General features: G+C 71.9%; 55 protein-coding genes, 6 tRNA genes and 1 pseudogene (2 of these 62 only partly in view). 43 read left to right on the forward strand and 19 right to left on the reverse strand.

Going from position 1 to position 55,307, the window contains the following annotated elements; all coding sequences use genetic code 11:
- From IH50_RS0126790 to IH50_RS0126800, 3 genes are all read left to right on the forward strand, one after another.
- On the forward strand, positions 1-330 hold the final stretch of the coding sequence (locus IH50_RS0126790; RefSeq protein ID WP_030867501.1) for a PLP-dependent aminotransferase family protein. 1,107 nt of this gene lie to the left of the window's left edge; only the last 330 of its 1,437 coding nucleotides appear in the window; the start codon falls outside the window, past its left edge; its stop codon occupies positions 328-330.
- A 40-nt stretch (positions 331-370) separates the two neighbouring features.
- Complete coding sequence (locus IH50_RS0126795; protein ID WP_030867503.1) at positions 371-808, forward strand: GNAT family N-acetyltransferase; 438 nt, start codon at positions 371-373, stop codon at positions 806-808.
- 120 nt (positions 809-928) lie between these two features.
- Complete coding sequence (locus IH50_RS0126800) at positions 929-1,522, forward strand: histidine phosphatase family protein (RefSeq protein WP_030867505.1); 594 nt, start codon at positions 929-931, stop codon at positions 1,520-1,522.
- Here IH50_RS0126800 and IH50_RS0126805 read toward each other — a convergent pair.
- Entirely contained in the window at positions 1,504-1,944 is a 441-nt protein-coding gene (locus IH50_RS0126805) for a DUF6314 family protein (RefSeq protein ID WP_030867507.1), read from the reverse strand. The genes IH50_RS0126800 and IH50_RS0126805 overlap by 19 nt on opposite strands.
- Positions 1,945-2,096: 152 nt before the next feature.
- On the opposite strand from IH50_RS0126805, the gene IH50_RS0126810 reads away from it, so the two are divergent.
- The 7 genes from IH50_RS0126810 to IH50_RS0126840 all read left to right on the forward strand — a co-directional run bounded on the left by IH50_RS0126810 (position 2,097) and on the right by IH50_RS0126840 (position 9,892).
- Positions 2,097-4,586, forward strand: a complete 2,490-nt coding sequence (locus IH50_RS0126810; protein WP_030867509.1) for an alpha-L-arabinofuranosidase C-terminal domain-containing protein — start codon at positions 2,097-2,099, stop codon at positions 4,584-4,586.
- Positions 4,587-4,630: 44 nt separating this feature from the next.
- Complete coding sequence (locus IH50_RS0126815) at positions 4,631-4,939, forward strand: hypothetical protein (protein WP_030867511.1); 309 nt, start codon at positions 4,631-4,633, stop codon at positions 4,937-4,939.
- Positions 4,940-5,037: 98 nt separating this feature from the next.
- The gene (argC, locus tag IH50_RS0126820; RefSeq protein ID WP_030867513.1) at positions 5,038-6,066 is read left to right on the forward strand and encodes an N-acetyl-gamma-glutamyl-phosphate reductase; all 1,029 of its coding nucleotides are present in this window, start codon (positions 5,038-5,040) and stop codon (positions 6,064-6,066) included.
- Positions 6,063-7,238: a bifunctional glutamate N-acetyltransferase/amino-acid acetyltransferase ArgJ gene (argJ, locus tag IH50_RS0126825; RefSeq protein WP_030867515.1), complete on the forward strand. Its 1,176-nt coding sequence runs from the start codon at positions 6,063-6,065 to the stop codon at positions 7,236-7,238. The genes argC and argJ overlap by 4 nt, the downstream gene beginning before the upstream one ends.
- Positions 7,235-8,143 (forward strand): acetylglutamate kinase, encoded by a 909-nt coding sequence (gene argB / locus IH50_RS0126830; protein ID WP_030867517.1) that lies wholly within the window; start codon positions 7,235-7,237, stop codon positions 8,141-8,143. The genes argJ and argB overlap by 4 nt, the downstream gene beginning before the upstream one ends.
- A complete protein-coding gene (locus tag IH50_RS0126835; RefSeq protein ID WP_030867519.1) occupies positions 8,140-9,345 on the forward strand; it encodes an acetylornithine transaminase in 1,206 nt (401 codons plus the stop codon). Before argB ends, IH50_RS0126835 begins: the two co-directional genes overlap by 4 nt.
- Before the next feature lie 7 nt (positions 9,346-9,352).
- Entirely contained in the window at positions 9,353-9,892 is a 540-nt protein-coding gene (locus tag IH50_RS0126840; protein WP_030867522.1) for an arginine repressor, read from the forward strand.
- Positions 9,893-10,285: 393 nt separating this feature from the next.
- On the opposite strand, the gene IH50_RS0126845 is transcribed toward IH50_RS0126840, so the two are convergent.
- The 5 genes and pseudogenes from IH50_RS0126845 to IH50_RS40110 all read right to left on the reverse strand — a co-directional run bounded on the left by IH50_RS0126845 (position 10,286) and on the right by IH50_RS40110 (position 14,831).
- Positions 10,286-11,023 (reverse strand): FAD:protein FMN transferase, encoded by a 738-nt coding sequence (locus tag IH50_RS0126845; protein WP_051767466.1) that lies wholly within the window; start codon positions 11,021-11,023, stop codon positions 10,286-10,288.
- Between the two features lie 55 nt (positions 11,024-11,078).
- The gene (locus tag IH50_RS0126850) at positions 11,079-11,849 is read right to left on the reverse strand and encodes an FMN-binding protein (RefSeq protein WP_030867530.1); all 771 of its coding nucleotides are present in this window, start codon (positions 11,847-11,849) and stop codon (positions 11,079-11,081) included.
- 286 nt (positions 11,850-12,135) lie between these two features.
- Entirely contained in the window at positions 12,136-13,518 is a 1,383-nt protein-coding gene (locus IH50_RS0126855) for a ferric reductase-like transmembrane domain-containing protein (protein WP_030867533.1), read from the reverse strand.
- A 127-nt stretch (positions 13,519-13,645) separates the two neighbouring features.
- Positions 13,646-14,233, reverse strand: a complete 588-nt coding sequence (locus IH50_RS0126860; protein ID WP_030867536.1) for a pyridoxamine 5'-phosphate oxidase family protein — start codon at positions 14,231-14,233, stop codon at positions 13,646-13,648.
- Positions 14,234-14,349: 116 nt separating this feature from the next.
- A pseudogene (locus IH50_RS40110) lies at positions 14,350-14,831 on the reverse strand (hypothetical protein).
- Positions 14,832-15,034: 203 nt separating this feature from the next.
- Here IH50_RS40110 and IH50_RS0126870 point away from each other — a divergent pair.
- The 5 genes from IH50_RS0126870 (at position 15,035) to IH50_RS0126890 (ending at position 21,084) form a co-directional block, all read left to right on the forward strand.
- Positions 15,035-16,228: an argininosuccinate synthase gene (locus IH50_RS0126870; protein WP_199822137.1), complete on the forward strand. Its 1,194-nt coding sequence runs from the start codon at positions 15,035-15,037 to the stop codon at positions 16,226-16,228.
- A gap of 113 nt (positions 16,229-16,341) precedes the next feature.
- Positions 16,342-17,772, forward strand: a complete 1,431-nt coding sequence (gene argH, locus IH50_RS0126875; RefSeq protein ID WP_030867543.1) for an argininosuccinate lyase — start codon at positions 16,342-16,344, stop codon at positions 17,770-17,772.
- Positions 17,773-17,948: 176 nt separating this feature from the next.
- Positions 17,949-18,920, forward strand: a complete 972-nt coding sequence (locus IH50_RS0126880) for an aldo/keto reductase (protein ID WP_030867545.1) — start codon at positions 17,949-17,951, stop codon at positions 18,918-18,920.
- 86 nt (positions 18,921-19,006) lie between these two features.
- Positions 19,007-19,576 (forward strand): TetR/AcrR family transcriptional regulator, encoded by a 570-nt coding sequence (locus IH50_RS0126885; RefSeq protein ID WP_030867548.1) that lies wholly within the window; start codon positions 19,007-19,009, stop codon positions 19,574-19,576.
- Positions 19,573-21,084: an MFS transporter gene (locus tag IH50_RS0126890; RefSeq protein ID WP_030867549.1), complete on the forward strand. Its 1,512-nt coding sequence runs from the start codon at positions 19,573-19,575 to the stop codon at positions 21,082-21,084. The genes IH50_RS0126885 and IH50_RS0126890 overlap by 4 nt, the downstream gene beginning before the upstream one ends.
- Positions 21,085-21,201: 117 nt before the next feature.
- Here IH50_RS0126890 and IH50_RS0126895 read toward each other — a convergent pair whose 3' ends face one another.
- Positions 21,202-21,873 carry a lysophospholipid acyltransferase family protein gene (locus tag IH50_RS0126895; RefSeq protein WP_030867552.1) on the reverse strand — a complete coding sequence of 224 codons (672 nt, stop codon included), beginning with the start codon at positions 21,871-21,873 and terminating at the stop codon, positions 21,202-21,204.
- Between the two features lie 414 nt (positions 21,874-22,287).
- On the opposite strand from IH50_RS0126895, the gene IH50_RS0126900 reads away from it, so the two are divergent.
- From IH50_RS0126900 to IH50_RS0126910, 3 genes are all read left to right on the forward strand, one after another.
- Complete coding sequence (locus IH50_RS0126900; protein WP_030867554.1) at positions 22,288-23,457, forward strand: glycerophosphodiester phosphodiesterase; 1,170 nt, start codon at positions 22,288-22,290, stop codon at positions 23,455-23,457.
- Between the two features lie 74 nt (positions 23,458-23,531).
- On the forward strand, positions 23,532-24,044 hold the full coding sequence (locus IH50_RS0126905) for a sigma-70 family RNA polymerase sigma factor (protein WP_030867556.1): 513 nt from the start codon (positions 23,532-23,534) through the stop codon (positions 24,042-24,044).
- A gap of 57 nt (positions 24,045-24,101) precedes the next feature.
- Complete coding sequence (locus IH50_RS0126910) at positions 24,102-24,599, forward strand: GNAT family N-acetyltransferase (RefSeq protein ID WP_030867559.1); 498 nt, start codon at positions 24,102-24,104, stop codon at positions 24,597-24,599.
- Here IH50_RS0126910 and IH50_RS0126915 read toward each other — a convergent pair whose 3' ends face one another.
- The 3 genes from IH50_RS0126915 to IH50_RS0126925 are packed head-to-tail and all read right to left on the reverse strand — an operon-like array spanning position 24,600 to position 25,762.
- Complete coding sequence (locus IH50_RS0126915) at positions 24,600-25,031, reverse strand: hypothetical protein (RefSeq protein WP_030867562.1); 432 nt, start codon at positions 25,029-25,031, stop codon at positions 24,600-24,602.
- 1 nt (position 25,032) lies between these two features.
- Entirely contained in the window at positions 25,033-25,392 is a 360-nt protein-coding gene (locus IH50_RS0126920) for a hypothetical protein (protein WP_030867564.1), read from the reverse strand.
- A gap of 13 nt (positions 25,393-25,405) precedes the next feature.
- Positions 25,406-25,762, reverse strand: a complete 357-nt coding sequence (locus IH50_RS0126925) for a hypothetical protein (RefSeq protein WP_234328243.1) — start codon at positions 25,760-25,762, stop codon at positions 25,406-25,408.
- A gap of 63 nt (positions 25,763-25,825) precedes the next feature.
- Here IH50_RS0126925 and IH50_RS0126930 point away from each other — a divergent pair, with 63 nt between their 5' ends.
- From IH50_RS0126930 to IH50_RS0126970, 9 genes are all read left to right on the forward strand, one after another.
- Positions 25,826-26,476, forward strand: a complete 651-nt coding sequence (locus IH50_RS0126930) for an HAD family hydrolase (protein ID WP_030867570.1) — start codon at positions 25,826-25,828, stop codon at positions 26,474-26,476.
- A 397-nt stretch (positions 26,477-26,873) separates the two neighbouring features.
- Complete coding sequence (locus IH50_RS0126935; protein ID WP_030867573.1) at positions 26,874-27,911, forward strand: methionine ABC transporter ATP-binding protein; 1,038 nt, start codon at positions 26,874-26,876, stop codon at positions 27,909-27,911.
- Positions 27,908-28,645, forward strand: a complete 738-nt coding sequence (locus IH50_RS0126940) for a methionine ABC transporter permease (protein WP_030867575.1) — start codon at positions 27,908-27,910, stop codon at positions 28,643-28,645. Before IH50_RS0126935 ends, IH50_RS0126940 begins: the two co-directional genes overlap by 4 nt.
- A gap of 180 nt (positions 28,646-28,825) precedes the next feature.
- On the forward strand, positions 28,826-29,653 hold the full coding sequence (locus tag IH50_RS0126945) for a MetQ/NlpA family ABC transporter substrate-binding protein (RefSeq protein WP_030867578.1): 828 nt from the start codon (positions 28,826-28,828) through the stop codon (positions 29,651-29,653).
- Positions 29,654-29,789: 136 nt separating this feature from the next.
- Positions 29,790-30,428, forward strand: coding sequence for a GNAT family N-acetyltransferase (locus IH50_RS0126950; RefSeq protein ID WP_030867581.1), 639 nt, complete (start codon positions 29,790-29,792; stop codon positions 30,426-30,428).
- Between the two features lie 116 nt (positions 30,429-30,544).
- On the forward strand, positions 30,545-31,756 hold the full coding sequence (cbiE, locus tag IH50_RS0126955; RefSeq protein WP_030867584.1) for a precorrin-6y C5,15-methyltransferase (decarboxylating) subunit CbiE: 1,212 nt from the start codon (positions 30,545-30,547) through the stop codon (positions 31,754-31,756).
- A gap of 369 nt (positions 31,757-32,125) precedes the next feature.
- Positions 32,126-35,908 carry a nicotinate-nucleotide--dimethylbenzimidazole phosphoribosyltransferase gene (cobT, locus tag IH50_RS0126960; RefSeq protein ID WP_030867586.1) on the forward strand — a complete coding sequence of 1,261 codons (3,783 nt, stop codon included), beginning with the start codon at positions 32,126-32,128 and terminating at the stop codon, positions 35,906-35,908.
- Positions 35,909-36,176: 268 nt separating this feature from the next.
- Entirely contained in the window at positions 36,177-37,409 is a 1,233-nt protein-coding gene (gene cobA, locus IH50_RS0126965; protein WP_030867587.1) for a uroporphyrinogen-III C-methyltransferase, read from the forward strand.
- A 1-nt stretch (position 37,410) separates the two neighbouring features.
- Positions 37,411-38,229 (forward strand): TrmH family RNA methyltransferase, encoded by an 819-nt coding sequence (locus IH50_RS0126970; protein ID WP_030867588.1) that lies wholly within the window; start codon positions 37,411-37,413, stop codon positions 38,227-38,229.
- Between the two features lie 30 nt (positions 38,230-38,259).
- On the opposite strand, the gene IH50_RS0126975 is transcribed toward IH50_RS0126970, so the two are convergent.
- Positions 38,260-39,546: a protein kinase domain-containing protein gene (locus IH50_RS0126975; RefSeq protein WP_030867590.1), complete on the reverse strand. Its 1,287-nt coding sequence runs from the start codon at positions 39,544-39,546 to the stop codon at positions 38,260-38,262.
- A 195-nt stretch (positions 39,547-39,741) separates the two neighbouring features.
- On the opposite strand from IH50_RS0126975, the gene IH50_RS0126980 reads away from it, so the two are divergent.
- The 4 genes from IH50_RS0126980 (at position 39,742) to IH50_RS0126995 (ending at position 42,049) form a co-directional block, all read left to right on the forward strand.
- Entirely contained in the window at positions 39,742-40,017 is a 276-nt protein-coding gene (locus IH50_RS0126980) for a hypothetical protein (RefSeq protein ID WP_030867592.1), read from the forward strand.
- A 197-nt stretch (positions 40,018-40,214) separates the two neighbouring features.
- On the forward strand, positions 40,215-40,394 hold the full coding sequence (locus tag IH50_RS0126985) for a hypothetical protein (RefSeq protein ID WP_030867596.1): 180 nt from the start codon (positions 40,215-40,217) through the stop codon (positions 40,392-40,394).
- A gap of 348 nt (positions 40,395-40,742) precedes the next feature.
- On the forward strand, positions 40,743-41,669 hold the full coding sequence (locus IH50_RS0126990; RefSeq protein WP_030867599.1) for an aminoglycoside phosphotransferase family protein: 927 nt from the start codon (positions 40,743-40,745) through the stop codon (positions 41,667-41,669).
- A 101-nt stretch (positions 41,670-41,770) separates the two neighbouring features.
- Complete coding sequence (locus tag IH50_RS0126995) at positions 41,771-42,049, forward strand: zf-TFIIB domain-containing protein (protein ID WP_078914109.1); 279 nt, start codon at positions 41,771-41,773, stop codon at positions 42,047-42,049.
- Between the two features lie 60 nt (positions 42,050-42,109).
- Here IH50_RS0126995 and IH50_RS0127000 read toward each other — a convergent pair.
- The 5 genes from IH50_RS0127000 to IH50_RS0127020 form a co-directional block, all read right to left on the reverse strand.
- A tRNA-Val gene (locus IH50_RS0127000) sits at positions 42,110-42,181 on the reverse strand.
- 43 nt (positions 42,182-42,224) lie between these two features.
- Positions 42,225-42,296: transfer RNA gene (locus IH50_RS0127005), tRNA-Val, on the reverse strand.
- A gap of 35 nt (positions 42,297-42,331) precedes the next feature.
- Positions 42,332-42,403, reverse strand: a tRNA-Val gene (locus tag IH50_RS0127010).
- 1 nt (position 42,404) lies between these two features.
- A tRNA-Cys gene (locus IH50_RS0127015) sits at positions 42,405-42,478 on the reverse strand.
- Between the two features lie 37 nt (positions 42,479-42,515).
- Positions 42,516-42,588, reverse strand: a tRNA-Gly gene (locus IH50_RS0127020).
- Between the two features lie 154 nt (positions 42,589-42,742).
- On the opposite strand from IH50_RS0127020, the gene IH50_RS0127025 reads away from it, so the two are divergent.
- From IH50_RS0127025 to IH50_RS0127035, 3 genes are read left to right on the forward strand one after another with little or no spacing between them, the layout of a single operon-like run.
- Positions 42,743-43,795, forward strand: a complete 1,053-nt coding sequence (locus tag IH50_RS0127025; protein WP_030867606.1) for a chorismate-binding protein — start codon at positions 42,743-42,745, stop codon at positions 43,793-43,795.
- The gene (locus tag IH50_RS0127030) at positions 43,792-44,613 is read left to right on the forward strand and encodes an aminotransferase class IV (protein ID WP_030867609.1); all 822 of its coding nucleotides are present in this window, start codon (positions 43,792-43,794) and stop codon (positions 44,611-44,613) included. Before IH50_RS0127025 ends, IH50_RS0127030 begins: the two co-directional genes overlap by 4 nt.
- A 52-nt stretch (positions 44,614-44,665) precedes the next feature.
- Positions 44,666-45,490 (forward strand): GNAT family N-acetyltransferase, encoded by an 825-nt coding sequence (locus tag IH50_RS0127035; protein ID WP_030867610.1) that lies wholly within the window; start codon positions 44,666-44,668, stop codon positions 45,488-45,490.
- Between the two features lie 28 nt (positions 45,491-45,518).
- Here IH50_RS0127035 and IH50_RS0127040 read toward each other — a convergent pair whose 3' ends face one another.
- Positions 45,519-46,043, reverse strand: coding sequence for a DsbA family protein (locus IH50_RS0127040; RefSeq protein WP_030867613.1), 525 nt, complete (start codon positions 46,041-46,043; stop codon positions 45,519-45,521).
- Positions 46,044-46,580: 537 nt separating this feature from the next.
- Here IH50_RS0127040 and IH50_RS0127045 point away from each other — a divergent pair.
- The gene (locus IH50_RS0127045; RefSeq protein ID WP_030867616.1) at positions 46,581-47,018 is read left to right on the forward strand and encodes a hypothetical protein; all 438 of its coding nucleotides are present in this window, start codon (positions 46,581-46,583) and stop codon (positions 47,016-47,018) included.
- A 171-nt stretch (positions 47,019-47,189) separates the two neighbouring features.
- Positions 47,190-47,342, forward strand: a complete 153-nt coding sequence (locus tag IH50_RS42125; protein WP_179167381.1) for a hypothetical protein — start codon at positions 47,190-47,192, stop codon at positions 47,340-47,342.
- A 76-nt stretch (positions 47,343-47,418) separates the two neighbouring features.
- On the opposite strand, the gene IH50_RS0127055 is transcribed toward IH50_RS42125, so the two are convergent.
- Both IH50_RS0127055 and IH50_RS0127060 read right to left on the reverse strand, forming a co-directional pair.
- Positions 47,419-47,979 (reverse strand): CGNR zinc finger domain-containing protein, encoded by a 561-nt coding sequence (locus IH50_RS0127055; RefSeq protein WP_030867618.1) that lies wholly within the window; start codon positions 47,977-47,979, stop codon positions 47,419-47,421.
- A 296-nt stretch (positions 47,980-48,275) separates the two neighbouring features.
- Positions 48,276-48,689 carry an SsgA family sporulation/cell division regulator gene (locus tag IH50_RS0127060; RefSeq protein ID WP_004002642.1) on the reverse strand — a complete coding sequence of 138 codons (414 nt, stop codon included), beginning with the start codon at positions 48,687-48,689 and terminating at the stop codon, positions 48,276-48,278.
- Between the two features lie 191 nt (positions 48,690-48,880).
- Here IH50_RS0127060 and IH50_RS0127065 point away from each other — a divergent pair, with 191 nt between their 5' ends.
- From IH50_RS0127065 to IH50_RS0127100, 7 genes are all read left to right on the forward strand, one after another.
- The gene (locus IH50_RS0127065; protein ID WP_030867621.1) at positions 48,881-49,339 is read left to right on the forward strand and encodes a TIGR02611 family protein; all 459 of its coding nucleotides are present in this window, start codon (positions 48,881-48,883) and stop codon (positions 49,337-49,339) included.
- 79 nt (positions 49,340-49,418) lie between these two features.
- Positions 49,419-49,490: transfer RNA gene (locus IH50_RS0127070), tRNA-Val, on the forward strand.
- A 399-nt stretch (positions 49,491-49,889) separates the two neighbouring features.
- On the forward strand, positions 49,890-51,179 hold the full coding sequence (locus tag IH50_RS0127080) for an extracellular solute-binding protein (protein ID WP_030867624.1): 1,290 nt from the start codon (positions 49,890-49,892) through the stop codon (positions 51,177-51,179).
- A 14-nt stretch (positions 51,180-51,193) separates the two neighbouring features.
- The gene (locus tag IH50_RS0127085; protein ID WP_030867627.1) at positions 51,194-52,150 is read left to right on the forward strand and encodes a carbohydrate ABC transporter permease; all 957 of its coding nucleotides are present in this window, start codon (positions 51,194-51,196) and stop codon (positions 52,148-52,150) included.
- Positions 52,147-53,022, forward strand: coding sequence for a carbohydrate ABC transporter permease (locus IH50_RS0127090; protein WP_030867629.1), 876 nt, complete (start codon positions 52,147-52,149; stop codon positions 53,020-53,022). Before IH50_RS0127085 ends, IH50_RS0127090 begins: the two co-directional genes overlap by 4 nt.
- Before the next feature lie 10 nt (positions 53,023-53,032).
- Positions 53,033-53,632: a hypothetical protein gene (locus IH50_RS0127095; RefSeq protein WP_030867632.1), complete on the forward strand. Its 600-nt coding sequence runs from the start codon at positions 53,033-53,035 to the stop codon at positions 53,630-53,632.
- 99 nt (positions 53,633-53,731) lie between these two features.
- Positions 53,732-55,307 carry the 5' portion of a hypothetical protein gene (locus tag IH50_RS0127100; protein WP_030867633.1) on the forward strand. Its footprint extends 1,160 nt past the window's final position, so 1,576 of the gene's 2,736 nt are visible here — the first part of the coding sequence; its start codon is at positions 53,732-53,734; the stop codon falls past the right edge of the window.

Raw genomic sequence — 55,307 nt, forward strand, 5'->3', positions numbered from 1 at the left:
CGCCATCTGCGCGCGATCTCGGTGGCGTTGCGCGCCCGCCGGGACGCGATGACCGCCGCGCTCCGCCTCCACCTGCCCGGACTCGCCCTGCCGCACATCCCCTCCGGCGGCTACCACCTGTGGCCCCGGCTGCCCGACGGCACGTCCGAGTCCGCCCTGACCGCCGCCGCCCTGCGCGCGGGCGTCGCCGTCACCCCCGGCCGCCCCTACTTCAGCGCCGAACCCCCGGCCGGCCACCTCCGCCTGAGCTTCGCGGCGGTGGCCGGCACCGGGGAGATCACCGAGGGCGTACGGCGGCTGCGCGCCGCCTGGGACGAGGTGCTGGGATAAGGGGTCGACGCCGCCCCGCCCGGCCTGCGAGCATCCGGTCATGACCGACTCCCCGCGCCTGCCCGAGGGCTACCAGATCTCCACCGACCCCGCCCGCATCGACGCCGCACGCGTGCACCGGTGGCTGTCCACCGACGCCTACTGGGCGCTGGGCCGCTCCCGTGAGAAGCAGGACCGGGCGATCGAGGGCTCGCTCAACTTCGGCGTGTACGACACCCTCTCGGGGGAGCAGGTGGCGTACGCCCGGGTCGTCACCGACCGGGCGACCTTCGCCTGGCTGTGCGACGTGTACGTGGACCCGTCGGTGCGCGGCAAGGGCATCGGTACGGCCCTGGTGGCGGCCGTGCGGGAGGAGCTGCGGCCCTGCGGGGTGAAGCGGATCATGCTGGCCACGCACGACGCGCACGGGGTCTACGCCAGGCTCGGTTTCCGGCCACTGGAACGGCCCGACCACTGGATGGCGCTCATCGAGGGATGACGGAGCGTTTCGGGGCACTTGTCCGGCGCGTCCTTACCAGTCGGTAAACCTGGATGCACCTTGAGTGACGGCTCGGTGACACCCCTTGACCCGCGCACCCCGGAGACCCACGATCCCCGCATGGCACTTCGGGTCACGTTCGTCGCCGCCGCGGGGAGCTCCTCGGTGCTCGCCGAACGTTTCGAGGACGACCGGCCGCTGGACCGGGCCGGCTGGAGCGAGGTGCAACGGGCCGCGCACGAACTGCTGCCACTCGCCGCGGCCGATCTGCGCTACTGCTCCCCGGCCCCGCGCAGCCGCGCCACCGGGGAGGGGCTCGGATACGCGCCACTGGTGCAACTCGCCCTGCGCGACTGCGACATGGGCCGCTGGCGGGGGCTGACCCTGGGGGAGGCGATGGCCCGGGAACCGGGGGCCGTGGACGCCTGGCTCGCCGACCCGCGGTCCACCCCGCACGGGGGTGAGTCACTGCTCGACTTCATCGGCCGGGTCGGCGGCTGGCTCGACACCCGGCCGGTCGAGGACGGCTGCCGGATCGTCGCGGTGGCCGAGCCGTCGGTGATCCGCGCGGCCCTGGTGTACGTGCTCAAGGCCCCGCCCGCCACGTACTGGAACATCGACGTCCGCTCGCTGTCGGCGATCGGCGTCACCGGCCGGGCGGGTCGCTGGAGCCTTCGCCTCGAAGGGGCGTCCGCTCAGCCCACGCGTGCGTAGCCGGTGATGAGTTCCAGGTCCTTGGCGGGACCGCGCACCCGCCAGACCGTCCGCCAGTGGTCGGCGTCCCGGACGGTGAACTCGCCCCGGTAGAGGTCGGCCGAGCAGGGGTGGTCGGCGACGTACCGTCCCGCGGAGAGGTCCAGGCCGTGGAAGGGGCGCCCGTCCGCGAACCGTACGTCCGCCGTGCCGCCCGGACCGGGCAGGAAGCGCAGGGTCCGCTCGGCGGGCCGGGTGACGCCCCGCCAGGTGAAGTCGCCGGACTCGCGCTGCAGCAGGCCGCCGCCCTCCAGCGGGCCGAAGACGACCGTCCCCTCGAAGCGCCCCTCCTCGCCGCCCGCCAGATCCCGCACGGTCCGTTCCGCCCGCCAGCGGCCGCTCAGGTAGCCCAGTGTGTCGGGCACTGGCCAGAACTCACCCATCCCGCCTCGTTCCCGCGTGGTGTCCGTCGCCGCACGCCCCATTGACGTGCTCCTGTCTCCTCCCTATCTTGCCGTTCGAAGTGCTGACCAATGACCGATATACCGAACAGCTCCTAGAGTCACCCACTCCCAGAGAGAGCCGCCGAGTGTCCATGTCACGCACAGCACGCCACCGCACCCGCCTCAGACTCGGTCTCACCGCCACCGCCCTCCTGACGGCCACCGCCCTCGTCCCCGCCCCCGCGCACGCCGAGGACACCGCCGACTACACGATCACCGTCGACCCGGACGCCGAGGGCGCGGAGATCGACGACACGATGTACGGCGTCTTCTTCGAGGACATCAACCGGGCCGCCGACGGCGGTCTGTACGCCGAACTCGTGCAGAACCGGTCCTTCGAGTACTCCACCGCCGACAACGGCTCCTACACCCCCCTGACCTCCTGGTCGGTGGGCGGCGCGGCCGAGGTGGTGAACGACTCCGGCAGACTCAACGAGCGCAACCGCAACTACCTCTCCCTGGGCGCCGGTTCGTCGGTCACGAACTCCGGCTACAACACCGGCGTCCGGGTCGAGGAGGGGGAGCGGTACGACTTCTCCGTGTGGGCCCGCGCCGAGACCGCCACCACCCTCACCGTCACGCTGAAGGACGCCGCCGGTGAGCTCGCGAAGGCCCGCAAGGTGGCCGTCGAGGGCGGCTGGGCCAAGTACGAGACCACCTTCAAGGCGTCCCGCACCAGCAACCGCGGCCGGCTCGCCGTCGCCACCACGGAGGCGGCGGCCCTCGACATGGTGTCGCTCTTCCCGCGCGACACCTACAAGAACCAGCCGAACGGCCTGCGCGAGGACCTCGCCGAGAAGATCGCCGCGCTGAAGCCCGGCTTCGTCCGCTTCCCCGGCGGCTGCCTGGTCAACACCGGCTCCATGGAGGACTACAGCGAGGCCTCCGGCTGGCAGCGCAAGCGCTCCTACCAGTGGAAGGACACCGTCGGCCCGGTCGAGGAACGCGCCACCAACGCCAACTTCTGGGGTTACAACCAGAGTTACGGCCTCGGCTACTACGAGTACTTCCGCTTCGCCGAGGACATCGGCGCCATGCCGCTGCCCGTCGTCCCCGCGCTGGTCACCGGCTGCGGCCAGAACAGGGCCACCGACGACGAGGCGCTGCTGAAGCGGCACATCCAGGACACCCTCGACCTGATCGAGTTCGCCAACGGCCCGGCCACCTCCACCTGGGGCAAGGTCCGCGCCGAGATGGGGCACCGCAAACCCTTCGGCCTCACCCACATCGCCGTCGGCAACGAGGAGAACCTGCCGCGCGAGTTCTTCGCCCGCTTCCAGCGCTTCCGCGCCGCCATCGAGGCGGAGCACCCGGACATCACAGTGATCTCCAACTCCGGCCCCGACGACTCCGGCACCACCTTCGACACCGCCTGGCAGCTCAACCGCGAGGGCGGCGTCGACATGGTCGACGAGCACTACTACAACAGCCCGCAGTGGTTCCTGCAGAACAACGACCGCTACGACTCCTACGACAGGAACGGCCCCAAGGTCTTCCTCGGCGAGTACGCCTCCCAGGGCAACGCCTGGAAGAACGGCCTCGCCGAAGCCGCCTTCATGACCGGCCTGGAACGCAACGCCGACATCGTCAAACTGGCCTCGTACGCGCCGCTGCTCGCCAACGAGGACTACGTCCAGTGGTCCCCGGACATGATCTGGTTCAACAACCACGCCTCCTGGGGCTCGGCCAACTACGAGGTCCAGAAACTGTTCATGACCAACACCGGCGACCGCGTCGTCCCGTCGGAGGCGAGCACCACCCCGGACGTCAGCGGCCCCCTCACCGGAGCCGTCGGCCTGTCGACGTGGGCGACGAGCGCGGCGTACGACGACGTGAGGGTGACCGCCGCCGACGGCACGACGCTGCTGACCGACGACTTCTCCGGTGACACCTCGAAGTGGACGCACCAAGGCGGCGGAAGCTGGAGCGTCCAGGACGGGCAGTACGTGCAGACCGACGAGGCCGCCGAGAACACCCTGGTCACGGCCGGGGACCCGGCCTGGCACGACTACGACCTCCATGTGAAGGCCACCAAGAAGGCCGGCAAGGAGGGCTTCCTCGTCGCCTTCGGCGTCAAGGACACCGGCAACTACTACTGGTGGAACCTCGGCGGCTGGAACAACACCCAGACCGCCGTCGAACAGGCCTCGGACGGCGGCAAGTCGACGCTGATCTCCAAGGCCGGCTCGATCGAGACGGGCCGCGCCTACGACATCGACGTCAAGGTGCGGGGCCGCCAGGTGACCCTCTCCCTCGACGGCCAGGAATGGGGCAGCTTCACCGACGACAAGCCGGCCGAGCCGTTCCGCCAGGTGGTCACCGAGGACGCCCGCACCGGCGACCTGATCGTCAAGGTCGTCAACGCCCAGCCGTCCGAGGCCCGCACCGCGATCGACCTCGGCGGCGCGAGGGTCTCCTCCAAGGCCCGCGTGACCACCCTGGCCGCCGACGCGGACGCGGTCAACACCGAGACGGACGCCCCGGTCACCCCGGTGACCTCCACCTTCCGGGGCGTCGACAGCAAGTTCACGTACACCTTCCCGGCGCACTCGGTGACGTTCCTGCGGATCAAGCAGCGGTGACCCACCGGCCCGCCGGGAGACCGGCGGGCTACGCTCCCGTACCCATGAGCGTCGTGAGGGTCTGGAAGGGGGTGCGGCGGGCCGACAGGTCCGTCGCACCCTTCGTCGTGGCGGGCGATGTCCTGGTGGGCGGCGTGCTCCTGTGGCTGGCGATCGGCGGGATCGGGAACCCCGCCACCCGCGAGGAGGAGACCGCCGCGCAGGACCTGGCGCTGCGGATCTTCGGCTGCTGGCTGCTGGGCGGGGCGGCGCTGTTCGCCGTGCTCGGCATGGCCCGCTCCCTGCTCGGACACCTCGCCGCCCTGCTCCTCACCCCCCTCGTGATCGCCGCCGTCCTGATGGCCCTGGCCTGATCCCCGCCGCCGGCGGCCGCCGCAGGATCGTTTCGGGACCGCATTGCATAAACGTGCATGGAAACGTATAGTCATGCCATCCAGGAGGAGGGTTTTCCATGGCGGTACGTGCGGCGGTGGCCGGAGCGAGCGGATACGCGGGCGGTGAGCTGCTGCGTCTGCTCCTCGCACACCCCGAGGTCGAGATCGGTGCCCTGACCGGCAACTCCAACGCCGGGCAGCGACTGGGCGCGCTCCAGCCGCACCTGCTGCCGCTGGCCGACCGCGTACTGGAGCCGACCACGCCCGAGGCGCTCGCCGGGCACGACGTCGTCTTCCTCGCGCTGCCGCACGGCCAGTCCGCCGCCGTCGCCGAACAGCTCGGTGACGAGGTGCTCGTGATCGACATGGGCGCCGACTTCCGGCTGAAGGACGCCGCCGACTGGGAGACGTTCTACGGCTCCCCGCACGCCGGCACCTGGCCCTACGGCCTGCCCGAACTTCCGGGCGCCCGCGCCGCGCTGGAGGGGTCCAAGCGCGTCGCGGTGCCCGGTTGCTACCCCACCGCCGTCTCCCTCGCCCTCTTCCCGGCGTACGCCGCCGGCCTCACCGAACCCGAGGCGGTGATCGTCGCCGCCTCCGGCACCTCCGGCGCCGGCAAGGCGCTCAAGCCGCACCTGCTGGGCTCCGAGGTCATGGGCTCCATGTCCCCGTACGGCGTGGGCGGCGGCCACCGGCACACCCCCGAGATGATCCAGAACCTCAGCGCCGCGGCGGGCGAGCGGGTCTCCGTCTCCTTCACGCCGACTCTCGCGCCGATGCCCCGCGGCATCCTCGCCACCTGCACCGCGAAGGCGAAACCCGGCGTCACCGCCGAGTCCGTGCGCGCCGCCTACGAGAAGGCCTTCGCCGACGAGCCCTTCGTCCGCCTGCTCCCCGAGGGGCAGTGGCCGGCGACCGCGTCCGTCCACGGTTCCAACGCCGTTCAGCTCCAGGTCGCGTACGACGCCGCCGCGGACAGGATCATCGCGATCAGCGCCATCGACAACCTGACCAAGGGCACCGCGGGCGGTGCCGTCCAGAGCATGAACCTCGCCCTGGGCCTCGACGAGGCCACCGGGCTGACGACGATCGGAGTTGCGCCGTGAGTGTGACGGCAGCGAAGGGATTCACGGCGGCGGGCATCGCCGCCGGGATCAAGGAGAACGGCAACCCCGACCTGGCCCTCGTGGTCAACAACGGCCCCCGACGCGCCGCCGCCGGCGTCTTCACCTCCAACCGCGTCAAGGCGGCACCCGTCCTCTGGTCCGAGCAGGTCCTCAAGAGCGGGCAGCTCACCGCCGTCGTCCTCAACTCCGGCGGCGCCAACGCCTGCACGGGACCGAAGGGCTTCCAGGACACCCACGCCACCGCCGAGAAGGCCGCCGAGGTGCTCGGCACCGGCGCGGGCGAGATCGCCGTCTGCTCGACGGGACTCATCGGCGTCCTGCTCCCCATGGACAAGCTGCTCCCCGGCGTCGAGACCGCCGCCGCCCGGCTCTCCGAGCACGGCGGCGAGAAGGCCGCCATCGCCATCAAGACCACCGACACCGTCCACAAGACCTCCGTCGTCACCTGGGGGTCCCCCCGGACGGAGTCTGGGGGAGGCTGGACCGTCGGCGGCATGGCCAAGGGCGCCGGCATGCTCGCCCCCGGCCTCGCCACCATGCTCGTCGTCCTCACCACCGACGCCGACGTCGACAGCGCCACCCTGGACAAGGCGCTCCGCGCCGCCACCAAGGTCACCTTCGACCGCGTCGACTCCGACGGCTGCATGTCCACCAACGACACCGTGCTGCTGCTCGCCTCCGGCGCCTCCGCGGTCACCCCGGAGTACGAGGAGTTCGCGGAGGCGGTACGGCAGGTCTGCGACGACCTCGGCCAGCAGCTCATCCGGGACGCGGAAGGCGCCAGCAAGGACATCAAGGTCGAGGTGATCAACGCCGCGACCGAGGACGACGCCGTCGAGGTGGGCCGCTCCATCGCCCGCAACAACCTCCTCAAGTGCGCGATCCACGGCGAGGACCCCAACTGGGGCCGCGTCCTCTCCGCCATCGGCACCACGAAGGCCGCCTTCGAGCCCGACGAACTCAACGTCGCCATCAACGGCGTCTGGGTGTGCAAGAACGGCGGCGTCGGCGAGGACCGCGACCAGGTCGACATGCGCTACCGCGAGGTCCACATCGTCGCCGACCTCGCCGCCGGCGACGCCGGCGCCACCATCTGGACCAACGACCTCACCGCCGACTACGTCCACGAGAACAGCGCGTACTCGTCATGACCAACGGACCCACGCGGAAGCACACCGCGCTGCCCAAGGCCCAGATCCTCATCGAGGCGCTGCCCTGGCTCACCCGCCACCACGGCAAGACCGTCGTCATCAAGTTCGGCGGCAACGCCATGGTCGACGAGGACCTCAAGGCCGCCTTCGCCCAGGACGTCGTCTTCCTGCGCCACGCCGGCCTCAAGCCCGTCGTCGTGCACGGCGGCGGCCCCCAGATCAGCCGCGCCCTCGACCGGCACGGCATCGTCAGCGAGTTCAAGGCCGGCCTGCGCGTCACCACCGAGGACGCCATGGACGTCGTACGGATGGTGCTCGCCGGGCAGGTCCAGCGCGAGCTGGTCGGGCTGCTCAACCGGCACGGACCGCTCGCCGTCGGCCTCACCGGCGAGGACGCGCACACCCTCACCGCCACCAAGCACCGGCCCGAGATCGACGGCGAACTCGTCGACATCGGCCGGGTCGGCGAGATCACCGAGATCGACACCGGCGCCATCGAGGCCCTGCTGGCCGACGGCCGCATCCCGGTCGTCTCGTCCATCGCCCGCTCCCAGGACGACCACCATGTCTACAACGTCAATGCTGATACGGCGGCTGCGGCACTCGCTGCTGCACTGGGCGCCGAGACCCTCATGGTCCTCACGGACGTCGAAGGACTCTACGAGGACTGGCCGAACAGCGACGAGGTGATCAGCCGCCTCACCGCCTCCCAGCTCGAGAAACTCCTGCCGGAGCTGTCCTCCGGCATGGTGCCGAAGATGGAGGGCTGCCTGCACGCCGTACGCAACGGCGTCACCACCGCCCGCGTCATCGACGGCCGGGTCCAGCACTCGATCCTGCTGGAGATCTTCACGGACGAGGGCATCGGCACGATGGTCGTGCCCGACGAACAGGGGGAGTCGTGACCAACGCAGAACTCACCGCACGGTGGCAGGGCGCGCTGATGAACAACTACGGCACGCCGCGCCTGCCCCTCGTACGAGGCAAGGGCCCGAAGGTCTGGGACGCCGAGGGCACGGAGTACCTCGACTTCGTCGGCGGCATCGCGACCAACGCCCTCGGCCACGCCCACCCGGCGATCGTCGAGGCCGTCAGCCGGCAGATCGGCTCCCTCGGCCACATCTCCAACTTCTTCATGGCCGAGCCGACCGTCGCCCTGGCCGAGCGGCTGCTCCGGCTCTTCGGCCGGGACGGCAGGGTCTTCTTCTGCAACTCCGGCGCCGAGGCCAACGAGGCCGCCTTCAAGATCGGCCGGCTCACCGGACGGACCCACGTCGTCGCCACCGAGGGCGCCTTCCACGGCCGCACGATGGGCGCCCTCGCGCTCACCGGGCAGCCCGGCAAGCGGGAGCCGTTCCAGCCGCTGCCCGCCGACGTCACCCACGTGCCCTTCGGTGACGCGCAGGCGCTGGCCGCCGCGGTCACCGAGGAGACGGCCCTGGTGATCATCGAACCCATCCAGGGCGAACTCGGCGTCGTCGTCCCGCCCGCCGGCTACCTGAAGGCGGCCCGCGCCATCACCGCCGCCACCGGCGCGCTGCTCGTCCTCGACGAGGTGCAGACCGGCATCGGCCGGACCGGACACTGGTTCGAGTACCAGGCCCACGAGGGCGTCCTGCCGGACGTCGTCACCCTCGCCAAGCAGCTCGGCGGCGGCCTGCCGCTCGGCGCCACCGTCGCCTTCGGCCGCGCCGCCGGCCTGCTCCGGCCCGGCCACCACGGCACGACCTTCGGCGGCAACCCGGTCGCCTGCGCCGCCGGACTCGCCGTCCTCGACACCATCGAGGACGAAGGGCTGCTGGAGAACGTCAAGCGGCAGGGCGAGAAACTCCGCGACGGGATCGAGGGATCCGGCCACGCCTTGATCGACCATGTCCGGGGCGCGGGCCTCCTCCTGGGTATCGTGCTCACCGAGCCGCTCGCGCCCCAGGTGCAACAGGCGGCTCAGGACGCCGGATTCCTCGTGAACGCGCCCGCCCCCGACGTCGTACGGCTGATGCCGCCGCTGAACCTCGGGGACGACGCGGTGGACGCCTTCCTCGGGGCACTGCCCGGCATCCTGGACCAGGCCGGTACGGCGGGCGGGGAAGGACGATCCGGAGAATGAGACGACGATGAGCCAGGAGCAGGACCAGGGCCAGCAGGCCGGGCCCGCCGTGCCGCAGACGCGCACCGCACGCCACCGCCGGATCGTGGACATCCTCAACCGGCAGCCGGTGCGGTCGCAGAGCCAGCTCGCGAAGCTGCTCGCGGACGACGGACTGAGCGTCACCCAGGCGACGCTGTCGCGGGACCTGGACGAGCTGAACGCGGTGAAGATCCGCAACACCGACGGCGACCTGATCTACGCGGTGCCGAGCGAAGGGGGTTTCCGCACCCCCCGGGCGCCGCTGGGGGGATCCGCGAAGGAGGAGCGGATGCGGAGGCTGTCGCAGGAGCTGCTGATCTCCGCGGAGGCCTCCGCGAACCTGGTGGTCCTGCGGACCCCGCCCGGTGCGGCCCAGTTCCTGGCCTCGGCCATCGACCAGGCGGAACTCCACGACATCCTCGGCACGATCGCCGGCGACGACACGCTGCTGCTGATCAGCCGGGAACCGACGGGAGGGCAGGCCCTGGCGGACCACTTGCTCCGCCTGGCCCAGAACGGCCACTGAGCGCTCCGCGGGTCACTCCGGTACGGCCCCGCAGGTCGTATGGGGCTGGTCGCGCAGTTCCCCGCGCCCCTGGGGACTGCGGTACTCCCCGTTGAGAAGGCCCCGCAGCCGCGGGCAGTCGTGCCTCCCCCAGTGCCTTAAAGGCCTGGGAGGTACCCCCAGGGCGGCACGGGTGGGCGATGGGGGTCCCCCCGCTCGAGCGAAGCCGAGAGTGGGGGAGGCACCCTGCTGGTGCGGGTGAGTGACACGCCGGTACCTCGCCCAACAGCGCCGCTCGCCCAACAGCGCCGCTCGCCCAACAGCGCCGCTCGCCCAGGAGCGCCGCTCGCCCAGGAGCGCCGCTCGCCCAGGAGCGCCGCTCGCCCAGGAGCGCCGCTCGCCCAGGAGCGCCGCTCACCCCAGCCAGCCCGCCAGCCCCCCGGTGCACCGCACCTCGTCGCCCGCCGTGATCAGCAGGGCCTCGACGTCCGGGAGGGACTCCAGCCACCGCAGTCCCTCCCGCGACCCCATCGCGAACGCCGCCGTGGCCCAGCAGTCCGCCCACGTCAGGCGAGGGGCCACGACCGTCACCGCGACCAGGTCGGTCACCGCGGAGCGGCCCGTGCGCGGGTCGACGATGTGATCGCCCCGCTCGGCCGTGCCGGACGTCGCCACAGCAAGCTCCGAGGCACCCGCCGCGGAGACGACCGCGGCGAGACCGCCCGGACGCAACGGGTCCGACACCCCCACCCGCCACGGCCGCCCCGCCCCCGGCCCACCCAGCAACTGGACGTCCCCGCCCCCGTTGACGCTCACCCCCGTCACCCCCGCGGCGGCGAGCCGCCGCGCCGCCCGTTCCGTGGCCCAGCCCTTCACCACGCCCGTCGGATCGAGCCGCCCCCGGTAACGCGGACTGAACCAGCCCTCGCTCACCCGCTCCGCCTCCGCCGCCAGCTCCAGCACCTCGGCGACCTCGGCATCGCACTCCCCGACGCTCAGCTCACCCCGCGCCAGCCGGGAGATCTGGCTGTCGTCGCGGTACGTGCTGAACACCTCGTCGACCCGGTGCAGTCCCGCGACCGCCTCCTGAAGCGCCGCGCGCACCGCGGCGGGATCCCCGCCGCGGACGTCGAGGGAGAAGACGGTCCCCATCGTCTCCTCCACGTGACGCACCGCGGCGGGAGCCTCGGCGGGTTCGGCCACCGTGTCAGTCACCGGCCTTGTCCAGCGCCGACTGGAGCGACTGTTTGTACCCCGCGCTCGTGTACGTGGCCCCCGACACCGCGTCGATCCCCGCGTCCCCGGCCGCCACCGCCGCCTGGTTGAGCTTCGGCACCGCGGCGGAGTTGACCTGGTCGCTCTGCCCGCCCTTGGGCGTCTGCACCGCCTCCGCCTTGGTGATCTTCCCGCCGCTGACGGTGATCCGCACCTGAACCGGCCCGTACTGCGTCTGCGCCACGTCCCCGGTGACGGTCCGCGCCTGCGCGCTCCCGGCACCGTCCGATCCGGAAGCCCCCGGGGACCCGGCCGCCCGCGCCTTGTCCAGCGCCGACTGCAGCGACTTCTTGTACCCGCCGCTGGTGTACGTGGCCCCCGACACCACGTCGATGTCCGCGCTCTGCGCCGTCACGGTCGCCCGGTTCAGCCGGGGCACGGAGTTGGACGTGACCTGGTCGCTCTGCCCGCCCTTGGGCGCCTGTACCGCCTCCGCCTTGATGATCTTCCCGCCGCTCACCGTCAGCCGGACCTGCACCGCCCCGTACTGGGTCTGCGCCGCGTCACCGGTGACGGTGCCGTCCCCGATGGGCTGGGCGGCGCCGCCCTGCGGCGACTGGGCCGCCGCGGGCGGGACCGCGCCGCCGGCCGCGGCGGCCGAGCCGGGGTCGGACGCCGGCTTCAGCGACAGCAGCAGCACGATGCCGGACACGGTGGCGGCGGTCGCGAGCACGGCACGCCGGACGGGGTGACTCTTCTTCACCTGGAACCTCCGAGGAAGCCCTGGGCTTCAGCCCGGGGGTGATACGGACGCCGGGGGAGCAGGTCGAGGCGTGTGATTTCGCCCAGAAGGCGACAGACCGTCCTCAAGTCCGGGTACGATGACTGTCGTGCGGTGCGAGAACCAAGCACACGCAACTCCTTTGTCTTGACGGGCAACCGGGCAGGTTCCGTCCCGGCTGGTGCTGAGAGCGTCAGACTCTTTCGTTCGCTGAGCGAATGAGCTGCTCGAGCCAGGAATCCCCTGCTCTGACGGGGTGGGGGAGGGTTCAAATCTCGAACGACTCGTGATGGATGCGCCGGGCGGGGACTCCCGCCTCGCGCAGCGCTTCGTACACCGACTGCGCGAATCCGGGCGGACCGCACATGAACACGTCGTGGCGGTCGACGTCCGGGATCTTCCGGCGCAGGCTCTCCGCCGAGATGTCGGGGCGTTCACCGTCGGGGCTGTTCACCGCGTACATCAGCCGGGCGCCCCGCTCGTCGGCGATCTTCGCCAGCTCGCCCCACAACGCCAGGTCCTGGGTGCTGTTGGCCCGGTACAGCAGGGTGATGTCGCCGGAGGCGCCGGGCAGCGTCTCGAACAGTGCCCGCATCGGGGTGATGCCCACCCCGCCCGCCACCAGCAGTACCTTGCCGCGGCTGCGGCGCTGCGCGGTCAGCGCCCCGTAGGGGCCCTCCGCCCACACCTTCGTGCCGGGCTCCAGCTCGCGCAGCCGTGAGGTGTGGTCGCCGATCGCCTTGACCGTGATCCGCAGCATGTCCGGGCGGGGCGCCGCCGACAGCGAGTACGGGTGGGAACTGAAGCGCATCCCGGGCGCCAGGAACCGCCAGCGGAAGAACTGCCCGGCCTCCGCGCCCATCCGGTGCAGCCGGCGCCCGCCGATCAGCACGGACACGATGCCCGGTGTCTCCTCGATGACCGCTTCGACCCGCATCCGGTGCCGCAGGTTCAGCCGTACCGGGGTGATGATCCGGTACCACAGGACCAGCGCGGTCACGGCGCCGTAGAGCCCGTACCAGAAGGTCTTCGCGGTCGGTTCGACGGCGAACTCGTTGCCGGTGGTGATCTGGTGCCAGAACGTCAGGAAGACCGCCGCGTACGTCAGCAGGTGCACGTGGTACCAGCCGTCGTACGGCAGCCGGCGCCGGACCGGGCCGATGGAGAGGAAGGCGATCACGAACAGCAGACCGGTGCCGATGGCGGCCTTGCCCATGTCCGGCAGCGTGTTGATGGAGGTGATGGTCTGCTGCACGATGTCGGCGAGGCTCCTGCCCGCCTGCCGGGCGTAGCCCCACATGATCAGGAAGACGTGCGCGATGACCAGGCTGACGGTGTAGCGGCCGCTCATCGCGTGCCAGCGGGCGACCCGGTCCGAGCCCACCCGGCGTTCCAGCGCGGGTACGCGCGCCATCTGGAGTACCACCAGGGCCATCAGATAGCCGGCCAGCAGGCCGGTGATCCGGCCCGCGGCGATGATCTTCCCGGTGGTGTCCGCGATGGACGGTGTGCTGGTCCACCACAACCACAGCACGGCCACCGCGCCCGCACCGACGGCGAGCAGCAGGGGAACGGCGGGGGAGCGGCGCGGGCGGATGCGGCGCATCGTCTGGCGGCGGGCGGCACGGCCGCCGGCGAGCGTGGTGGTCACGGTTCCTCCGTGGGGACTTGACCCTTGGCCCACACATACGTGCCGTCACGCGGGAGTGTTCAGAGGAGATGCGCGGCTCAGCGGCGAGGCGGAGTACGACGGCGGGGGCGGCACCTGGGCACACGGCTCAGGCAGGGGAGGGGGGCAGCGGCAACGGCAGCCCGGGGAGTCCGTCCAGGCTGGTCGCGACGTGCTCCTTCTTGGTGAAGTACGCGTCGAGCGAGGCGTCGTCCTCCCGCGCGAACCGCTTCTCGTGCAGGTCCCGTTCGCTCTCGTACGCCATGAAGGGCACCGCGTATCCGCAGGTGTCCCGGATCAGTTCGGCCGTCACGACGACGACGGCGCGCAGGCCGTGGAGCGAGGGGTCGATGTCCGGGAAGTGGGTGAGCAGTTCCCCGAAGCGGGGGTCGTCCCGGAAGACGGGCTCGCCGCGGCCGTGCACGCGCACGATGTTCGGCGGCCCCTGGAACGCGCACCACATCAGGGTGATCCGGCCGTTCTCCCGCAGGTGGGCGATGGTCTCGGCGTTGGAGCCGGCGAAGTCGAGGTAGGCGACGGTGAGTTCGTCGAGGACCGCGAAGGACCCCTTGAGCCCCTTGGGGGAGAGATTGACCGTGCCGTCGGCGGACAGGGGGGCGGTGGCGGTGAAGAAGACCGGCTGTTCCTCGATGAAGGTGCGGAGGCGGCCGTCTATGCGCTCATAGGTCTTTCCCATGTCCACCGATTATGGGACCAGGTCTTTCGTTTGTCTAAGCAATAGGTGATCGGCCGGGGAAATACCGTGGCCGCCCCGGCCGGCGCATGTACGGGGCGGCCACAGCGCCTGTCACCTCACTTGGTGAGCGTGCAGGCGGCCAGGGAGTCGAGTCCGGCGGGGCGTTCGGCGGTGCGGCCGATGGCGGTGGCGATGCGGTTGATGGCGGCGACGCGCTTGTCCTCGAGGGGGCCGAGGATGGCGTTGGCCGGCGGTGTCGTCGCTTCCTCGCCGGCGCCCGCCTCGTCCTGCCCGGCCGCGCCCTGTGCGTCGAGCGAGCACGGGGCGAGCGCGTCGAGTCCGGCGGGGCGTTCGGCGGTGCGGCCGATGGCGGTGGCGATGCGGTTGATGGCGGCGACGCGCTTGTCCTCGAGGGGGCCGAGGATGGCGTTGCGATCTGTTTGTCGAGGTCGCCGAGGTTGCGGTCGACCTCGGCCTGGGCGGTGGCGGGGATCGCGGGGGCGGAGCCGGCGATCACCGCGCCGGACAGTGCCAGCGCGGCGGCGCCGCCGATGAAGCCGACGCGGCGCTTGCTGTACTTCGGAAGGGCCCTGGACATGCGGATGCCTCACTCGGGTCGGGGTGTCACGGGTGTGTGTCGTGCTGTCTCGATCGGTCCGACGCGGCGCCTGCGTCCGGCGACAAGTACGCGAAAGCGGTTTCCGGCGTTCAACCCGGCCCCGGATTCGCGAGCAGATTGACGATTCATGCGGACTACTGCATACTCATGCATGTCAGCGAATGCACTGTAAGGAGAAACCCGTGACCGAGCGCGTCGTACTCGCCTACTCGGGCGGTCTGGACACCTCCGTCGCCATCGGCTGGATCGCCGAGGAGACGGGCGCCGAGGTCATCGCCGTTGCGGTCGACGTCGGCCAGGGCGGCGAGGACCTGGACGTCATCCGCAAGCGCGCGCTCGCCTGCGGTGCCGTCGAGGCCGAGGTCGCGGACGCCAAGGACGAGTTCGCCGAGGAGTACTGCCTCCCGGCGATCAAGGCCAACGCCCTCTACATGGACCGCTACCCGCTGGTCTCCGCGCTGTCCCGGCCGACGATCGTCAAGCACCTCGTCGCCGCCGCGCAGAAGCACGGGGCCACCACCGTCGCCCACGGCTGCACCGGCAAGGGCAACGACCAGGTCCGCTTCGAGGCCGGCATCGTCGCCCTCGCCCCTGACCTGAAGTGCATCGCCCCGGTCCGCGACTACGCCATGACCCGCGACAAGGCCATCGCCTTCTGCGAGGCCAAGGGCCTGCCGATCGCGACCACCAAGAAGTCCCCGTACTCCATCGACCAGAACGTCTTCGGCCGCGCCGTCGAGACCGGCTTCCTCGAGGACATCTGGAACGCGCCGATCGAGGACGTGTACGAGTACACGCAGAACCCCGCCGTGGCGCGTGAGCCCGACGAGGTCGTCATCACCTTCAAGGAGGGCGTGCCGGTCGCCATCGACGGCAAGCCGGTCACCGTCCTCCAGGCGATCCAGCAGCTCAACGAGCGCGCCGGCGCCCAGGGCATCGGCCGGATCGACATGGTCGAGGACCGCCTCGTCGGCATCAAGTCCCGCGAGGTCTACGAGGCCCCCGGCGCGATCGCCCTGATCACCGCCCACCAGGAGCTGGAGAACGTCACCGTCGAGCGCGAGCTCGCCCGCTACAAGCGGCAGGTCGAGCAGCGCTGGGGCGAACTGGTCTACGACGGCCAGTGGTTCTCCCCGCTCAAGCGCGCCCTGGACGGCTTCATCGCCGAGGCCAACCAGCACGTCAACGGCGACATCCGGATGACCCTGCACGGCGGCCGCGCCGTCGTCACCGGCCGGCGCTCGGAGTCGTCGCTGTACGACTTCAACCTGGCCACGTACGACACGGGCGACACGTTCGACCAGGCGGCGGCGAAGGGCTTCATCGACATCTACAGTCTGTCGGCGAAGATCGCCGCGAAGCGGGATCTGGCCTGACCGGTCCGGTTGCTGGGGGAGGGGGACTGCGGGTCCGTCGTGGTTGACCGCGCAGTCCCCCGCGCCCCTTCCGGGGCGCGTTTGTACATCACTTTCTTCGAGGAGTGCAGGTAGTGAGCAGCAACAGCGGTGACGTACGGCTCTGGGGCGGCCGTTTCGCCGACGGTCCCGCCGAGGCCCTGGCGAAGCTGTCCGCGTCCGTCCACTTCGACTGGCGGCTCGCGCCCTACGACATCGCCGGCTCGCGCGCCCACGCCCGCGTGCTGCACGCGGCGGGCCTGCTCACCGAGGACGAGCTGACCCGGATGATCGCCGGGCTCGACCGGCTCGAAGCGGACGTCGCCGACGGCTCCTTCACCGGCACCATCGCCGACGAGGACGTCCACACCGCCCTCGAGCGCGGCCTGCTGGAGCGCCTCGGCCCCGACCTCGGCGGCAAGCTGCGTGCCGGCCGGTCCCGCAACGACCAGGTGGCCACCCTCTTCCGCATGTACCTGCGGGACCACGCCCGCGTCATCGGCGGTCTGATCGCCGACCTCCAGGACGCGCTCGTCGGCCTCGCCGAGGCCCACCCGGACGTGGCCATGCCCGGCCGCACCCACCTCCAGCACGCCCAGCCGGTGCTCTTCGCCCACCACGTCCTCGCCCACGTCCAGGCACTGTCCCGGGACGCCGAGCGGCTGCGCCAGTGGGACGAGCGCACGGCGGTGTCGCCGTACGGGTCCGGAGCGCTCGCGGGCAGCAGCCTCGGCCTGGACCCGGAGGCGGTCGCCGAGGACCTCGGCTTCGAGCACGGCAGCGCCGCCAACTCCATCGACGGCACGGCCTCCCGCGACTTCGTCGCCGAGTTCGCCTTCATCACCGCGATGATCGGCGTGAACGTCTCCCGGGTCGCCGAGGAGATCATCATCTGGAACACGAAGGAGTTCTCCTTCGTGACCCTGCACGACGCGTTCTCCACCGGCTCGTCGATCATGCCGCAGAAGAAGAACCCGGACATCGCCGAGCTGGCGCGCGGCAAGTCCGGCCGCCTCATCGGCAACCTGACCGGCCTGATGGCGACCCTCAAGGCGCTGCCTCTCGCGTACAACCGCGACCTCCAGGAGGACAAGGAGCCGGTCTTCGACTCCATCGACCAGCTGGAGGTCCTGCTCCCCGCCTTCACCGGCATGATGGCCACCCTCACCGTGCACCGCGAGCGCATGGAGGAACTGGCCCCGGCCGGCTTCTCCCTCGCCACCGACATCGCCGAGTGGCTGGTCAAGCAGGGCGTGCCGTTCCGCGTCGCGCACGAGGTGGCCGGCGAGTGCGTCAAGGTCGCCGAGTCCGAGGGCAAGGAACTGGACGAACTGACCGACGAACAGTTCGCCAAGATCTCCGCCCACCTCACCCCGGAGGTCCGCTCGGTCCTCAACGTCCCCGGCGCCCTCGCCTCCCGCGACGGCCGGGGCGGCACGGCCCCGAGCGCGGTCGCGGTCCAGCTGGCCGAGGTGAAGCGGGACGTGGCCGGCCAGCATGCCTGGGCAACGGCGAAGAAGCGGTAGGGCGACATCCCTCAGGGGCGCGGGGCCGTACCGATGTGCGGCTTTGCCGCGCGGGCGCGAAGAACCCCGGCGCACCCGCGAAACAGCCGCAGCACCCCAGCTCTTGGGCGAAGCCGAGGTCATCGCGGGTTACGTTGGTCGGAACGCCGAACCGGACCCGACCGACGGAGCCCGCGATGCCCTTCGCCCGACTGGCGACAGCGACAACCCCCACCTGCCACATCGGCCTCGGCCTCGCCGCCGTCGGCCGCCCCGGCTACATCAACCTCGGCCGCGACGCCGACCTCGGAGAGGACCGCGGCGTCGAGACGCTGCGCACCCGTACGCACGAACTCCTCGACGCCGCCTACGCCCAGGGCGTCCGCTACTTCGACGCCGCCCGCTCCTACGGCCGTTCCGAGGAGTTCCTCGCCGACTGGCTGAGGAAGAGGACCGACGCCGACGACGTCGTCATCGGCAGCAAATGGGGCTACACCTACACCGCCGACTGGACCACCGACGCCGAGCGGCACGAGGTCAAGGACCACTCCCTCGCGGCGTACGAGCGTCAGCGCGCCGAGACCGAGGCACTGCTCGGCGACCGGCTCGACCTCTACCAGATCCACTCGGTGACCCCCGAGAGCCCCGCCCTCACCGACAAGGAGCTGCACGCCCGGCTCGCGGAGGCGGCGGGCCGGGGCCTCACCGTCGGCTTCTCCACCAGCGGCCCGGCCCAGGCCGACGCCATCCGCGCCGCCCTCGCCGTCACGGTCGACGGCGAGCCCCTCTTCCGTACCGTCCAGTCGACGTACAACGTCCTGGAGACCTCCGCCGGGCCCGCGCTCGCCGAGGCCCGTGACGCCGGGCTCACCGTGATCGTCAAGGAGGGCATGGCCAACGGCCGGCTCGCCGCCGCGCACGCCCCGGAGGCGCTGCGGGCCGTCGCCGAGGAGACCGGGCTCGGCTGTGACGCCGTCGCCCTCGCGATGGTCCTGCGGCAGCCGTGGGCCGGTGTGGTCCTCTCCGGCGCGGCCACCACCGCCCAGCTCACCTCCAACCTGCACGCCGCCGCCGTCGACCTCACCGACGACCAGCTCTCCCGCCTGACCGCCCTGGCCGAGGAGCCCCGGGCCTATTGGGAGCGGCGCGGAGAGCTGCCCTGGCACTGACCGCCCGGCCGTTCCTCGCACGACAGCCGTGAGACCCGTACGCCCTGAATGAGACATTCGTGTCTCGCATGGAGTACAGTTGTCTCATGGCTGTCGATCGTGACCACGTGCTGCGCAGTGCCGCCGCCCTGCTGACCCGTAGATCCACCGCGACCATGGACGAGGTCGCCAAGGCCGCCGGGATCAGCCGCGCCACCCTGCACCGGCAGTTCGCCGGGCGGGACGCGCTGGTCCGGGCGCTGGAGGCGCTCGGGATCGCCGAGTGCGAGGCCGCCCTGGCCGCCGCCCGGCCCGACGAGGGGCCGGCCGCCGACGCCGTGCGCCGCGTGGTCGCCGCGATCGAACCGCACGCCCCCCTGCTCGCCTTCCTCTACACCGAGAACCAGCTGTTCGAGGGCGAGGAGCAGAACGAGGGCTGGGCCGCGATCGACGAGCGCATCGCCGCGCTGTTCCGGCGCGGCCAGGCGAGCGGCGAGTTCCGCATCGACCTCACCCCGGCCTGGCTCACCGAGGCGCTCTACGGCCTGCTCGCCTCCGCCGCCTGGGCGGTGGCCGAGGGCCGGGTCGCCCCCAAGGACTTCACCCACATGATCGTCGAGCTGCTGCTCGGCGGCGTACGACGCCCGGAGGAACCGGCGCCGGGGAAGGAATCATGACCAGCGCCATACGGCCGCGGACCACGACCGAGGAGACGCGCCGCCCCGGCCGCTGGCTCGCCCTGTCGGTCCTCGTGCTCGCCGTCCTGCTGGTGGCCGTCGACGCGACCGTCCTCGGCCTCGCCACCCCGTACATCAGCGAGGACCTCGCACCCACCGGCTCCCAGCTGCTGTGGATCGGTGACGTCTACTCCTTCGTGCTCGCCGGACTGCTCGTGTCGATGGGCAGCCTCGGCGACCGCGTCGGCCGCAAGCGGATCCTGCTGTACGGCGCCGCCGCGTTCGGCGTGATCTCCGTGCTCAACGCCTACGCGCACACGCCCGAGGTGATGATCGCGGCGCGCGCCCTGCTCGGCGTCGCCGGGGCCACCCTGATGCCGGCCACCCTCGCCCTGATCCGCCACCTCTTCCACGACCCGCGTGAGCGCAGCCTCGCCATCGGCATCTGGGGCGCGACCGCCTCCGCCGGCACGGCGGTCGGACCGGTCCTCGGAGGGCTGCTGCTGGAGCACTTCTGGTGGGGCTCGGTCTTCCTGATCAACCTGCCGGTCATGGCGGTTCTGGTGGTCGTCGGCAGCAAGCTGCTGCCGGAGTCCCGCACCCCCGAACCCGGCCCGTGGGACCTGACCAGCGTGGCCCTGTCCCTGGCCGGCATGATCGGCGTGGTCTACGCGGTGAAGGAGACGGCGAGCCACGGCCCCGCCGCGCCCGCCCTCGCGGCGGGCCTGCTGGGCGCGACGGCCCTGTACCTGTTCGTCCGCCGCCAGCTCGCCCTCCCCAAGCCCCTCCTGGACATGCGGCTGTTCCGCGGCCGGGGATTCAGCGGGGCGGTGCTCGCCGACCTGCTCACCGTCCTCGGCCTGTCCGGCCTGGTGTTCTTCCTCTCCCAGTACCTGCAACTGGTCCAGGGGCGTCGCCCGTTCGAGGCGGGCCTCGCGGAACTGCCCGCCGCGGTCGGCGCGGTGGCGGCCGGTCTGATCGCCGGCCGGACCGCCCGCCGCTTCTCGGTGCGCTCGGTCGTCGCCGGCGGCCTGGCCGCCATCGGCCTGGCCCTGGCCGCGCTGACGGTGATCGACCAGTCCACCGGCTACCCCCTGCTCGGGACGGCACTGCTGGTGGTCGGCCTGGGCGCCGGCTTCTCCTTCACGGTGACCGCCGACGTGATCCTCTCGAGCGTCCCCAAGGAACAGGCGGGCGCCGCCTCCGCCGTCTCGGAGACGGCGTACGAACTCGGCGCGGCCCTGGGCATCGCCGTACTCGGGTCCATCGTGACCGGCGTCTACCGCGGCTTCACCGGCCCGGCGGGCACCCCGGCAAAGGCCCGCGAGTCCCTGGGCGGCGCGGTGGAAGCGGCGTCGCACCTGCCTGCCGGCACGGCCCGGCCGATGCTGGAAGCGGCCCGCCAGTCCTTCGTCGACGGCCTCGCCCTGGCAGCGGGCACAGGAGCGGCGGTCCTCCTGGCAGCGGCGGCAGCCGCGTGGTTCATGCTCCGGAACCAACGGCTCTGAAAGAGCCGGAACCTTGGAGTCACCGGCTGAACAGCCAACCCGAAGAGGCTCGGGGAACTGCGCGACCAGCCACGATCCATCCGCACCCGCAGTGCGACCGCAGCCCCCGCCCTGCGCTTATGCGGCCTTCGCCTTGCTGGCGTACATGTCCACGTACTCCTGCCCGGACAACCGCATGACCTCGGTCATCACCGAGTCGGTCACCGCCCGCAGCACGTACCGGTCACGCCCCATCCCGTCGTACCGGGAGAACTCCATCGCCTCACCGAAACGGACCGTCACCTTGCCCGGCCGGGGCAGACCCGCACCCCCCGGCTGCAGCTTGTCCGTGCCGATCATCGCGAACGGCACGACCGGCGCGCCGGTCATCAGGGTGAGCCGGGCGATGCCGGTACGGCCCCGGTAGAGGCGGCCGTCGGGGGAGCGGGTGCCCTCCGGGTAGATGCCGAAGATCCGGCCCTCCTCCAGCACCCGGCGCCCGGTCATCAGCGCCGCCACCCCGCCCCGCCCGCCGTCGCGGTCGACCGGGATCATGCCGACGCCGGTGAAGAACCACGCCATCAGCCGGCCCTTGAACCCCTTGCCGGTGACGTACTCGTCCTTGCCGATGAAGACGACCTGGCGGTCGCAGACGAGCGGCAGGATCATCGAGTCGATGAACGTCAGGTGGTTGCCGGCCAGGATCACAGGACCGTCGCCCGGGATGTTCTCCGCGCCCTCCACCTGTGGGCGGAACATCAGGCGCATGATCGGACCGAGCACTGCCTTGATGAGCGCGAAGCGGGACAACGGGCCCTCCGGTGGGGAACGGACGTCGGTTCATGCCGTACGAGTCTGTGCAGGTGAGGACATTACTCGCGGCCCGGGGGGTTGCGCACATCGAGATCGTGGGAGTTCACCGAGGTCTTACTCACTCTTGACCCGGGTTCACCTGCGGCGGCCCGCCCGCGGCCGGTGAGCGACACGGCCGTCACACTGTGACGCAACTCGCCCGGGCCGCACACCGCACGGGTGCCCCGCTCCGTCCCGTCCAACCGGACGAGCCGTCACATTACCACCGGAATACGACAGACGTACGTCATTCGCACGAGGGGCGTACGTCACGCGACATCACCCGTGTGTTCGGCCCGGGGTCTCCCGTGCGTCATCCGCACGCACCTACGATCGCCCCGCACCGGACGAGCCGACATCAGGAGGACCCTCATGGCAACGCGGGAGTCGAACGAACAGGCGGGCGGAACCGGACGGCGGGCCCTCCTCGGCGCGGCCGTGCTCGGCGCCTCCGGAACGGTCCTGGCCCTGGGCGGCACCGCGAGAGCCGCCGGCCACCGGCCCGGCGGCGGCCGGGGACTGAAGAGCCTGCCCGTCCCCACCATCGTGGGCCACCGCGGGGCCAGCGGCTACCGGCCCGAGCACACCCTCGGCGCCTACCAGCTCGCCCTCGACATGGGCGCGGACATCGTCGAGGCCGGCGACCTCGTCCCCACCAAGGACGGCCACCTCGTCTGCCGCCACGAACCAGAGATCGGCGGCACCACGGACGTCGCCGACCACCCCGAGTTCGCCGGCCGCCGGACCACCAAGACGCTGGACGGCGCCTCCGTCACCGGCTGGTTCACCGAGGACTTCACCCTCGCCGAGCTGAAGCGGCTCCGCGCGGTGGAGCGCATCCCCGCCAACCGCCCGCACAACACCCTCTACAACGGACGCTGGGAGATCCCCACCTTCGAGGAGGTGCTGCGCTGGCAGGACGAGCAGACCCGCAAGCGCGGCAAGCAGGTCTGGATCTACCCCGAGCTCAAGCACCCCACCTACTTCCGCAAGCTGGGACTGGACCTGGAGGAGCGAGTCGCCAAGCTGCTGCGCCGGCACGGCAAGGACGACAAGAACGCGCCGGTCATCCTCCAGTCCTTCGAGCCGACCAGTGTCGAGCGCCTGAACAAACTGGTCGACAACCCCCTCGTCGTCCTCCTCTCCGGCGCCACCACCCGCCCCTGGGACTTCGTCGAGACGGGGGACCCGCGCACCGTCGCCGACCTCGTCACCCGCAGGGGCCTGCGGGAGATCGCCGGCTACGCCCAGGGCATCGGCCCCACTCTCGACCTGGTCATCCCGCGCGACGCGGCCGGCCGGCTCACCGAGCCGACCACGCTGGTGCGGGACGCCCACCGCGCGGGCCTGATCCTGCACCCCTACACCCTGCGCAACGAGAACCCCTTCCTGCCCGCAGACTTCCGCGAGGGCACCGACCCCGACGCCTACGGCGACGTCTTCGGCGCCTACCGGGCGTACTTCGCCACCGGCATCGACGGCGTCTTCACCGACAACCCGGACACCGGACTGCTGGCCCGCGAGGACTTCGTCAACAACTGACCCGCTTCGCCCCGAAAGGGGGGATTTCGGCCGCTCCGGGCAACCCCGCCCGGAGCGGCCGAGTCGTTGCGCGTATGACACACGAGCCGGTCCCGGCGTACGAGCTGGTCGTCTCCCTGCGTCCGCTGCTCACCGCGGAGGCCGCCGCCGAGGCGCTCGGCTCCGGGACCGAACCGGGCGATCTGGAACAGGCGGTGTGGCTGCGCCTCCTGGAGCGTCTCGGCACCTGCGGTCCGCCGTCCGACCCTCCGGGCTGGCTGCGCCGGGCGGTCCGCGCGGAGGCCCGCCGCACCCGCCGCGGCGCCCGCCGGGAGACGGCGCTGACCGGCGACCCCGCCGACACCGGCCGCCACGGCCCCGAAGGTCTCGCACTCGCCGCCGCCCGCCGCCGTGCCCTGCGGGACGCCGTACGACGGCTGCCCGGCCGCTGCCCGGAACTGATGGAGGCGCTGCTGTCCCCGCATGACCCGACATACCGGGAGATCGCGGGGGAGTTGGGTATCTCACAGGGCAGTATCGGCCCGGAACGTTCCAGATGCCTGGGATGTCTGCGTCGTTTGCTCACACAGGAGGTTGCGGCGCGCTGAGGACGGGGATAGGAGTGAGGGACAACAGGTGATCAGGTGAGCGGGAGGCATGCGCACATGGGCATGAGCGTGACCATCTCTGCGGCGGCCGGGCAGGACGCGGAGCAAATCTTCAGGTTGCAGTACCTGTGCTTCCAGAGCGAGGCGGCGCTCTACGGCAACTACCGCATCGACCCGCTCGTCCAGACCCTCGACTCGGTCCGCGAGGAGGTCGCCGCCGACTGCGTCTTCGTCGCCCGCCTCGGCGACGAGATCGTCGGCTCGGTGCACGGCAGGATCACCGAGGACGGCGCCGCCGCGATCGGCAAGCTCTGTGTCCACCCCCGTCTCCAGGGACACGGCATCGGCGCGCGTCTCCTGCGGGCCGCGGAGTCCGCCCTCGCCGACGAGCGCGGCGCCAGGACCTTCCGCCTGCACGCCGGGCACCGCAGCGAGAGCAACCTGAGCCTGTACAGCAAGGTCGGCTACCAGCGGGTGGGCACCTCCCAAGGCGCCGACGGCGTACCGATGATCGTCCTGGAGAAGCAGGCGCAGGCCTACGCGACGACCGCCTGATCAGGACGCGGGCCGCTGCTCCGGCCGTGCCCTGCGCAGCCAGTACAGCGCGGTGAGGGGCAGCAGCACCGGGATGAAGAGATAGCCCATCCCGTAGTCCGACCACACGGTGGCGTCGGGGAACGCGGACGGCTCCACCAGCGTCCAGGTCCCCACGGTCAGTACGCCCACGAGCTCGGCGGCGCAGCACACCAGCGCCGCCCTGCGGGCCGTCTCCCCGCCGCGCACCAGGGTGTAGGTGATGAAGCCGTAGACCACGCCGGCCGCCGCCGACAGTGAGTAGGCGAGCGGCGCCCGGTCGAACTCGGTGGCGATCTGGTACGCGGAACGCGACACCGCGCCGACGACCATCACCCCGTAAAGCCACACCAGCAGCAGTCCCGGACCGCCGATCAGCCGCGTCCTGGCCGGCTTCTCCCGCGTCGCGGCCACCTCAGCCTCCCCAGATGTCATGGAGCCGCACCTCGAGCACGGCCAGCACGACACCGCTCGCGGCGACCGTCAGCGAACCCCAGCGGGAGCGCTCGCCGAGCGACATGAAGCCGGCCGCCGGGACGCACGCGAACGCGCCGAGCAGATACGCCACGAAGATCGTCGTGCCCTGCTCCGGCTTCTCGCCCCGGGCCAGTTGCACGATCCCGACGACCAGCTGCGCCAGCGTCAGCAGCGTGACCACGGCCATCCCGATGAAGTGCCAGTCCTTCGTCGGCTGGTCACGGTAGGCGGCCCACCCGCACCAGGCGCCGAGCAGCAACGCGGCGACACCGGTCACCACCGTCAGGACATCAAGCATGGCAGTGACCCTATTACGCCGGAAAACCCCCGCTGTCCCCGCCCCCGGGAGCGCCGGGCCCGGTGTCCTCCGTGATCAGCCCGGCGGCGACCGCCCACCCGCGGATCCGCGCGTGCGCGCCCGCGTCGGACGCCGGTTCCGGCGTGTACACCGGACCCGGGGCGGTCTCGATCAGGTGGACCATCGTCCAGGCGACCCCGTAGCAGTCGTCCGGTCCGAAACAGCCGGCCAGGGCCTCCGCCTCGGCGAGGTCCAGCGGGCGCGGTATCGCCTCCAGTTGCCGCGCCCTGCGGTCGATCTCCGCTTCCTCCCCGGACTCCTCGTCGGGCAGCGGCCCGTCCGCCACGAAGGCGCTCACCTCGGGTCTCATGCCGTGATGATCACCACGGCCGGGGGATCCGGCAAGGCTCGGCGGGCCCGTAAGGTCGATGGCATGACCATCCATGCGCAGGCCCTGCTGTTCGACAACGACGGAACCCTCGTCTCCTCCCTCGCCTCCGTGAACCGCTGCTGGACGCGGTGGGCCGTCGAGTACGGGATCACGGCCGAGGAGTTCGGACGCGTCGAGCTGCACGGGCGGCCGGCCGCGGAGATAGCCGCCGATCTGCTGCCCGCCCGTGTCGTGCCGGAGGCGGTCGCGCGGATCGAGGACCTGGAGGTCGAGGACGTGCCCAACGGCGGCGTGGAACTGCTGCCGGGGACCGAGGACTTCCTCGCCGCGCTGCCCGCCGAGCGCTGGGCCGTCGTCACCTCCGCCACCCGGCGCCTGGCCGAGGCCCGTCTGGAGGCCGTCGGCATCCTGCCCAAGACGCTGGTCGCCGCCGACGACATCACCCGCGGCAAGCCCGACCCCGAGCCCTACCTCCTCGCCGCCCGCACCCTCGGCGTCGACCCCGCGCACTGCGTCGTCTTCGAGGACGCCCCCGCAGGGCTCCAGGCCGGCCGCGCCGCCGGCATGACCACCGTGGCCTTGGCCACAACCCACCGGGCCCACGAGTTGACCGCCGACCTCGTCGTGAAGGACCTTTCGGCCCTGTCCGCACTGGTCACGGACGGGGGAGTGGAGATCTCCGTACGTCCCTGACGTGGGCGTGCCACTGTCCACGGCTGTCCAGAATACGGACAGCCGTGTCCGGTCAGGAGTGAACGTCTGCTTTACTGATCGCATGACCACGACGAGCGACCGCATCCCCGCGACCGAGGCGCCCATGACGCCCGGCGCCCGGTGTATGTGTCGCCGAATGTGCGCCTGACAGAGGGCCCCCGCACCATCTGAGCCTCGCGCCCCGAAGCGAGAGCCCGCTCATGTCCGCCCGCCTCCCCCGCATGTGCGACTGAGCCACGCCCCCGCGCGCACGTTTCTCCGCGGTCTCCACCGCCACGCCCCACCGAGATCCGTGCCGCCCGGCTGCTTTCGACCCTGAATGCCTCGTGCCCGGCGCCCACGACGCGCCGCGCACTCGACAGTGACGGATACCCACGTGATCACCACCTCGGGCCTCACCAAGGTCTACCGCTCACGCGGCCGCGAGGTCACCGCCCTCGACGGCGTCGACCTGCACGTCCGCGAAGGCGAGGTCTACGGCGTCATCGGCCAGTCCGGCGCCGGCAAGTCCTCCCTCATCCGCTGCGTCAACCTGCTGGAACGCCCCACCTCGGGCACCGTGACCGTGGCCGGCCAGGACCTCACCGCGCTCGCCGGCCGCGGCCCCCGGGCCGGCCGGGAACTGCGGCAGGCGCGCAGCCGCATCGGCATGGTCTTCCAGCACTTCAACCTGCTCTCCTCGCGCACCGTGCAGGACAACGTCGAACTGCCGCTGGAGATCCTCGGCACGTCGGGGAAGGAACGTTCCCGCAAGGCGCTGGAACTGCTCGACCTGGTGGGCCTCGCGGACAAGGCCAAGGCCTACCCCGCCCAGCTCTCCGGCGGCCAGAAGCAGCGCGTCGGCATCGCCCGCGCCCTCGCCGGCGACCCCAAGGTGCTGCTCTCCGACGAGGCCACCAGCGCCCTCGACCCGGAGACCACCCGCTCGATCCTGCGGCTCCTGCGCGACCTCAACCGGCAGCTCGGCCTCACCGTCCTGCTCATCACCCACGAGATGGACGTCGTGAAGTCGGTCTGCGACTCGGCCGCCCTCATGGAGAACGGCCGCGTCGTCGAGTCCGGCACGGTCACCGAACTCCTCGCCACCCCCGGCTCCGAACTGGCCGCCGCGCTCTTCCCGGTCGGCGGCGAGGCCTCCGGCGACGACCGCACCGTCCTCGACGTCACCTTCCACGGCGAGAGCGCGACCCAGCCGGTCATCTCCCAGCTCTCGCGCACCTACAACATCGACATATCGATCCTCGGCGCCGCCATCGACACCGTCGGCGGCCTCCAGGTCGGCCGGATGCGCATCGAACTGCCCGGCCGCTACGAGGACAACGTCGTCCCCGTCGGCTTCCTGCGCGAACAGGGCCTGCAGATCGACGTCGTGAACCGGGAAGAGCCCGCACTGGTGAAGGAGGGGACCAAGTGACCTGGTCCGAGATGCAGCCGCTGCTCGAACAGGCCTGTACCGAGACGCTGGTCATGGTCGGCTGGTCCACCCTGATCGCCGTCGTCGGCGGCCTTCCGCTCGGCATCCTGCTGGTCCTCACCGACAAGGGCGGACTGCTCCAGAACACCGTGGTGAACAAGGTCATCGGGCAGATCGTGAACATCGGCCGCTCGCTGCCGTTCATCATCCTCATGGTCGCCCTGATGAACTTCACCCGCTGGGTCACCGGCACCACCATCGGCAGCGAGGCCGCGATCGTGCCGCTCGCCATCGGCGGCATCCCCTTCTTCGCGCGGCTCGTCGAGACCGCCGTGCGCGAGGTGGACCACGGGCTCGTGGAGGCCGTGCAGGCGATGGGCGGCAACACCTGGACGATCGTCCGCAAGGTCCTCGTCCCCGAGGCGCTGCCCTCGCTGATCGCCTCCACCACCACCACGGTCATCGCGCTCATCGGCTACTCCGCCATGGCCGGCACCGTCGGCGGCGGCGGACTCGGCGACCTCGCCGTCCGCTACGGCTACCAGCGCTTCGAGACCGGCCTGATGTGGATCACCGTCGCGGTCCTCGCCGTGGCCATCTCCCTCATCCAGTTCGCCGGCGACTACGCGGCCCGCGCCCTGCACCGCCGCGGCGGCCGCTCCGGCTCCTCGCCCAGGCTCCGGCTCCTCAAGGCCGAGGAGCCCGCCGCGGCCGACGTCGGCAAGGTCGCGTAGCACCCCCGCCGAAGACTCCCCGTACGGCCCACCCGTCGCCCGACCACCACCCCTCAACGACGGCGCTTCGCGCCGGCACCCCTTGATCCAAGTCGCCCGACCACCACCCCTCAACGACGGCGCTTCGCGCCGGCACCCCTTGATCCAAGGGGCCGCACCACCCAAGGAAAGGCACTTTTCGTGCGTAACACCGCCAAGATCACCACCGCCGTCCTCGCCGCCGGAGCCCTCACCCTCGGGCTCACCGCCTGCGGCTCGGACAAGGACGCCGCCTCCGACACCTCCGGGCCGCTGGTCGTCGCCGCGACGCCCGTCCCGCACGCCGAGGTCCTCACCTACGTCAAGGACAACCTCGCCGACAAGGCCGGCCTCGACCTGGAGGTCAAGGAGTTCACCGACTACGTCACGCCGAACACGGCCACCGAGGACGGTTCGGTGGGAGCCAACTACTTCCAGACCGAGCCCTACCTCGAGGACTTCAACAAGAAGAACGGCACCCACCTGAAGTCCGTCGCCTCGGTGCACCTGGAGCCGCTCGGCCTGTACTCGAAGAAGACCGAGAAGGCCGACGGCCTGAAGAACGGCGCGACCATAGCCGTCCCCAACGACACCGTCACCGAGGCCCGCGCCCTCCAGCTGCTCGCCGCCAACGGGCTCCTCACCCTCAAGGACGGCGTCGGCACCGCGGCCACCACCGCGGACATCACCGAGAACCCGAAGAACCTGAAGTTCAAGGAGCTGGAGGCGGCCCAGACCCCGCGCTCCCTGGACGACGTCGACGCGGCCGTCATCAACGGCAACTACGCCCTGGAGGCCGACCTCAAGCCGGCCGAGGACGCCATCGCCCTGGAGTCCGCCGAGAACAACCCCAACGTGAACCTCCTCGTCGTCAAGGAGGGCAACGAGGACGACCCGCGCGTCAAGAAGCTCGCCGAACTCCTCACCTCGCCCGAGGTGAAGAAGTTCATCGAGGACAAGTACGCGGGGTCCGTCATCGCCTCGTTCTGACCGGCGCGACCCGCACGGCACCCACGGGGTCCCCTCCGCGTACCGGAGCGGACCCCGTGGTGCGGTTCGGTGCCTTCATGCTGCATGCTGGGCAGTTCAGCAGCACCCGACGGTCCCTCAGGTTACGGAGCGGCGCATGACGAGCACCTTCCCCAGCATCTCCATCAGCACGGAGCGGTTGGTGCTGCGTCCCTTCGACACGGACGACGTCCCGGCCCTCGCCGAGATGATGAACGACGAGCAGGTCGGCGCCTGGACCGACGTCCCGCAGCCCTTCTCCGAACAGGCCGCACGCACCTGGATCACCGAGTACGCCCCCTCCGAACGCGCCCGGGGCAACGGACTCGACCTCGCCGTCACCGAGTTCCTCACCCAGCGCCTGGTCGGCGTCATCCAGCTCGCCAAGACCGACTGGCACGTGCGCTCCACCGAGCTGTCGTACATCATCGCCCCCTGGGCGCGCGGCGAGGGCTACGCCTCCGAGGCGGCGCTCGCCACCGCCCGGTGGCTCTTCAACGACCAGAAGTTCGAACGCATCGAGCTGCGCACCGCGGCCGACAACACCGCCTCCCAGCAGGTCGCCCAGAAGATCGGCTGCATCAGCGAGGGCGTGCTGAGAGGTGCCTGCATAGCCCACGTCCGCACCGAGGGCGGCGGCTGGAGCGACGTACGCACCGACTTCATCGTATGGAGCCTGCTGCCCGAGGACATCGAGGGCGCGGACGGACACCTGGCCGGCACCGGCGGATTCACCCCGTACCCGGACTGGAACTGACCTTCGCACGAGGTACCGGCGGCGCGGACCCCGGTCGCACCAGGTAGTCTCACGGAGCCCGCCCCGTGGCGGGACAGCCGACGACGACCTGCGCAGACCCCAGGAGACTGACGACGATGGCCGACCGGGTCACGGTGATCGGCTGGGACGGTTCGCCGCTGACCGCCGCGGCCCGCGCCGCGCTGGGCGCCGCCACACTGGTGGCCGGCGCCGCCCACCATCTGGCACTTCCCGAGGTGCCCCCCGGTGCCGAACGCGTCCGGCTCGGCTCCGTCGCCCTCGCCGCCCGCCGCATCGCCGCCCACCGCGGCACCGCGGTCGTCCTCGCCGACGGCGACCCCGGCTTCTTCGGCGTCGTACGGACCCTGCGCGCACCCGAGTTCGGCCTCGAGGTCGAGGTCGTCCCCGGCGTGTCCTCCGTCGCCGCCGCCTTCGCCCGCGCCGGAATGCCCTGGGACGACGCCCACGTGGTCGTCGCACACCCGCGCACCCTGCGACGCGCGGTGAATGTGTGCCGGGCCCACACCAAGGTCGCGGTTCTCACCTCGCCCGGCGCCGGACCCGCCGAACTGGGCCTGCTCATGGAGGGCGTCCACCGCACCTTCGTGATCTGCGAGGAACTCGGCACCGAGCGCGAGCGGGTCAGCGTGGTCACCTCCGACAAGGCCGCCGACCACACCTGGCGCGACCCCAATGTCGTCATCGTCGTCGGCGGCCGGACCGGTGCCGGTGAGCCCGGCGGCTGGATCGCCGGACGCGACCCCTCCGCCGGCCCCCGCGGCTGGTCGCTGCCGGCCGGGGAGTACGGCGGCGACCTCGGCGAGGGCGAGCGGGAACCGCTGCGCGTCTCCCAACTCGCCCGGCTCGGACCGCGGGCCGGCGACCTCGTCTGGGACATCGGCTGCGGAAGCGGCGCCTTCGCCACCGATGCCGCCCGCGCGGGCGCCGCCGTCATCGCCGTCGACAGCGACCCGGACGCCTGTGCCCGCACCGAGTCCACCGCCCGCCGGTACGGGGTCCAGCTCCAGATCGTCCACGGCACCGCCCCGCACGTCCTGGAGAACCTCCCCGAGCCGGACGTCGTCCGGGTCGGCGGCGGGGGAGCGGCCGTCGTCTCCGCGGTCGCCGACCGCCGTCCGCAACGCATCGTCACGCACGCCGCCACCCGCGACGGGGCCGAACTCGTCGGCCGGAACCTCGCGGAACACGGCTACCAGGTGGAGTGCGCCCTGCTGCAGTCCGTCGAACTCGACACCAAGGCCTGGACGGAGAAGGAACGGAGCGTCGCGTTCCTGCTCAGCGGGGTGCTGCCCGCGCGCGACAGCTGATCCGATTCCCGTCCCCGTGATCGGATTGTCCGACCGCGCGAGGTAGGCTGGCCGATCGTTGTACCGCACCCGGACACCCGGCGCTTCGTCGGCCAATGTCCAAAAAGCGCGCCCGTTTTGGGGTGGGTCGTGGTACAGCAGGAACCGGAGGACGCGCAACGTGGCGCAGTCCACAGCGGAACCGTCGCCGATCAAGCTGACGCGACGGCCGTACGGCCGCGAGAATGACGGTGAAGGGCTTTGTCGCCTTTTACGGACGCGCCGTTCGTGCCGCTGGGGACGCACGCTCGTTCTTCAGTGTGGGGCGGTCGGTGCGCCGTTCCGGGTGAGCTGGTCGTAGGAGCACTAACCGATGGGCGAGGGGTACGCATGACCGACACCGGCCAGGTCCCGGGCGAGGGACTGCCGGAGAACGCAGGCATGGTGGAGCAGCCGGGCGTCCCCGCGCCCGACGCGTACACCTACCTCTCCGACAGTCCCGCAGAGGAAGAAGACCTGCTGCTGCCCGGCGCCCAGAGCGCCTGGGGCAACGAGATCGCCCCGCCCGCGCCCGAGCCGGTCGTCGAGACCGTGCACCAGCCGGGCCCGCACGAGACGGCCGGCCGCGACAGCGGCTCGGTCGACCTCGGCGGCGTCCGGCTCCCCGAGCCGCCGCAGCCGGCACCGCGCCGCCCGCTGCACCTCGGCCCGCCCATTCCCCACGTCAACGCCGGCCCGGTGCGCTCCCTCGCCGACCGCGGTCCCGCCGACGTGCCGGCCCGCCAGGCCGGCCCGCCGTCCCTCGGCCCCGAGTACCTCGACATCCCGCACGCGCGCGAGGCGGCGGTACCGCAGGCCGCGGCGCCCTGGGGCGCGCAGGCCACGACGGCCGCCGAAACGGTTGTTCCGGCTCCGGCTCCGGTTCCGGCTTCGGAGCCGATGGACGCGGCCCAGGCGGTCGTCACCCGCGTCGCCGCGGAGGCGGGGGCGGTGCAGCAGGACACCGGGGGCGCGGTCGCCGCCGTCGCGGTGGGTGCCCCGGCCGAGGGCGGGGAACAGGGGCCCGTCCCGGTTCCGGCCGCGGATCACGGTCCGTCCGGCACGTCCGCCGCCGAGCCCGCGCAGGGGGCCGGAGCACCGCAGCCCGCCGAGGCGGCCCAGGCGCCCGTACCCGAGCCCGCTGCTCCGGAGCCGGAGGCACCCCCGGCCGCCGAGACGCCGGGCACCGGGCCCACGGAGCCGGAGCACGCCCCGGCGGCCGAGGCGCCGCAGACCGGTCAGGCACCGGTCGCCGAGCCGGACCCCGCTCAGGCTGCCGTCTCCGCGTACGTTCCGGGGGCGGACGCTTCCCACGGCGCTCAGGTACCGGGTCCCGCCCCCGCGGCACCCCAGGCCGGCGAGGCGGCGGGCGCGGAGACCGCCGTGCCCGCGCAGGGAGCCGAAGCGCCGCAGGACGCCCAGGCACCAGGTGCGGTGACCACCGCACCGGACCAGACCCAGGAGGCCGGGGCACCGCAGGCCGTTCAGCAGCCCGGACCGGAGGCCGCCGCACAGGGGACCGAGGCGTCCGAGGCCGTTCAGGCGCCGGGTGTCGAGGCCGTCGCGGCGCAGGCCGGTGAGGTGGCTGAGGTGTCTCAGGCCGTTCCGATGCCGGGTGCCGAGACCGCCGTGCCGCAGACCGGTGAGACGGCCGAAGTCCCTCAGGCCGGCCAAGTGCCGGGTGCCGAGGCCGTCGCGGCGCAGGCCGGTGAGGCGGCCGAGGCCGACCAGGCTGTTCAGGTGCCGGGTGCCGAGGTGGCCGAGGCCGTTCAGGACGTTCGGACGTCGGGTACCGATGCCGCGGTGCCGCAGGCCGGTGAGACGGCCGAAGTACCTCAGGCCGTCCAGGCATTGGGTGCCGGCGCCGCCGAGGAGCCCGAGACCGTCCAGGCCGTTCCGGTGACGGGCGCGGAGGCTCTCGCTCCGGAGCACGACGGGGTTTCCGAAGCCTCCCCGGACGCCCCCGCGCCGGGCGCCGACACCGCCGTACCCCCCGCTGTCGAAGCGGAAGAGATTGTTCCCGGAGCGGCGGGCGACGAAGCCCTCGCGGAGACCCCCGCGCCCGAGGCCCCGGCCGCCGTCGCGCCCGAGGCCCCCCATGCCGCCGACGAGGCGGCCGACGCCACCCCCGTGATCGACACGGGCGCGGTCCAGGGCCCCCAGCAGACCCCCGCCGCCCCCCTGACCGGCACCGTCTTCCCGGAGCCGGACCGGCCCGTGGGCGAGTTCGTCCCCGTGGACGGCACCGTGCCCGCCACCCCGCACCTCGCGCCGACCCCGCCCCAGGGCGTGGCAGCCCCCGCCGGGGAACCCCACGAGGCGGACGCCGAACCCGCGCAGAACCCGGACGACCTCGACACCCAGGGCGCCGGCGTGGACGCGGAAGCCGCACGGCCCACCGGTCCGGCCGCACCCGGCTACGACGACGCCGAGCGCGCGGCCGTCCTGAAGGTCATGCGCGAACGCCGGGACATCCGCAACGGCTTCCGCAGCGACCCGATCCCGCACGAGGTGCTGCTCCGCGTCCTGGAGGCCGCCCACACCGCGCCCTCCGTCGGCCACTCGCAGCCCTGGGACTTCGTCGTCATCCGCTCCGCCGAGACCCGGCGCAGCATGCACGAACTGGCCGTGCGCCAGCGCGACGCCTACGCCAAGTCCCTCCCCAAGGGCCGGGCCAAGCAGTTCAAGGAACTGAAGATCGAGGCCATCCTCGACACCCCGGTGAACATCGTCGTCACCGCCGACCCGACCCGCGGCGGCCGGCACACCCTCGGCCGCCACACCCAGCCCCAGATGGCGCCGTATTCCTCCGCGCTCGCCGTCGAGAACCTCTGGCTCGCCGCCCGCGCCGAGGGCCTCGGCGTCGGCTGGGTCAGCTTCTTCGACGAGCGCGAGATGGTCCGCGCGCTGGGGCTCCCCGAGCACCTCGAGGTCGTCGCCTACCTGTGCGTGGGCTACGTCGACGAGTTCCCGGACGAGCCCGAGCTGATGCAGGCCGGCTGGTCCAAGCGCCGCCCGCTGTCCTGGGTCGTGCACGAGGAGACGTACGGCCGCCGCGCTCTGCCCGGAGAGGACCCCCACGACCTGCTCGCCGAGACCGTCGCACAGATCCGCCCGCTGGACGCCAAGGCGCTCGGCGAGGCGTGGGAGCGCCAGAAGCGCATGACCAAGCCGGCCGGGGCGCTCGGCATGCTGGAGATCATCTCCGCCCAGCTCTCCGGCCTGTCCCGCCAGTGCCCGCCACCCATCCCGGAACCCGCGGCCGTTGCGATCTTCGCCGGCGACCACGGGGTGCACGCCCAGGGCGTCACCCCCTGGCCGCAGGAGGTCACCGCCCAGATGGTGGCCAACTTCCTCGGCGGGGGAGCGGTCTGCAACGCCTTCGCCGCCCAGGTCGGGGCGGAGGTCTGCGTCGTCGACGTGGGCGTCTCCTCCGACCTCCCGGCCACCCCCGGTCTGCTGCCGCGCAAGATCCGCGCCGGTACGTCCGACATGACCACCGGGCCCGCGATGACCCGCGAGGAGGCCAAGAAGGCCATCGAGGTCGGCATCGAGACCGCCCGCGACCTGGTCGCCGCCGGCAACAAGGCCCTCCTCACCGGCGAGATGGGCATCGCGAACACCACCGCGTCCGCCGCCCTCATCTCCGTCTTCACCGGCGCCGACCCGGCGGAGGTCACCGGCCGCGGCACCGGCATCAACGACGAGACCCTCGCCCGCAAGACCGAGGTCGTGCGCCGCGCCCTGGAACTCCACCAGCCGGACCCGGCCGATCCCATCGGCGTCCTGGCCGCCGTCGGCGGCTTCGAGCACGCCGCCATGGTCGGCCTGCTCCTCGGCGGCGCGTCGCTGCGCACGCCGGTGATCCTGGACGGCGTCAGCGCCGGCGCCGCCGCCCTGGTGGCCCGGGCCATCGCCCCCGAGGTCCTGGCCGCCTGCATCGCGGGCCACCGCAGCGCCGAGCCCGGCCACGTCGCCGCCCTCAACAAACTGGGCCTGCGCCCCCTGGTCGACCTCGACCTCCGCCTCGGCGAGGGCACGGGCGCCCTCCTGGCCCTTCCGCTCGTGCAGAGCACGGCACGGGCCATGCACGAGGTGGCGACCTTCGATTCGGCAGGGGTGACCGAGAAGTAGCCCCGGCGGCTGTGGGCAGTCGTTCCCCCTCCAGTACCTCAAGGGTCCGGGCGGTACCTCCAGGCGGAACGGGTGGGCACAGCCGCCCACCCACCCGCACGTGCGGGGGCCGGGGGTGGCGCCCCCGGTTCCGGGAAGGGGCGGGCTGGGGGAAATACCACACCCACCCCGGCCCCCACCGGACGCGCGCATAAAATTCCCACGTCAGGCTCGCTCCGAAGCCGCAGCGTGCCCGCTGACCCACCGCTCGCCCGAGGAGCCTCACCTGATGGCCGAACACCCCGCCTACCCCGTAGGCCTCCGCCTCACCGGCCGCCGGGTCGTCGTACTCGGCGGCGGCCAGGTCGCCCAACGCCGCCTCCCCGCCCTGATCGCCGCCGGTGCCGACATCCACCTGGTGTCCCCCGAGGCCACCCCCTCCGTGGAGGCCATGGCGGACGCCGGCGAGATCACCTGGCACCGCCGTCCCTACACCGAGGGCGACCTCGCGCAGGCCTGGTACGCCCTCATCGCCACCGGCGACACCGACGCGAACACCCGCGCCTCCGCCGAGGCGGAAGCACACCGCGTCTGGTGCGTCCGCTCGGACGACGCCGACGCGGCCACGGCGTGGACCCCCGCCACCGGCTCCAGCGAGGGCGTCACCGTGGCCGTCCTCACGACGAAGGCACGCGGCCGCGACCCGCGCCACACCGCCGCCATCCGCGACGCCGTGGTCGAGGGCCTGCGCGACGGCACCCTCGTCGCCCCGCACCACCGCACCCGCACCCCGGGCGTCGCCCTCGTCGGCGGCGGCCCCGGCGACCCGGACCTGATCACCGTGCGCGGCCGCCGCCTGCTCGCCGAGGCCGACGTCGTCATCGCCGACCGGCTCGGCCCCCGCGACCTGCTCGCCGAACTCCCGCCGCACGTCGAGGTGATCGACGCGGCGAAGATCCCCTACGGCCGGTTCATGGCCCAGGAGGCCATCAACAACGCGCTGATCGAGCACGCCAAGCAGGGCAAGTCCGTGGTCCGGCTCAAGGGCGGAGACCCGTACGTCTTCGGCCGCGGCATGGAGGAACTCCAGGCGCTCGCCGAAGCGGGCATCCCCTGCACCGTCGTCCCCGGCATCTCCAGCTCCATCTCGGTTCCGGGCGCGGCCGGCATCCCCGTCACCCACCGGGGCGTGGCCCACGAGTTCACCGTGGTCAGCGGCCATGTCGCCCCCGACGACGAGCGCTCCCTGGTCGACTGGGCGTCCCTGGCGAAGCTGACCGGCACCCTCGTCGTCCTCATGGGCGTCGACAAGATCGGCCGGATCGCCGAGACCCTGGTGGCGGGCGGCAAGTCCCCCGACACCCCGGTCGCCCTCGTCCAGGAGGGCACCACGGCCGCCCAGCGCCGCGTCGACGCCACCCTCGCCACGGTCGCCGAGACGGTCGTCGCCCAGGAGGTCAAGCCGCCGGCCGTCATCGTCATCGGCGAGGTCGTCGCCGTGGGCCCGCGCGGGACGGCGTGACATGGCCGGACTCATCACCGTCGACGACCCCGCCGACCCGCGGCTGCACGACTACACCGGCCTGACCGACGTAGAACTGCGCCGCCGCCGCGAACCAGCCGAGGGCCTGTTCATCGCCGAGGGCGAGAAGGTCATCAGGCGCGCCGGGGAAGCGGGCTACGCGATGCGGTCGATGCTGCTGTCCGCGAAGTGGGTCGACGTCATGCGCGACGTCATCGACCGGGCCACCGCCCCGGTGTACGTCGTCGACCCCGCGCTCGCCGAACAGGTCACCGGCTATCACGTGCACCGCGGCGCGCTCGCCTCCATGCAGCGCACACCGCTGCCCGCACCGGCCGACGTGCTCCGGACCGCCCGCCGCGTCGTCGTCATGGAGTCGGTCAACGACCACACCAACATCGGCGCGATCTTCCGCTCCGCGGCGGCCCTCGGCATGGACGCCGTCCTGCTCTCCCCGGACTGCGCCGACCCCCTCTACCGCCGCAGCGTCAAGGTCTCCATGGGCGCGGTCTTCTCCGTGCCGTACGCCCGCCTGGACACCTGGCCCAAGGGGCTGGAGGCGGTGCGCGAGGCCGGGTTCGAGCTGCTCGCCCTCACCCCCGGCGAGAAGGCCCGGCCCCTGGACGAGGTGGCACCGCACCGCATGGACCGGGTGGCGCTGATGCTGGGCGCGGAAGGGCCCGGTCTCTCCGACCGGGCCCTGGCCGCCGCCGATCAATGGGTCCGCATCCCGATGTCGCACGGCGTCGACTCCCTCAACGTGGGAGCCGCCGCGGCGGTCGCCTTCTACGCGGTGGCCACCGGGCGCCCGCGGGAATAGCGGCCCGGCCGGTGCCGTGCCGGCGGGCCCCTACCCGGGGCCCTGGCAGCCCTGCACCAGCGTGATGCCCAGCGCGACGACCAGCGTCACGACGACGAACACGAACAGCCGCTGCCTGAGCAGTCGCGGGTTGGCGGGCCGCAGGCCGGTCCCGGTCGTCCGGGGCCCCGGACGGCGGGCACCGGTGCCGGTACCGGACCGGGTGGTGTTCCGGGACGCCGGCGTGGGACGCGGTCCCTTGCGGGACGGAGCGCCTCCGCGCGGGGAGCTGTCGCGCGGGCCACCGCTCCGGGAAGGGGGCACGCTCCGGCTGTTCCGTCCGGGGGAGGAGCCGCTGTTCCTGGGCGCGGGGCCGCGTCCGCGCGGTGGCGGGGTTCCCTGACCGCCCTGCCGGCGCTGCGCCCGCTCCGGGTAGGTGTCCGCGAGGCGTCCGGTGGGCCGCTCCGTCTCGGCACCGCGCGGGGCCGGCGGACGCACGTCGGCGAGGCCCTGGGCCTCCCGGGCGGCGATCTCCTTGAGCCGCAGCGACAGCTGGAGCGTGCTGGGCCGCTCCTCGGGGTCCTTCGCCAGGCACGCGCGGACGAGGGGGGCCAGGGCGTCCGGGACGCCGTGCAGCTGGGCCTCCTCGTGCACCACGCGGTACAGCATCACCTCGGAACTGCCGTGCCCGAAGGGCGAGTCGCCCATCGACGCGTACGCGAGCGTGGCGCCCAGCGAGAACACGTCCGTGGCCGGGGTGACGGCCGCGCCGCGCACCTGCTCCGGGGCGAGGAAGCCGGGGGAGCCGACCGCCGTGCCGACGTGCGTGAGCGTCGACGCGCCGGTCGCCCACGCGATGCCGAAGTCGATGATCCGCGGCCCCTTCGGGGACAGCAGGATGTTGGACGGCTTGAGGTCCCGGTGCACCACACCGGCCTCGTGCACGGCGACCAGCCCCTCGGAGAGGGCCGCGCCGACGGCGGCGACGTCGGCCGCGCTGAGCGCCCCCTCGTCGGCGACCTTGTCGTGCAGCGAGGGTCCCGGTACGTACTGCGTGGCGAACCAGGGACGGTCCGCCTCGAGGTCCGCGGCCACCAGCCGGGCCGTACAGCCGCCGCGGATGCGGCGGGCCGCCGAGACCTCGCGCGCGAACCGGGAGCGGAACTCCTGGTCCTCGGCCAGATCGGGCCGGATGACCTTCAGCGCGACCCGCTGCCCCTTCTTGTCGGAGCCCAGGTAGACCACGCCCATCCCGCCCGCGCCGAGTCGTCGGTGGAGCCTGAAAGAGCCGACGACGCGCGGGTCCTCGCGCCTCAGGCGCATCATCGCCATGTTCATCCCCGCTGCCCGGTCCTGTGACGTGCCACAGCTTACGTTTCCACGGCCGCCCGTGCGCAGAGGCCGCGCCCTCTCGGAGCGGTGGATTGTCAGTGGTGGGTGGGAGACTTGAAGAGTGGTCAGGGAGCGCGCGGGCACACCTGGTTCGCGCGGCCGGTGCTTCCAACCACCCGACGGCGAAGGGGGATTGATCGCATGAAGGGTGACCGTGTGGAGATCGTCGTGGACGCGGGGGACACGACGCGTACGTACGAGGTGGTGGCGAGCAGGGCGGGGCGCCGGGTGGAGACGGCGGTGCGGCGGGGGGTCGTCGAAGTGAGCGAAGTCACCCGGAGCGGCACGGTCGTGCGGACCGCCCGGTTCATGGCGAACCGGGTGCTCGCGCTGGTGGAGCAGCCGGTGCCGCGGGAGGACGGCTCGGAGAAAGCGGGGCAGAGCGGGCGGCCCTTCGGGGATGTCCCTGAGACGTAGGACCCCGTCTCCACCCAGGGGAGTACGCCGTGGGGAAGGGCTCATCCTCCGGGAGGCCCGGCAATCGGTACGAGGGCATGACGTCGGGAGAGGGCGTGGCGCCTAGATTTGAGGTCAAGCGGCGGGTGCAGCACTCGTCCCCCGAGGTCAGACGCCCGCCGCTGTCAACGACAACAGAAACGGCCAGGAGAGGGACCATGGCGTACACGGCACCGCGGACACTGATCCGCACGCGGGAGCGCGGCGAGGGTCGTCGTCATCCGCTGGTGGCGACGTTGATGGCCCTTCCTCTGGCGGTCCTGCTCCTCCTCGTCTTCGACGGGTGGGAGACGGTGGCCACACAGGCGTCGTCCGTGGGCGAGATGCTGGGGCGCTGAACAGCGACCCCAGGCCCGGAAGAGCGGTCCGGGCGGGGACATCCACCCATGAAACCCCGTGGGGACGGGGGTGCGGCGGACGGCAAAAATGCCGGCGCAGCTGGGGAGCTGCGCCGGCATTGCTCTGCCCGCGCTCCGTGCCCCTGCAGGCCGCCATCCGCCATCCGCGGGCAATCGTGCCTCCCCCAGTGCCTTAAGGGCCTGGGAGGTACCCCCAGGGCGGCACGGGTGGGCGCGACGGCACCCCGCAAGCGCCGGGCCGCGTGAACACCCCCGGCCCACCCCGACCCGGAGCACCCGCAAGCGCGGGGCCACGCCGCCCCGGCAACCTCCCCGTACCCTCACCCCGTGACCACGGACCTCCTCCCCGCCCTGACAGCCCACGTCACGGCAGCGGCCCACGCGAGCCCCCGCACCTGCCACTGCACCACCACCACCCTCGCCGTCCGCGAGGACGCCACCGTCGTACGACACGCAGACACCGTCGCCAAGGCCCACGCCCCCGACGCCGACCCCACCGAGCTGACCCTCCGTCTCACCGTGGCCACCCGCCTCCCCGGCATCCTCCTTCCCCCGTTCACCCCGGCCCCCACCGAACTGCACGGACGACTCGTCACCCACTGGCCGTACGGCACTCCCGTGGATCCGGACGACCCGGACGCCGCGCCCTGGGAAGCCGCGGCCACCCTCCTCGCCCGCCTCCACCGGGCCCCCGCCCCCACCGCCGTGCCCCCCATGCGCGGCCCCGCCAAGGCCGCCCGCGCCATCGCCCTCATCCGCGCCACCGCCCCCCGGCACCCCGCCACCGCCCCCGTCCTGCACGCCTGGGCCGCCCTCCCGCCCTGGGCCCGCGGTGAGGCCCCCATGCCGGACACCACCACCCTCTGCCACGGCGACCTTCACCTCGGCCAGCTCATACGCCACCCCGCGCACGACGGCCCCTGGCTGCTCATCGACGTCGACGACCTCGGCACCGGCGTACCGGCATGGGACCTGGCCCGCCCGGCGGCCTGGTACGCCTGCGGACTGCTCGCCCCCGACGAGTGGCACCGCTTCCTGACCGCCTACCGCGCGGCCGGCGGCCCGGCCGTACCGTCCAACGGCGACCCCTGGACCGTGCTGGACGTCCCGGCCCGTGCCCTCACGGCCCAGACCGCCGCCCGTGCCGTCACCAAGGCCGTCGCGGCCGGCCGGCCCCTGGACGAGGTGGAGCGGTCGCTGGTCGACGCCTGCGCGCGCATGGGTTCCGTCGGTCCCGCCTTCCCGACGGGGTGAGTGGAAGTTTCCCGGCGTAGGGTGCAACCGACCCGCAGCCGGGCAGAGTCTGTCCTGGCGATACGCGAAGCAGGAACGACCGGCCAGGAGTTGAATCGATCATGCAGTGTCCGAAGTGCCATGCCCCGATGCACACCTACAACCGCAACGGTGTCCAGATCGAGCAGTGCAGCGGGTGCCGGGGCATCTTCCTCGACTACGGCGAGCTGGAGTCGCTGACCCGGCTGGAGTCCCAGTGGTCGCAGCCCGCGCCGCCGGCCCCGCCCGCCGCCCCGCAGGCCTACCCCGCCGCGCCGGCCCCCGCCTGGGGTGCCCCGCACGGCGGCCACCACGGCCACCACCGCCACAAGAGCTTCGGGCACATGCTCTTCTCCAGCTGACGGAGACACACGGAGACACGACGAAGCCCCCGGTCGCGGGACCGGGGGCTTCGGGTGGTGTGGACGATACTGGGATTGAACCAGTGACCTCTTCCGTGTCAGGGAAGCGCTCTCCCGCTGAGCTAATCGTCCTCGGGACCACGACCACTCCATGGAGCGGATCATGGGCACTGCGTGCGCGATACTGGGATTGAACCAGTGACCTCTTCCGTGTCAGGGAAGCGCTCTCCCGCTGAGCTAATCGCGCGGGGGATCCGAAGATCCAGGATCCGGAGATCCGAGTGGACGATACTGGGATTGAACCAGTGACCTCTTCCGTGTCAGGGAAGCGCTCTCCCGCTGAGCTAATCGTCCGTGGAGGTGGAGACGGGATTTGAACCCGTGTAGACGGCTTTGCAGGCCGTTGCCTCGCCTCTCGGCCACTCCACCAGGAGTGTAGGGGACCGGGAAGCCCCCTCTTCCTTCGAGCGGACGACGAGGCTCGAACTCGCGACCTCAACCTTGGCAAGGTTGCGCTCTACCAACTGAGCTACGTCCGCCTGTCGTTTCGGTCGGCTTGCGCGTCCCGGCGACGAACTGAACTCTAGCGGATTCCGGGGCCAGTACAAAAACCCGTTTGTGCAGCGTGCTGCGCTGCGCCCGCTCACGGACGTACCCGGGCCGCCGGAACCGCGCCCGCCATAGACTCGCCTCGTGCTGGACCTGACACCTCTCGCCCGCTTCGGCGACCGCGTCGCCACCGGACTCCTCGACGTCACCGACGACCCCGCGGCCCTGGATTCCACGGGGTTTTGGGCCGTCGCCGCCGACTTCGAGGGCCGCCTGACCTGCGCCCGCTTTCAGGAGGTCCGGGAGCAGCGGGTCCCCGCCCCCGTGCCGGGGGCCTGGCGGGGGCCGGCGGCCGGTGACTGGACGTCCTCGCTCGACCGGGACGCGTACACGACGGCCGTACGCCGTATCCGCGACCGCATAGCCGCCGGCGAGGTCTACCAGGCGAACCTCTGCCGCGTCCTGTCCGCGCCCGTGCCGGCCGGCGCCGACGTGGACGCCCTCACCGCCCTGCTCGCCCGGGGGAACCCGGCCCCGTACGCCGGAACGATCCGTCTGCCCGGCCACGGAGTGGAGATCGCCACCGCCTCGCCCGAGCTGTTCCTGCGGCGGGAGGGACGGGTCGTCGAGTCCGGGCCGATCAAGGGGACCGGGCGGACCGAGGACGACCTGCTGGAGAAGGACTACGCCGAGAACGTGATGATCGTCGACCTGGTCCGCAACGACATCGGACAGGTCTGCGACATCGGCACGGTGACCGTGCCCGACCTGTGCGCCGTCGAGAAGCACCCGGGTCTCGTCCACCTTGTGTCGACCGTGCGGGGCGAGCTGCGAGGCGGCGCGGGATGGCCCGAGCTGCTCGGTGCCGCCTTCCCGCCCGGCTCCGTCACCGGCGCGCCCAAGTCCAGCGCGCTGCGGATCATCGACGCGCTGGAGACGGCGCCCCGCGGCCCGTACTGCGGCGGTATCGGCTGGGTCGACGCCGACCGCGGCACCGGCGTGCTCGCGGTGGGCATCCGCACCTTCTGGATCGACCGGACCGCGGACGGCGACGCCGTCCTGCGGTTCGGCACCGGCGCCGGGATCACCTGGGGCTCCGACCCCGAAGGGGAGTGGCGGGAGACCGAACTGAAGGCCTCCCGGCTGCTCGCGGTAGCGTCGGGGACGTACGAGACGAGTGAAGGGACCCAGAGGTGAAGATCTGGCTCGACGGCGGGCTGCGGGACACCGAGTCCGCCCGTGTCTCCGTCTTCGACCACGGACTGACCGTGGGCGACGGCGTCTTCGAGACGGTGAAGGCCGTGGACGGCCGTCCGTTCGCCCTCACCCGGCACCTCGACCGGCTGACCCGGTCGGCCCGCGGGCTCGGGCTGCCCGACCCCGACCTCGACGAGGTCCGCCGCGCCTGCGCCGCCGTCCTGGAGGCCAACCCGATGCCGCTCGGCCGGCTGCGCCTCACCTACACCGGCGGCCACGGCCCGCTCGGCTCCGACCGCGGCGAGCACGGCCCGACCCTCGTGGCCGCCCTCGGGGAGACCACCCGCCGCCCCGACTCCACCGCCGTGATCACCGTCCCCTGGACCCGCAACGAACGCGGCGCGCTCACCGGCCTGAAGACCACCTCGTACGCCGAGAACGTCGTCGCGCTCGCCCGCGCCCACGAGCGGGGCGCGTCCGAGGCGCTGTTCGGCAACACCGTCGGACAGCTCTGCGAGGGCACCGGGTCGAACGTCTTCGTCGTCCTCGACGGCGAGCTCCACACTCCGCCGCTCGCCTCCGGCTGCCTCGCCGGCATCACCCGGGCCCTCGCCGTCGAGTGGACCGGCGCCAAGGAGACCGACCTGCCGCTGGACGTGCTGGAGCGGGCCGAGGAGGTCTTCCTCACCTCCACCCTGCGCGACGTCCAGGCCGTGCACCGCGTCGACGGCCGCGAACTGCCCGGCGCCCCCGGCCCGGTGACCGCCAAGGCCATGCGGATCTTCGACGAGCGCTCCGGGGCCGACCTCGATCCGTGACGGATCCGAAAATCAGCTGATCTGGGGTGCGGCAACGGGTAGAACACCCTTGATGACCACCACCCTGCGGCCGGCCGAGCCGCTTCAGCAGAACCCCGACGGCACGCGCTCGCGCCGTTACCAGGTGTGCGTGAACAGCCGTCCCGTCGGGGCGGTCGATCTCGGCACCCATCCCGTCTTCGGCGATGCCGTCGCCCGGATCACGAGCCTGCTCATCGAGGAGCCGGACCGCCGGCGTGGCCGGGGCACGGTGGCCGCGCTCGCCGCGGAGGAGGTGGCGCGCGGCTGGGGGTGCCGCCGCATCGAGGCGACGGTCCCCGCCGACGCCCGGGCCGCCCTCGGGCTGGCCACGGCGCTCGGCTACGTCGTACGCAACCGGGCCATGGAGAAGGCCCTCGCGGACACCCCGCCCGTGCTTCCGGAGGGCAGCACGGCCCGGCCCATGACCGAGGACGAGTTCGGGCCCTGGTCGGCCAAGAGCCTGGAGGAGTACGCGGGGGACTGGATCCGGCGCGGGGTGCCGGAGGCCGAGGCGCGGGCCAAGGTGGCGAAGGACCAGGCCGCGCTGCTGCCCGACGGCCACGCCACCGAGGACATGCTCTTCAGCGTCCTCGAACACGAGGGCACGCCCGTGGGTACCCTGTGGCTGTCGGTGCGCGGGGAACAGGCCTACGTCTTCGACGTCGAGGCCGACGCCGCCCACCGCGGCCGGGGGCACGGACGCTCGCTCATGCTGCTCGCCGAGGCCCAGGCGGTCGCCGCGGGGAACCGGACCATCGGCCTCAACGTGTTCGCCGGCAACACCCCGGCCGAGCGGCTCTACGACTCCCTCGGCTACGGCACGACGCAGTACTCGATGTACAAGCCGCTCCTGTGACGGCGGGCGGGACCCGCGGAGCCCGGGGTCAGCCCTCCTGCTCGGCCAGCAGCCGGTCCGCGATCTCCTCGACGCGCTCGCGCAGGCCCTCCTGGCTCTTGCCGCCGTCGAGGCGCTCACCGCCGATGACGTACGTCGGGGTGCCCGTCACCCCGATCGCCTTGCCCTCGGCCTGGTCCGCGTCCACGATCAGGATGTGCCGTCCGTCGATCAGCGCGGTGTCGAACTCCTCCGCGTCCAGGCCGAGTTCCCGGGCGATTTCGACGAGGAAGCCCTCTCCCCGGCGGTCCAGCTCCTCGACCCGTTCCAGCACGGCCTCGGCGTACGGCCATCCCCGCCCCTGTTCCAGCGCCTCCTCGGCGGCCTGGGCGGCGGCGAAGGAGTGCTTGTGCTTCTCCAGAGGGAAGTGCCGCAGCCGCAGCTCCAGGCGGTCGCCGTAGCGGGCCCGCAGGGCACGGAGGTCGTCGAGGGCGCTCCGGCAGTCCGGACACTGCAGTTCGCACCAGACGTCGAGGACGGGGGCGGCGGGGCGGGCGGGGGAGGAGTCACTCATGGTCACAGTCTCCCAGCCGGGCCCCGAACCTCCCAGCCGGGCCCCGAACCTCCCAGCCGGGCCCCGAACCTCCCAGCCGGGCCCCGAACCTCCCAGTCGGACTCCGGACCACCCGATCAGACGTCCGAAGGGCCGTCCTCCGTCCGTCCGGTGCGTCCCTCCGGCCCTCCGGCACCATGTCCTGGTCCGGTCCCGCGTCTCTTCAGCCTGTCCGGTGCTGCGTCCCAGTCCGTCCGGAGTGTCTTTCCAGCTCGTTCGGCGGCCGCGTCCCAGCCCGTCCGGCGCTTGAGGACGAGGCCCGTTCAGGACCGAAGCGGGAGTCCGGGGGCGGCAGCCCCTGGCGGGGGAGCGCCGGCGCCGGGTGCCGGGAACACGCCGGTCACCGCGCCCCCGGCCGTACCGGTGCTCGCACCTGCGGAGGATCACCGACCCGGAGATGTCCCTGATGTCCGGCCGGAGCATGGCCCGGCCGGGCCCCACAGGTGCAGGATGGAAGGGACGAAGCGCCACAGCAACCCCACCTGCCTGGAGGACCGGATGATTGCCGAGACCGTCTGTTCCGCCGTCTCCGCGGCAGGCCTGGGCATCGCGGCGGTCACGGCCTACCGCAAGCGCTTCCTCGCGGCCGCCCGCATCGCCGCCTACTCGCTCGTGCCCCTCGGCCTGGTGATGGCCGGCGCCGTCGACTGGCTGGCCGACACCGCCTTCAGCCCGACGGCATGGGCCGGCTTCGGAGTGCTTGGCCTGTCCTGGGTGCTGTTCGCGACCACCCGCACCGTGGAGCGCCGGCGCGGCGGCACCCGTAAGGAGCGCAAGGCCGCGCGGGCCGCGGCGCGACCCGAGGCGGTGGCTCCCGGGGCCTCCGCGCCCTCCCTGGGCCAGGGGTCCCGCCCGGCGGCCCGTCCCGCTGCCGCCTCCCGCGGCGAGGACGACTTCAGCGACATCGAGGCCATCCTCAAGAAGCACGGCATATGACGGTGGCGCGCCACGGGTGAATGCGCGCGACCGGCAGAAACGTCACAGTGGGTCCGTGAGCGCCCGGAAATGATCACAATCCGAACCGTAGATCGCGGAATCGGCGATCAACACTCACTCCGTGAGCGTTGATCGCGTCGGGCGCTCCCGATGCGTCATCATCGCCGCGAGATGCTGGACACGACACAGAGCGATGCCGCGCCGCAGCAGGACGAGCCGCGCGGATGCCTCTTCGCCCTTTCCCAGCCACCGCTGATGATCTTCCTGGCGGTGATCGGGTGTCTGCTGCTCATGGCCGCCCTGCACGATCTGCTGTGGCTGTGAGCCGTACCCGCGGTACCCGGCGTCACCCGTCGGGACCGCGTCGGCACGGCATCGAGCGGCTTCGCCCGCGTGGGTGTCAGCCCGCCGCCTCCTTGCGCCGCGCCCGGTAGGCGGCCACATGCAGACGGTTGCCGCAGGTGCGGCTGTCGCAGTAGCGGCGCGAACGGTTGCGGGAGAGATCGACGAAGGCGTGCCGGCAGTCCGGAGCCTCACAGCGCCGCAGCCGCTCCTGCTCCCCGGCGACCACGAAGAACGCCAGCGCCATCCCGCAGTCGGCGGCCAGATGGTCCGCCACGGAGGCGCCGGGCGCGAAGTAGTGCACGTGCCAGTCGTAGCCGTCGTGGTCGGTGAGCCGGGGCGTGGTGCCCGCGGCCGCGATCAGCTCGTTGATCAGCGTGGCGGCCGCGCGGGCGTCCGGAGCGGCGAAGACCGACGCGAACCGGCCGCGGATCTTGCGCACCGCGGCCAGGTCGAACTCCGTGAGCACCCCGACCTCGCTGACCTCGTGCCGCCGCACGAACTCCTCGAGGGCCGCGACGTCCGGCAGTCCCTCCGGTGTCGTGTCGTCCTCCGGCGCGGAGTTCACCAGGTCCACCACGGTGTCGAGCGCGCACCGGGTGTCATGGGTGATCAGCACAGTTCGCTCCCTGGCCTGGGGGTCGGGCAGGCGCCCGCCGATGCTGGCCGATGGTAGTGGCTCCGGCGCACCCCGTACCTCCCCGCTCCGCACATGGCTTCGAGTGCAACGCGCGGAGACCGGCCGTCGTTCCCGATCACCCGTTCGGCCGACACCGGCTCGGCGTGCGCACAGCACGACGGCGCCGCCCGCGGAACCCCGCGGTGTCGGCGCCGTTCTGTGTGAGCCATATGCGGCTGTCCGGGCCCGAGCCGTCTCCCCGAGTCGACGGCGCCGGGCGGCTTCGCGAGCCTCGCCTAGCTTTCCGCCAGGATGTGCGAGAGCTCCTGGTCGAGATCGAAGTGCCGGTGCTCCGTGCCGGGCGGCACGGCGGCGTCGGTGCGCTTCAGGAAGGACTCCAGGGCCCTTGCCGGGGCCTCGAGCAGGGCCTCCCCCTCCGGAGAGCTCAGGGCGATGCAGACGACGCCCTGACCGTGGCTGCGCGACGGCCAGACACGGACGTCGCCGGTACCCGTGGGGCGGTGAAGTCCCTCGGCCAGGAGGTCGCGGGCGAACACCCACTCGACGGTTTCCTCGGCTCCGGTGTGGAAGGTGGCGTGCACGGCGTAGGGGTCGGCCGTGTCGTACCGCAGGCCTGCGGGGACAGGCAGGGAGGACTCGCTCGACACAACGAGGCGCAGGTGCAGCTCGCAGCTGACCGTGGTGTTCATAAGCGCCAGGGCCTTTCGCTCAGTGTGCGCTCGGGGATTCGCACGTCGGCCAAATCGACATGCCACCTACGGTGCCGTTGTAAACCCCTCTGAGTGTTTTGTGTGGGATTACGTAACTCTTCCGGCCGAAAGATCGTTCGCGCCCATCACCCATTCCGGTGGTGTCTTTCGCTCAGGTAGTGTTTGGCTGCATGAACACGGGGAGTGACAAGCCTGGCGAGGCCGCCGTGGCGGCCCACGGGGCGACGGTGGACGACAGCGAGAGCGAGGTCGAGCGGGGGCTCGGCTCGAGGGCACCGGAATTCATCAAGGCGCGCCGCGCGCTGCATCTGAGCTGGCAGGTCGGCGTCTTCATCGTCGGCCTGGCGGTCGTGGTGGCCGGCATCATCATGCTGCCGCTGCCGGGACCGGGCTGGGTCGTGATCTTCGGCGGCATGGCGATCTGGGCGACCGAGTTCGTCTGGGCCCAGCTGGTGCTGCGCTGGACCAAGCGCAAGGTCACCGAGGCGGCGCAGCGCGCCCTGGACCCCAGGGTGCGGCGCCGGAACATCATCCTGACCTCGATCGGCGTGGTGATCATCGCGGTGCTGGCCGGGATCTACCTGTGGAAGTTCGGTCTCCAGATGCCCTGGAAGATCAAGGACCAGTGATCCGCGGCGGGGGTCGCGCGACCCGGCCCCCGCTGGTCACGGGCACCCCCTGACATGGGGTAATGTTCTTCCTGCGTCCGGGCGATTAGCTCAGTGGGAGAGCGCTTCGTTCACACCGAAGAGGTCACTGGTTCGAACCCAGTATCGCCCACCGGATCATCAGGCGGCCCGGCTCACGATTGGTGAGCCGGGCCGCCTCGTCGTGTGCGGCCGGCGTGGCGCGTCCGCGGCGGGTGTCGCCGGGCGAGGGCCCTTCCGGTGTCCCCGGGGCCTTCCGCTTCCGGCCGTCTTCATCCAACCGTGACCTTCCGCCGTACCCGTCCCGGTGGGCTCCGGCATGTTCGGCCGGTCGGTCGCGGGGCTGTCATCTGGGCGTTTGCGCCCGGGCTGAGCCCTGCGGGCGAGCCGGCCGCCGCCGGTGCCGGATCGCGGCGCCCATGAATTCCTGTCCGAATCATTGACGCGCCCGTAGGCCCTCCGTAACTTGTGCCAGCAAGCGCTTACTTGAAACGATTCATGAGGCGGACGCGAACGTCGCGGGGAGGCTCATATGCAGCAGGGCGGGAATGTGGAGAGGCGGACGATCCTCAAAGCGGCGGGGGCCTCGCTGGCCGTCGCGGGAATCGGCGCGACGGCCACCGCCTGCGGTGGCGGCAGCGGCTCGGGGGACGGGGCGGTGACGATCCGTTACGCATGGTGGGGTGGCGAGCCGCGCACCATCGCCATCAAGAAGACGATCGCGCTCTTCGAGAAGAAGTTCCCGAAGATCAAGATCAAGCCTGAATTCACCGACTACGAAGCGTTCTGGGAGAAGTTCCAGACCCAGGCCTCCGGCGGGAATCCGCCGGACGTTTTCCAGAATGCGGTCGGCTTCCTGCGTAAGTACGACAAGCGCGGTGTTCTGCTGGACCTCAAGTCGCAGGCCGACGCGGGGAATCTGAGCCTGGAGAACTTCCGCAACGGCGTCCTGGCCAACGGCCAGGTCGACGGCAAGCAGATCGCCGTCCCCGTCGGCGCCAACACCATGTCGCTCGTCATCGACCTCAAGGCCTTCGAGAAGGCAGGCGTGGAGGCGAAGTTCGGCTGGACCTGGGACGAGTACTTCGACGCGCTGCAGACGATCCAGGACAAGCTGAAGATCGCCGGTGACACCGGCTACTTCAGCATCATGTACCTCTACGACCTCTACCTGCGCCAGAACGGCAAGGCCTTCTTCACGGACACCGACCTCGGCTTCACCGAGGACGACCTGACGCAGTGGTGGGAGGACGGCTACAAGCGCGTACGGTCCGGGCTCGTCGCCGACCCGAAGAAGGTCGAGCAGGTCAAGCCCAAGTCCGCGCTCTCGGCGGGCCTCGCGGCGTCCGAGTTCACCTGGGACAACTTCTCCATCCGCTACGAGGGCGAGGGCGAGTCGGACTACGGGCTCGCACCGATCCCCACCACGGACGGCAAGGCCACCGGCCAGTACCTCGGTTCGCTGATGCTGAGCGCCTTCTCCGGGACCGAGCACCCCAAGGAGGTCGCCCAGTTCATCGACTTCATGGTCCACGACCCCGAGGTCGGCAAGATCATGGGCTACGACCGGGGCATCCTCGCCACCACCGAGCAGTACGAGGCGTTCACGCCCGCCGACGACAACAACAAGGGTGTCGCGGCCTACGAGGAGCAGGTCGCCGAGGCCGGCGTCCTCGGCAAGATCACCCCGCACCCGTCGGGCGCCGATGTCATCGAGGCCGCGTTCCTGCGTATCGGCGGCGAGGTCGCCCAGGGCAAGACCAAGCCGGCCGACGCCGCCAAGGCACTGTTCGGCGAGGCCAAGGCCGCGTTCGCCGGCTGAGGGGACGTACCACCATGACGCTCGTCAAGGAAGCGCCCGCGCGCCCGGCCGGGAAGCGGCCCGCCGCCCCCGCCGCCGGGCGGCGCGGGCGGCGCCGCGAGACCCTCGCGGGCTACCTGTTCATGTCGCCGTGGATCGCGGGGTTCCTGCTGCTCACGGCGGGGCCGATGATCGCGTCGCTCTACTACGCGTTCACCAGCTACAACCTGTTCACGCCGCCCCAGTGGATCGGCCTGGACAACTTCACGACGATGTTCCAGGACCCGCGCTGGCAGAAGTCGGTCGAGGTCACCCTCAAGTACGTCGTCGTGGCGACCCCCCTGAAACTGCTGCTCGCGCTCGGCGTCGCGCTGCTGCTCGCCCAGAAGCGGCGCGGACAGGGCCTGTACCGGGCCGCGTTCTACATGCCCTCGCTCGTCGGCGCCAGCGTCTCCGTCGGCTTCGTGTGGCGGGCGCTGTTCTCGGACGACGCGGTCGTGGACCGTACGCAGAAGGTCCTCGGGTTCGACGTGGGCGGCTGGATCGGCAACCCGGACTACGTCATCTACGCCCTGGTCGCCCTCAGCATCTGGCAGTTCGGCGCGCCCATGGTCATCTTCCTGGCCGGCCTCAAGCAGGTCCCGCAGGAGCTGTACGAGGCCGCCGAGATGGACGGTGCCGGACCGCTGCGCAGGTTCTGGAACGTCACCCTGCCGATGATCTCCCCGGTGCTGTTCTTCAACGTGCTGCTGGAGTCCATCCACGCGTTCCAGGTGTTCGGCTCCGCCTACGTCGTCTCCGACACCCGGTGCGGGCCCGCCGACGCCACGCTCGTCTACACCTGCTACCTCTACCAGAAGGGCTTCAAGGAGGCCCAGATGGGCTTCGCCTCCGCGATGGCCTGGACGTTGGTGGTCGCGGTGGCGCTCGTGACGGCGGTCCTGTTCTGGTCGCAGAAGAAGTGGGTGCACTACGAGGAGGCCGCCAAGTGACCAGTGCCACCAGCCCCGCCCTGCCCGCCGCGAACGAGCGGCGGCGCCTCGGATCGATCGCCTGGCACGTGGGCGCGCTCCTCGTCCTCGCGGTCGTCCTCTATCCCGTGGTCTGGGTGGTCGGCGCCTCGTTCAAGCCGAGCAAGGACATCATCGCCAGCCTCGACCTGCTGCCCACCGCGCCGGTCTGGGAGAACTTCTCCGGGCTCGCCGACGGCATCTCCGGCATCTCCATCGGCAGCTTCTTCTGGAACTCGCTGGTGTACGCGGTTCTCGCCGTGGCCGGTGTCGTGCTGTCCAGCTCGCTGACCGCGTACGCCTTCGCCAAGATCCGGTTCGCCGGGCGGAACCTGCTCTTCACGCTGATGATCGGCACGCTGCTGCTGCCGTACCACGTGCTGCTCATCCCGCAGTACGTGCTCTTCCGCAACCTGGAGCTCACCGACACCCTGGTGCCGCTCGTCGCGGGCAAGTTCCTGGCCACGGAGGCCTTCTTCGTCTTCCTGATGGTGCAGTTCATGCGCGGACTGCCCAGGGAACTGGACGAGGCCGCCAAGCTCGACGGCTGCGGGCATCTGCGCACCTACTGGTCGATCGTGCTGCCGCTGAGCCGGCCCGCGATCATCACCAGCGCCATCTTCACCTTCATCAACGCCTGGAACGACTTCATGGGGCCGCTGATCTACCTCAACACCCCCGAGAAGTACACCGTCTCGCTCGGCCTGATGATGTTCCGCGACCAGGAGGGCGTCTCCAACTACGGCAGCATGATCGCGATGTCGCTGGTGGCGCTGGTGCCGGTCATCGCCTTCTTCATGGCCTTCCAGCGCTACCTCATCGACGGCATGGCGACCTCCGGACTGAAGGGCTGAGGCGGTCACCATGGCGCAAGCACGCGTGAAGGCCCGTACCGCGCGCAGGGAGTCCGTGTTCGGCGAGCGCTTCGGGGTCTTCGCCGAGTGCCTGCTCACCGGCGTGTGGATCGCCGTGGCCTGCCTCGGGGTCGTCACCTACCCCGCGGCCTTCGCCGCCGGCGCGCGGCACCTGCGGCGCCGTACCACCCACCAGGGCGGCGGCCTGCGGGAGTTCACCCGGGACTTCCGCGCGGCCGTGCGCGGCGGGTGGGCCGTCGGGCTCGCCGGGTGGGCGGTGGCCGCCGCGGTGTGGGTGGACGTCCTGGCCGTACGGGCCGGACTCCCCGGCGGGCCGCTCGTCGGGGCCGTCGGTGTCCTCGCGCTGATCGGGGCCGCCGTGGCCCTGCTGCGGGCGGCCGCCGTCTGGGCGCCCGGCACCACCTGGCGGGCGCTGCTCGCGGACGCCGGGCGGCGCACCGTGCTCGACCCCGCCGGATCCTTCCTGGTCGTCTGCGGGCTGGCCGTGGTGGCCCTGTCCGCGGGGTTCGTCCCGCCGCTGGCGGTCCCCGTCCTGGGGGCCGTCGCGGCGGCGGCCGTCGCCGTGGAGGAGCGGTACCGGCACCGCTGACGGGCGGTGCCCCTTCCCGAGGCCGGCGCTCCGCCGCCGGACCTCTCTCTGTCATGCCCTTGACATCACCTTGCGGTGTCGCAACGGAAAGGAAAGGCCATGTCCCCCATCCCCCGCAGATCCCTGCTCAAGGCGGCCGCCGTCGCCGGAGCCGCCGCCCAGTTCAGCTGGGCCCTGGGAACGCAGAACGCCGCCGCCGCACCCCGCGCGGAAACCGCCGACGCCGACCCGGTCACCCTCGACTGGCTGGAGGACGGCGGCCTCGGCGCGGCCCCCGGCTCCACCGTCGGCGTGCCCTGGCCCAAGGGCGCCCACCAGGAGGACCAGACCTTCGCGCTGACCGACGCCGACGGCAAGTCCGTACCCGTCCAGTCCTGGCCGCTCGCCTACTGGCCCGACGGCTCCCTCAAGTGGACGGCACACGCCGTGAGTTCGGGCTCCGGCAAGCTCACCCTGACCACCGGGACACCTGCCGCACCCGAGAAGAAGATCACCGTCGACAAGCGCGGCGGCACCATCGACGTCTCCACCGGCGTCATCACCGCCAGGATCGGCACGTCCGGCTCCACGATCGTCAGATCGGTCCGTCGCGGCTCCACCGAGATCGCCCGCGACGGCCGCCTCGTCGTCCTGCGCCAGCCCGAGTACGAGGACGGCGACCAGACCACCGTCAGGACCGAACGCTTCGACGGCGCCGTCACCGACGTCACCGTCGAACAGGACGGCCCCGTCCGCGCGGTCGTCCGCATCGACGGCAAGCACCGCAAGGGCCACCGCAGCCTGCTGCCCTTCTCCGTCCGCCTCTACTTCTACGCCGGCGCCGACTCCTTCCGCATGGTGCACACCATCACCTACGACGCGAAGCAGGAGCCCGGCAAGGCGAGCGGCGACTTCATCCGCGGCCTCGGCGTCCGCTTCACCGTCCCCCTGCGCGACGAGTCCTACGACCGCCACATCCGCCTCGGCGGCGAGGGCACCGGCCTGCTCCGCGAGGCCGTCAAGGGCATCACCGGACTGCGCCGCGACCCCGGTGCCGCCGTCCAGGCCGCCCAGTTCGCCGGCGAGAAGCTCCCCGACCCCGCCACCTGGGACCAGCGGGTCACCACCCGCCTCCAGTACATCCCCGAATGGGGCGACTACACCCTCTCCCAGCTCTCCGCCGACGGCTTCACCGTGCGCAAGCGCACCAAGAAGGGCTACGGCTGGATCGGCGCCGGCGGCGGCCGGCGCGCCTCCGGCTTCGGCTACGTCGGCGGGGTCGGCGGCGGCCTCTCCTTCGGCCTGCGCGACTTCTGGGAGAAGCACCCCGCCCAGCTCGACATCCGCGACGCCCACACCGACGAGGCCGAGGTCACCCTCTGGCTCTGGTCACCCGAGGCCCAGCCCATGGACCTGCGCTTCTACCACGACGGCATGGGCCAGGACACCTTCCCCGAACAGCTCGAGGGCCTCAACATCACCTACGAGGACTACGAACCCGGCTTCGGCACCCCGTACGGCATCGCCCGCACCTCCGAACTCCTCTTCTGGGCCAACGCGTCCACCCCGAGCGCCGACAAGCTCACCGAACAGGTCGAGGCCGTCCGCGTCCTCCCGCAGCTCGCCGCCCCGCCCAGGCAGCTCATCACGGCGGGCGTCTTCGGCAAGGGCCTGTTCGCCGAACCGGACCGCTCCA

The organism is Streptomyces sp. NRRL S-37 (assembly GCF_000721605.1).
Lineage (GTDB): Bacteria > Actinomycetota > Actinomycetes > Streptomycetales > Streptomycetaceae > Streptomyces.

What these genes read in the sequence shown, in the direction of transcription:
- IH50_RS0126795 (WP_030867503.1), top strand. Translation starts at nt 371, where the DNA reads ATGACCGACTCCCCGCGCCTGCCCGAGGGCTACCAGATCTCCACCGAC.
- IH50_RS0126800 (WP_030867505.1), top strand. Translation starts at nt 929, where the DNA reads ATGGCACTTCGGGTCACGTTCGTCGCCGCCGCGGGGAGCTCCTCGGTG.
- IH50_RS0126805 (WP_030867507.1), bottom strand. Translation starts at nt 1,944, where the DNA reads ATGGGTGAGTTCTGGCCAGTGCCCGACACACTGGGCTACCTGAGCGGC.
- IH50_RS0126810 (WP_030867509.1), top strand. Translation starts at nt 2,097, where the DNA reads ATGTCACGCACAGCACGCCACCGCACCCGCCTCAGACTCGGTCTCACC.
- IH50_RS0126815 (WP_030867511.1), top strand. Translation starts at nt 4,631, where the DNA reads ATGAGCGTCGTGAGGGTCTGGAAGGGGGTGCGGCGGGCCGACAGGTCC.
- argC (WP_030867513.1), top strand. Translation starts at nt 5,038, where the DNA reads ATGGCGGTACGTGCGGCGGTGGCCGGAGCGAGCGGATACGCGGGCGGT.
- argB (WP_030867517.1), top strand. Translation starts at nt 7,235, where the DNA reads ATGACCAACGGACCCACGCGGAAGCACACCGCGCTGCCCAAGGCCCAG.
- IH50_RS0126840 (WP_030867522.1), top strand. Translation starts at nt 9,353, where the DNA reads ATGAGCCAGGAGCAGGACCAGGGCCAGCAGGCCGGGCCCGCCGTGCCG.
- IH50_RS0126845 (WP_051767466.1), bottom strand. Translation starts at nt 11,023, where the DNA reads ATGGGGACCGTCTTCTCCCTCGACGTCCGCGGCGGGGATCCCGCCGCG.
- IH50_RS0126860 (WP_030867536.1), bottom strand. Translation starts at nt 14,233, where the DNA reads ATGGGAAAGACCTATGAGCGCATAGACGGCCGCCTCCGCACCTTCATC.
- IH50_RS0126880 (WP_030867545.1), top strand. Translation starts at nt 17,949, where the DNA reads ATGCCCTTCGCCCGACTGGCGACAGCGACAACCCCCACCTGCCACATC.
- IH50_RS0126885 (WP_030867548.1), top strand. Translation starts at nt 19,007, where the DNA reads ATGGCTGTCGATCGTGACCACGTGCTGCGCAGTGCCGCCGCCCTGCTG.
- IH50_RS0126890 (WP_030867549.1), top strand. Translation starts at nt 19,573, where the DNA reads ATGACCAGCGCCATACGGCCGCGGACCACGACCGAGGAGACGCGCCGC.
- IH50_RS0126900 (WP_030867554.1), top strand. Translation starts at nt 22,288, where the DNA reads ATGGCAACGCGGGAGTCGAACGAACAGGCGGGCGGAACCGGACGGCGG.
- IH50_RS0126905 (WP_030867556.1), top strand. Translation starts at nt 23,532, where the DNA reads ATGACACACGAGCCGGTCCCGGCGTACGAGCTGGTCGTCTCCCTGCGT.
- IH50_RS0126910 (WP_030867559.1), top strand. Translation starts at nt 24,102, where the DNA reads ATGGGCATGAGCGTGACCATCTCTGCGGCGGCCGGGCAGGACGCGGAG.
- IH50_RS0126920 (WP_030867564.1), bottom strand. Translation starts at nt 25,392, where the DNA reads ATGCTTGATGTCCTGACGGTGGTGACCGGTGTCGCCGCGTTGCTGCTC.
- IH50_RS0126925 (WP_234328243.1), bottom strand. Translation starts at nt 25,762, where the DNA reads ATGAGACCCGAGGTGAGCGCCTTCGTGGCGGACGGGCCGCTGCCCGAC.
- IH50_RS0126930 (WP_030867570.1), top strand. Translation starts at nt 25,826, where the DNA reads ATGACCATCCATGCGCAGGCCCTGCTGTTCGACAACGACGGAACCCTC.
- IH50_RS0126950 (WP_030867581.1), top strand. Translation starts at nt 29,790, where the DNA reads ATGACGAGCACCTTCCCCAGCATCTCCATCAGCACGGAGCGGTTGGTG.
- cbiE (WP_030867584.1), top strand. Translation starts at nt 30,545, where the DNA reads ATGGCCGACCGGGTCACGGTGATCGGCTGGGACGGTTCGCCGCTGACC.
- cobT (WP_030867586.1), top strand. Translation starts at nt 32,126, where the DNA reads ATGACCGACACCGGCCAGGTCCCGGGCGAGGGACTGCCGGAGAACGCA.
- cobA (WP_030867587.1), top strand. Translation starts at nt 36,177, where the DNA reads ATGGCCGAACACCCCGCCTACCCCGTAGGCCTCCGCCTCACCGGCCGC.
- IH50_RS0126970 (WP_030867588.1), top strand. Translation starts at nt 37,411, where the DNA reads ATGGCCGGACTCATCACCGTCGACGACCCCGCCGACCCGCGGCTGCAC.
- IH50_RS0126975 (WP_030867590.1), bottom strand. Translation starts at nt 39,546, where the DNA reads ATGAACATGGCGATGATGCGCCTGAGGCGCGAGGACCCGCGCGTCGTC.
- IH50_RS0126980 (WP_030867592.1), top strand. Translation starts at nt 39,742, where the DNA reads ATGAAGGGTGACCGTGTGGAGATCGTCGTGGACGCGGGGGACACGACG.
- IH50_RS0126985 (WP_030867596.1), top strand. Translation starts at nt 40,215, where the DNA reads ATGGCGTACACGGCACCGCGGACACTGATCCGCACGCGGGAGCGCGGC.
- IH50_RS0126995 (WP_078914109.1), top strand. Translation starts at nt 41,771, where the DNA reads ATGCAGTGTCCGAAGTGCCATGCCCCGATGCACACCTACAACCGCAAC.
- IH50_RS0127035 (WP_030867610.1), top strand. Translation starts at nt 44,666, where the DNA reads ATGACCACCACCCTGCGGCCGGCCGAGCCGCTTCAGCAGAACCCCGAC.
- IH50_RS0127040 (WP_030867613.1), bottom strand. Translation starts at nt 46,043, where the DNA reads ATGAGTGACTCCTCCCCCGCCCGCCCCGCCGCCCCCGTCCTCGACGTC.
- IH50_RS0127045 (WP_030867616.1), top strand. Translation starts at nt 46,581, where the DNA reads ATGATTGCCGAGACCGTCTGTTCCGCCGTCTCCGCGGCAGGCCTGGGC.
- IH50_RS42125 (WP_179167381.1), top strand. Translation starts at nt 47,190, where the DNA reads ATGCTGGACACGACACAGAGCGATGCCGCGCCGCAGCAGGACGAGCCG.
- IH50_RS0127060 (WP_004002642.1), bottom strand. Translation starts at nt 48,689, where the DNA reads ATGAACACCACGGTCAGCTGCGAGCTGCACCTGCGCCTCGTTGTGTCG.
- IH50_RS0127065 (WP_030867621.1), top strand. Translation starts at nt 48,881, where the DNA reads ATGAACACGGGGAGTGACAAGCCTGGCGAGGCCGCCGTGGCGGCCCAC.
- IH50_RS0127080 (WP_030867624.1), top strand. Translation starts at nt 49,890, where the DNA reads ATGCAGCAGGGCGGGAATGTGGAGAGGCGGACGATCCTCAAAGCGGCG.
- IH50_RS0127085 (WP_030867627.1), top strand. Translation starts at nt 51,194, where the DNA reads ATGACGCTCGTCAAGGAAGCGCCCGCGCGCCCGGCCGGGAAGCGGCCC.
- IH50_RS0127095 (WP_030867632.1), top strand. Translation starts at nt 53,033, where the DNA reads ATGGCGCAAGCACGCGTGAAGGCCCGTACCGCGCGCAGGGAGTCCGTG.